Raw genomic sequence first — 51229 nt, forward strand, 5'->3', positions numbered from 1 at the left:
CGGAGCGGCTCGGGCCGCTCATCAGCATGGCAGGTTCGGCTCAGGCCGACGCCTGCAGCGCAGCGGAAGGTGGCGGCATGAGCATCGATGTCTACAACCCGGCGACCGAGGAGGTCATCGGGTCCGTTCCGGAGACCGATTCGGTGGACCCGGCCGTTGCCGCCGCCCGGGCCGCCCTCGGGCCGTGGTCGGCGCTGCCACGCGCTGAGCGCGCCGCGCACCTCGCGGCGCTGCGCGACCTGCTCGTCGCGCACGCCGACGAGCTCGCCGGCATCATCACCGCGGAGATGGGCGCGCCGCTGGCCATCGCCCGCAAGGTGCAGGTGGGCCTGCCGATCGCGGTGCTGTCCTCGATGGTCGACCTGCTCAACCGCGACGAGTGCGAGGAGCGGATCGGCAACTCCCTCGTCGTGCGCGACCCGGTCGGGGTCGTCGCGGCGATCACCCCGTGGAACTACCCGCTGCACCAGACGGTCGCGAAGCTCGCCCCGGCCCTCGCCGCCGGCAACACCGTCGTGCACAAGCCGAGCGAGGTCGCGCCCCTGTCCGCGCTGCGGCTCGCCGAGCTGGTCCGCGAGGCGGGGCTGCCGTCGGGCGTGTACAACCTGGTCACCGGCTACGGCGACCCGACCGGGGCGGCCCTGGCGGGGCACGCCGGGGTGGATCTCGTGTCGTTCACCGGGTCGACGGGCGCCGGCCGTACCGTGGCCGCCCTCGCCGCGTCGCATCTCGCGCGGGTCTCGCTCGAGCTCGGCGGGAAGTCCGCCAACGTGATCCTGCCGGACGCCGACCTGGCCGCCGCGGTGAAGGTCGGCATCGGCAACTGCTACCTGAACTCCGGCCAGACCTGCACCGCCTGGACCCGCCTCCTCGTGCACGAGTCCCAGCACGACGAGGTGGTCGACCTGGCCGTCGCGGCCGCTTCGAAGTACACCGTCGGCGACCCCACCGACCCGGCGACCCGTCTCGGACCCCTCGCCTCCGCCGCCCAGCGCGACCGCGTGCGGTCCTACATCGCCCGTGGCGTCGCCGACGGTGCCCGGATGGCGCTGGGCGACGGCTCCGTGCCCGACGTCGGCTACTACGTGGCGCCGGTCGTCTTTGCCGACGTGGACCCCGCCTCCGTCATCGCGCAGGAGGAGATCTTCGGGCCGGTCCTGTCGATCATCCGGTACCGCGACGAGGACGACGCCGTCCGGATCGCCAACGGGACGCCGTACGGCCTGGCCGGCAGCGTCTGGTCGGGGTCCCCCGAGCGTGCGCTCGCGGTCGCCCGCCGCCTCCGGACCGGTCAGGTCGACGTCAACGGCGGCTCGTTCAACCCCCTCGCGCCGTTCGGCGGGATCGGGGACTCCGGATACGGGCGCGAGCTCGGCGTCCACGGCTTCGAGGAGTTCACGTCGGTGAAGGCGATCCAGCTGTGACGTCCGCGCTGGTACTGCGAGCGGTGGACGGTCCCGCCTCGGTCGAGGACGTCGTGCTGAACCCCGTCGGCCCGTCGCAGGTGCGGGTGCGCCTGGCGGCGGCCGGGGTCTGCCACTCCGATCTGTCCCTGGCCAACGGCACCCTCCGCCAGCCGTTCCCGGTGGTGCTCGGCCACGAGGGCGCCGGCGTCGTCGTGGAGGTCGGGTCCTCCGTCTCGGACATCTCGGTCGGCGACCACGTGGTGCTGAACTGGTCGCCGCCGTGCCGCTCCTGCTGGTTCTGTTCCGCCGGCGAGCCGTACCTGTGCTCGCACGCCGACGACGCCCGCGGGGTGCCCTACGCGCGCACCGCGCTCGGAGACGACCTCTACGCGGGCCTCGGCACCGGGGCGTTCGCCACCGAGACGGTCATCGGCGCGCACGCCTGCATCCCCGTGCCGGCCGACATCCCGCTCGAGGAGGCGGCCCTGCTCGGCTGCGCCGTCCTCACCGGCGTGGGGGCGGTCCTCAACTCCGCCCGGGTCCGTTCCGGGGAATCGGTCGTCGTGATCGGCCTCGGCGGCGTCGGCCTCGCGGCGCTGCAGGGCGCCCGCATCGCCGGTGCGTCCACGGTCATCGCCGTCGACGCGTCCCCGTCGAAGTCTTCGCTGGCGCTGTCGCTGGGCGCGACCCACTTCCTGACCCCCGGCCCGTCGCTGGCCAAGGAGGTCCGCGCGCTGACCTCCGGCCGGGGCGCCGACCACGCCATCGAGTGCGTCGGCCGCGCCACGACGATCCGCGCCGCCTGGTCCGTGACCCGCCGCGGCGGGCGCGCCACCGTGCTCGGCCTGGGCTCCAGCACCGACGAGGTGACGTTCAACGCCCTGGAGGTGGCGTACTTCGCCCGGACGCTCACCGGGTGCATGTACGGCAGCACCGACCCCGCCGTCGACGTGCCCGTGCTGCTGTCGCACTACCGCTCGGGGGCGCTGAACCTGGCCGCCCTCGTCACCGACCACGTCTCCCTGGCCGAGGTGCCGGCCGCCTTCGACCGCATGCGCTCCGGCGTCGGCGCCCGCACCCTCGTGCGTTTCTGAAGTTGCTCGTTTCCATCCGCCGCTGATGGTGCTCGTTGTCCATCCGCTGCTGATTGCCCGTTGTCCACAAGCGGGGTGTTGTCCACAGTTCGGCCGAGATCGTCGGACGGGACCGATGCGACTGAGGCAGCATCTCCGCCATGCATCGGTCCCGTTCGCAGCTCACCGCCGCGGTCGCGACGTGCCTTCTGTCATGCCTGGGCGTGCGGGCGGGTCACGGCGGCGGTCGTGCTCAGGATGACGTCGGCGACGAGCGCCGGGTTGTCGCTCATGGGGACGTGGCCGCAGCCGTCGAGGGCGACGTGGTGGGCGTCGGGGAGGCGTTCGCGGGCGACGCCGGCCTGGACCGGCAGGAAGATGCGGTCACGGGAGCCCCAGGCGACGGTGACCGGGACGTCGGGGCGGGCGGTGTAGGCGTAGGCGCGGCCGTGGCGGGCGACGGCGCCGAAGCCCTTGCCGCCGCGCAGGGCCAAGGTGTCGGCGAGGGCGCGTTCGGCAGTGAGGACGCTCGGGTCGCGCACCAGCCAGCCGAAGGAGAATGCCTTGCCGAAGCCGGTGCGGTAGAAGACCTTCAGCAGCGGCGTGGGGGTGAAGGCGCCGACGCGGTGGCCGCGCAGGATGCTCAGCGCGCGGCGCACCTGGGCGGGAGTGCAGAAGCCGGCGGGCGACAGGGCGGTCGCCGAGCGGGCGTGGCCGGCGGCGGCGAGCTCCAGGGCGATGGCACCGCCGAGGCTGTTTCCGGCGACGTGTGGCCGGTCCAGGCCCGTCTCGGCGAAGTACTCGGCCAGGGCCGCGACGGCGCTCGGCATGCCCTGGTTGTCGGCCGGGGCGGGCGAGCGGCCGAAGCCGGGCAGGTCGATCGCGATCACGTCGTGGTGCTCGGCGAGCAGGTCGATGACCGGCTCCCAGGCGCGCCAGTGGTGGCCGATGCCGTGGATGAGCACGAGCGGCTCACCGGTTCCCTTGCGGACACTGTGCAGGGACATGCCCACTCCTCCGCCGCGCTCCAGTGCGGTCATGCGGTCACCTCGTATGCCGTGACGTCGAAGCGCTTCATCCGCTGCCGGAAGCGCCAGGTGGACCCCGGCCACAGGGTGGAGTTGCGGCCGGTCGTGTCGATGTACCAGCTGCTGCACCCACCGGTCGCCCAGACCGTCTTCGCCATGCGGCGGTCGACGGCGGCGGTGAAGGCACCCTGCGCCTCCGCGCGCGGCTCGATGCTGCGCGCACGGTCCAGGGTCTTCAGGGCACCCAGGACGTATTCGATCTGGGCCTCGATCATCAGCACGACCGAGTTGTGGCCGAGGCCGGTGTTAGGGCCGAGCAGGAGAAAGAGGTTGGGGAAGCCGGCGACGGTGGTGCCGCGGTAGGCCTGCGGACTGCCCTGCCACACCTCGGCCAGGCTGCGGCCGTCGCGGCCACGGACACGTTCGGCGATGGGGAGGTCGGTGACGTGGAAGCCGGTACCGAAGATGATGGTGTCGACCTCGTGCTCGACGCCGTCGCGGGTGACGATCCCTTGTGGACGGACCTCCGCGATCGGCTCGGTCACCACGTCGACGTTGTCCCGGGTCAGCGACGGGTAGTAGGCGTTGGACTTGAGGACCCGCTTGCAGCCCATCGCGTAGTCCGGGGTCAGCTTGGCGCGCAGCGCCGGGTCGGTGACGGCGGAGCGCAGGTTGCGCAGCGCGATCCGTTGCGCGAGCCGCATCACGGGTGGGCGGAGGAAGCCGATGACCGTGGACTCGATCGCCCAGTAGACGATCATGCGCATCAGGCGCTGAGAGCCGGGGATCCGCTTGTACAGGGTGTGCTCCCAGCGACGCAGTGGGCGTTCGTTGCGCGGCATGACCCACGCGGCGGTGCGCTGGAAGAGGGTCAGGCGGGCGACGGCGGGCTGGATCGCCGGCACGAACTGGATCGCCGACGCCCCGGTGCCGATGACGGCGACCCTGCGGCCGGTCAGGTCGAGGTCGTGGTTCCAGCGGGAGGAGTGGAAGGTCTCGCCGCGGAAGGTCTCCAGGCCGGCGAGCTTCGGGACGACCGGCTCGTTGAGCGGGCCGCCGGCGCTGATCAGCACGTCGGCGGTCCACTCGCCGCGGGACGTCTCGATCCGCCAGTGCCCGGCGGCGGCGTCCCAGCACGCGAGCCGCACGTCGGTGTCGAAGCGGATGCTGGGCCGCAGCCCGAAGCGGTCCGCGCAGCTTCGCAGGTACTGCCAGATCTCGGGCTGCGGGGAGTACGTGCTGCTCCAGGTCGGATTCAGCGCGAAGGAGAACGAGTAGACGTGCGAGGGCACGTCGCACGCGCAGCCCGGGTAGGAGTTGTCGCGCCAGGTGCCGCCGAGGTCCGCCGCCCGTTCGAAGACGACGAAGTCGTCGTGGCCGCGCTGCTTGAGCCGGATCGCGGCGCCCAGGCCGCCGAAGCCCGCACCGACGATCGCGATCCTGACGTGCATGCAGCCTCCCTGGTACCGACTGGTACCAGGGAGGTTACCACCGGGTATCTTCGCGGGGAAGCTATCCGGTCACAGGCCGAGCAGGCGGTCGAGGAAGTCGCGGTACTGGCGCACCGCCGCCCGCAGCCGCTCCGTGTCCTCGCTGCCCTCGTGCTGCCAGGCGCTCAGCTGCGCCCGCTGCGACTCGAGGGCGCCGGTGACGGCCGCGACCGCCTCGGTGACGAGCTGGTCGGCCTCGCCGGCGACGGACCGCGGGTCGTCGATGAAGCGCAGCTGCAGCTCGCGCCACCGTTCGCGCAGGCCGTCGGCGGCGCCTTCGGCCCAGATCGCCCCGACCGGCACCGTCTCGACCGCCCCGGGCCGCAGGTCCTGCCCGGCCCCGCCCTCCGCGCCGGTGGTGTCGCCGTTCGCCGCTCCGGCCGGCACGGGGACCGCGACGACGTCGCCGGCGTCGAGCGCCTCGCCGCCTTCGAGCGCTTCGCTGCTGGTGCCGTCCTCGCCGGCAGTGACAGGCTCGTCGGTCAGGACCGGCCCGGCGAGGGTGCCGTCCCGGCGGTCGTCCGCGGTGTCAGCATCGGTGTCGTCTGCGACATCGACGTCCGCATCGTCGTCGGCACGGTTGCCCGTTGCCGCATCATCGGACGCGTCGTCGGCGTGGGTGAAGGCGGACGCGTTGTCGGCCCGCGCGTTGGTGGGCGCGTCGTCGAGGCGTCCGTCGGTGTGGGCGTCGCGCGTGTCGGAGGCGTTGTCGTCGGTGTGGGCGTCCGTCAGGACGGCGGTGTCGGCGTAACGCGTGCCGGAAGCTTCGTCGTCGGTGCGGTCGTCCGCGAGGACGGCGGTGTGGTCGCCGGTGCGGGTGTCCAGCTGATCCTCCGGCAGGGAGCCGGCCCGGAGCTGGGTCGCGTGGTCCGCGGCCCACGCACGGTCCTCGGCGTCCTCCTCGGCGGCGGCCTCCTCCTCGTCGCGCTCGTCGGCGCGCGACTCGATGTCCGCGGGGACGAAGTCGGCGTCGCCCCGGGCCTCGTCCTCGTCACGGGCCGCGATCTCCTCGGCCGTCTCGTCACGGGTGGGGTTGCCGGTGTCCGTCGCGCCGCCGGCCCAGTCACCACTCCGATCGTCTGTCCGGTCGCCGGAGCCGTCATCAGCCCGGTCGTCGGAGCGCTCGCCGGTCCAGTCGGCGGAGCCATCGTCGGAGTGGTCGACGGAGCCGTCGTCAGCGGAGCCGCCGTCGGCCCGGGTGCCGGAACGTTCGTCGGCCAGAGTGTCGTCCAAGCGCGCGTCGTCGGCACGGTCCCCCGCCCAGTCGTCGGGACCACCTTCGGCCTGAGTGGCGTCCGAACGCTCGTCGCCGGAACGGTCCCCCGCCCAGTCGTCGGAGCCACCTTCGGCCTGAGTGGCGTCCGAACGCTCGTCGGCGGCACGGTTCCCCGTCCAGTCGTCGGAGCCGCCGTCGGACAGGGTGTCGGCCGAACGGTTGCCGTCGGCGCGGTCCTCGGCGCGCTCTTCTTCCAGGGCCTGGTCGTGGTCGACGAGTTTGACGTCGTCGCGGTCGGCGATGCCGTCGTGGTCGGCGTCGGTCAGGGCGGACCCCGAGGCGTAGGTTCCCGCTGGGTACGTCTCGCCTTCTCGCGCGTCGTCGGTGCGGGCGTCGGCGTCGTGGACGACGCCGGTCTCGTGGTCGGTGTGAGCGGCGCCCACGGCGGTGTCGTCGGTGCTGTCGTCGGAGGGGTGGCGGGGGCCGGGCACGTGCGTCTCGTCGAGGTTGCCGCGTTGATCCTGCATCGGGGGTTCCTTTCCCGGCCCTACGACCGGCGGCTGGTGTCGCGGGAAACGTCCTCGGGGTCGCGCTGCCCGGGCACGTCGGTGTCGCGGACGGCGGAAGCGTCAGCCGCATCGTCGGCACGGGCGGCGCCGGCACGGACATGGTCGGCACGGGCGTCGTCAGCGTGGACCGCATTGGCACGGACACCGTCAGCACGGACACCGTCAGCACGGCCATCGTCGGCGCGGAGGCCGTCGGCACGGCCATCGTCGGCGCGGACACCGTCAGCACGGACGTCATCGGCGCGGGCCGCATGAGCAGCGCGGGCGTCGTCGGCGCGGACGTCGGCGGAGGCGGCAGCGCTGGAGGTAGCCGCGCCGGATGTAGCACTGCTGGAGGTAGCAGCGCCGGAGGGGGCCGCGGATGACGGGGTGGCACCGGGGGTGGCGTCGACGCCGAGCAGGTCCGAGAAGAGGGTGCGGTAGTGGACGACGGCCTGGCGCAGTTGTTCGGTGGTGGCCTCGCCGCGGTCGCTGAGGTCGCTGATCTCGTGCGCGTCGCGGTAGTGGCCGAGGGTGCGCGCGTGCTCGACGGAAAGGTGGGCGACCTGCTCCTCGTACTCGCCGGTCGGGTAGCCGCGCTCGGCGACGAGCTCGGTGACGAGGGCGTCGGCGTCGCGGACGGCGCCGGCGGGGTCGTCGAGGAAGCGGGCCTGGATCTCGGTCCACGCGGTGGTGTATCGGGTGCGCGCCTCCGGGGTGAGCTCGCGCAGCTCCAGCTCGGCGTGGCGGCGCTCCCGCTCGCGGAGCTCCCGTTCGGCGGCGGCGCGGCTGTCACCCTCGGCGACGGCCCGGTCGTACTCGGGGCCGAACCGGTGCTGCAGCGCCCGCCGCCGGGTGACGAACCAGATGCCGTAACCGATCGCCGCGATCACCAGGAGCACGACGATCGTGATGAGAACTTGGGTGGTTGTCATGGCGGTCCTCCTTCACAGGAGGTATGCCCGCCAGACAGTGCGTATCAAACGAAACCAGTAACTATGGACCGACGAGGTGCGTCAGGAAGTCGCGGTAACCGTGGACCGCCGCGCGCAGTTGCTCGGTGTCGTCCCGGCCGCTGGCGCGCCAGGTGCTGAGCTGGTCCTTGCGGGCGTTCAGCGACGCGGTCACCCCGGCGAGCGCGTCGTCGACGAGGCGCTCCGCCTCGCCCGCCGCGGTCTGCGGGTCGTCGACGAACCGCAGCTGCAGCTCCTGCCAGCGGGCCCGGACCTCGTACGCGTGACCCTCCGACGTCAGGGAGGACGCGGACGAGTAGTAGGAGCCGGGCGCCGGCACGGAGGACATCGGCGACGGCATCGCGGGGACGCCGGCCGCGGCGCCGTAGGCGGCCCCGTACGCGGGCATCTGCGCGCCGTTGACGGGCATGCCGTTGCCGTTCGCGGAGGGCATGCCGGGCATCGCGCCGGGCATGGCGACCCCGGGCATGCCGGTGCCGGGCACCGCCGCTCCGGGCATCGCGGCGCCGGGCATCGCGGCGGCAGGCATGCCGGTGCCGGGCATCGCGGCTCCGGGTGTCGCGGCCACGGGCGGGCGGGGGGTGGGCGGGGCCGACGAGGCCGCCGTCTCCTCCTCTTCCTCCTCCTTGCCGCCGCGCAGCAGGATCCAGCCGCCGACCGCCAGGGCCAGCACGACCAGGCCGATCGTGATCGTCGTCGAGTTCATGTGGACCCCCTAGAGGCCGAGGATGCGGTCGAGGAACTCGCGGTAGTCGCGCAGCGAGGCGCGCAGGTTCTCGGTGTCGAGGCCGCGGGCGGCCCGCTGCTGGTGCAGCTGGCTGCGCCGGGCGTCCAGGGAGGTGGTCAGGGAGCTGACCGCCTCCTGGACGAGCCGTTCGGCCTCCGCGGCGACCAGGTGCGGGTCGTCGAGGAACTTGGCCTGCAGCTCCTGCCACTTGCCGCGGATACGGTGCCGGTCGCTGTCGTTCCAGAGGGTCGCCAGGGCCGCGGCGGGTGTCCCGCCGGTGTTCGCGCGGAACGGCACGCCGTTGGTCTGCCCGCCGGCCGAGGCGGCGGAACCGCTGGTCTGCCCGGCGGCACCGCTGATCTGCCCGGCCGCACCGCTGGTCGGCCCGGACGGGGAGGAGGTCTGCCCGGTCGAGGTGGAGGGTGGCGCGGGCGCCGGCGGCTCGTCGTCAGGCTGAGGCGCCAGCTCCGGCACCGACTCGTCGGCTTCAGGTTGCATTGCGAGGTCCTACCCAGGCCCACGGAACAAAACCAGGAAAGCGTCAGACCAGGAACACATCCGGCGCCAGGTCTGATCGCGCGATGTCGGTGTTCAGGGCGATGATGTCACCCAGGGAGCGGCGGAAGTCCACCCCGTACAGGGGTCTTCAAGTCTGTCTTAAGGCTTGCAGCGACCGACATGTCGGAAATGTCCGGGATACGAGCGCCATCGATGCGTGACCGCTACCACCCTTGAGGGGTTTCGCAAGCCGACCGCAAGTGGCCGCCAAGTGGTGCCCGGCAGAGTGCTCACCATGACGACGAACCGCAGCATCTGGGCCGGCCCGACCTTCACGACCACCGCCACGGTGTCAACCCCGCACTTGGACCATGGCAAAACTGCCGCTGGTGCGCCATGACGCGGGTAGCTTCGCCGCGACGCCCGCGGCCAACCCGGCGACCACGTCCGACTTCACCGTTCGCAGGGCCGCGACCGGCCCGGGAAAGTATGCGGTAAGACCCGAGAACGACGTCTCCGGCGCCCAGTCGCGATCGCCCACCAGGCGCCGGTAGTTCAGATCCCCCTTGAGGATGGTCAGCGTCGCCGCCCCGAAGCGGGCGGCGAGGCCGGCGGGCATCTCCGGAAACTCCAGCGGCGCGCAGTAGAACGGGTCGGTGACGAGCTCCAGGCTCCCGGCCCGCAGCGCCTCCCACAGCCGCCCCCCGATCTCGCTGCCGTCGCCGAAGCGCCGCAGCTCCGCCAGGACGTCCGCGGTGAGCGCGTCGGAGACGAAGTACGGCGCGGGCTTGACGTGCAGCTCGACGCGGGCGGCCCGGCCGGTGCGCAGCAGGAAGTCGATGAGCACCAGGTCCGGCAGCAGCTCCCGGCCCGCGTTGTCGGCGACCACGCAGACGGTGCCGCCGCCACTTGCAAGCCCCTTCCAGAGCCGCTCGGTGTCGTCCGCCACGAGCTCGGCCCGCATGTCGGCGAGTCCGTGCGCGAGCTGGAACCCCAGATCGGCCCGGTTGCCCCACAGCGCCGCCGCCACCAGCGCCGCGGCCTGGTCGTCCTCCGGCAGGGCCTGCAACGCGTCGAGCGCCGCGAGCTCCGCCGGACCCGGCAGGTCAGCGGCCTTCTGCGGCCCGAACGGGTCGATCCCCTGCCACGGCCCGGGCTCGTGGTAGCCGGTCGCGTGCAGCAGCCGCCGGTAGAAGTAGTTCTCCGCCCACAGGAACGGCACCTCGAACATCGACCGCCCGAAGTACGGCTCGCCCCACCGGTCCCAGTCCTTGCAGTCGTGGGCGTCGCGCGGCAGCGGGGTCACCGTGGGGTCCTGCAAGATCCTTGCAAGCGCGTCCCGGACCGGCGTGGCGAAGGGGAAGTCCGCGAGGACCCTGGCCACGATGGCCGGGTGGCGGTCCCGCAGGACGGCGGCGGCGAACGACGCGGGGTCGGCCCCGGTGATCCGAGGCGGCGCAACGGGCGGCGTGACGGGCATGGTGCGAGTATCACCCGTAGACTCACGCCCATGGACGACATCGTGTTCTACGGCCTCATCGTGATCGGCGGGCTGCTGCTGGTCGCCATGCTGGTCACCGCGATCGTCCTCGCCACCCGCGTCTGGAAGACCGGGAAATACCTGCAGGCGATGGGCGCGGGCGGCAAGTTCGCGTTCTGGGGCGCGATCATCTACACCATCTCCCCGGTCGACCTGCTGCCCGACCCGATCTACCTCGACGACGTCGGTGTGCTGGGCGCGGCCCTGATCTACCTGACCCGCCTGGCGGCGAAGCACCGGGAGCGCCCGCAGCAGAAGGTCCGCTGACACCGGCAATCACCCCATACGACTCTTTGTGCGGCGCCGCGCCGCGAGTCCTCGATCCGACCGTTACCAATCCACGTCGGTCGATACGCTGCCCTCCCCCTTCCCAGGATGGAGGCAACGTATGAGGTTCAGACGACTGACGGGCGCCGTCGCCGTCATGCTCGCCGCCGCGCTCACCGGCGCCCTCGGCGCCGCCAGGCCTGCCGCCGCGCTGCTGCCCGACGCGTTCGGGTTCGCGCTGTGGTCGGGCGGCGTGGTGTCGCAGCAGTGGCCGGCCGCGACCACCGTCAGCCCCAGCGGGGTCGGCCGGTGGCTGGTCAAGTTCCCCGGCATCGCCACCGCCGGCGGCGTCGTGCACGTGACCGCCGTGCACGACGGGTTCGCCACCCCACCTGGCCGCTGGTGCCAGGCCGAGGCGTGGGGCCCCTCCGGCCCGGACGAGCTCGTCATGGTCAGCTGCTACCGCCCCGGCGGGATCCTCGACTCGCAGCCCGGCTTCTCCGTGCAGTTCGCCCGCAGCTCCGGCGTCTTCGCCGCCTCCCGCTTCGGCTACGTGGACGCGAACAGCGCCGGCGGGATCATCACCCAGTACAACACGACCGGTGCCGCCAACACCGTCACCAACGCCGGCCCCGGCCTCTACTCGGTCGGGCTGACCGGCCTCGGCACCGCCGGCCCGCAGGCCGGCAACGTCCAGGTCACCGCCGTCAACCCCACCGCCGGCGCCAGGTGCAAGGTCGCCAGCTGGCAGTCCTCCGCCAACGGCCAGTTCTTCCGCGTCTACTGCTTCAGCTCCGCCGGCGTGCCGACCAACACCCGCTTCACGCTCACCTGGACCTACCAGCGCGCCCTGTACGGCGGCGCCTCCCCGCCCTACCGGTTCGGCTACCTCTGGAACACCCCGCCGCTGGGCCCGCCCCTGACGAACTTCAACTCCGCCGGCGGCGGTGGCACCCTGGCCGGCGGTCCCCCGATCTGGACCGTCACGTTCGCCTCGATCGCCGCCCCGCCCGGCAACGTCCAGGTCACCGCGTTCGGCACCACGCCGGACTTCTGCGGCCTGCACTCGCCGTGGACCCCCGGCGCCGGCGCGCTCGGCATCCGCGTCAGCTGCTTCACCAACGCCGGCGCCCCCGTCAACAGCGGCTTCACCGTCGAGTACTCGTCCCGCTTCTGAGGACCTATCTGAGGACCTATCTAAGGAGCAAGCCGAGGAGCAACCTGAGGAGCGATCTGAGGGGCGGCCGCTGAGGTACACTCTCCGCATGCGTATCAGGCGTTTCGTTGCCGCGGCCGCGCGAGCTCACCGCTCGCCGGACGCTGCTGCCTGATCTTTCCTCCAGTTCAGCCGGCGACCGGAAACGGTTCGCCGGCTGTTTCTGTATGCGCTGCCGGGTCCCGTCCTCCGGTCCGTTCCCCGAAGGGCCCACCCATGGACACCCGCCAGATCGTCAGCACGTTCCTCGACTTCTACCACGAGCGCGGCCACGAGCTCCTCGGCGACGCGACGCTCATCCCGCCGCAGGACGACCCGGTCCTGTTCACGAGCGCGGGCATGCACCCGCTCACGCCGTACATCGAGGGGAAACGGCATCCGCTCGGCCGCCGCCTCACCGGGGTGCAGCGATGCCTGCGCACCACGGACCTCGACGAGGTCGGCGACGACACGCATCTCACGGTGTTCCAGATGCTGGGCTCCTGGTCGCTCGGCGACTACGGCGGCGACCAGAGCCTGCGCTGGGGTTTCGAGCTGCTCCGCGACGGGTTCCAGCTGCCGGTCGAGCGGCTGCACGTCACGGTGTACGAAGAAGACCCGCGCTCGCTGGACACGTGGCGCCAGCTGGGCGTACCGGCGGAACAACTCGGCGACGAGAACTGGTGGTCCAACGGTCCGACCGGCCCGTGCGGCCCCGACTCCGAGATCTTCGTGTGGACCGGCGACGGCCCGCCCACCGGTACACCATCCACCGACGACAACTGGGTCGAGGTGTGGAACCACGTCATGATGCGCCACCGCCGCCACCCCGACGGCAGCCTGAGCCCGCTCGAGCAGCCCGGCGTCGACACCGGCATGGGCCTGGAGCGCATGTCCATGGTCCTGCAGGGCCGCTCGTCGGTCTTCGACACCGACGTCTTCGAGCCGTGGACCCGCACGGTGTCGTCCCTGTGGACCCCGTCCCGGCTCGTCTGCGACCACCTGCGCTCGTCCGCGGTCGTGATCGGCGACGGCGTCCACCCCTCCAACACCGGCCGCGGCTACGTCCTGCGCCGCCTCATCCGCCGCACCCTCACCGAGCTCTGGCGCGACGACCCCTCCCGCACCCTCGGCGACCTGCCCGTCGAGCCACTCGGCGAGACCGTGTCCCAGTTCTCGCAGCGGGTCGACCCTCTCTATGTTCATGACGTCCTGGTGTACGAGGAACGCCGCTTCCAGGCGCTCCTGCGTCGCGGCCGCCCCCTCGTCCAGCGGCTCCTGCTCCGGGGCCCTCTCACCGACGACGACTTCCACTACCTGCACGACACCCACGGCATCCCCCGCGACCTCGTCGAGGAGGTCCTCACTGCGGCGTAGTTCAGGCGAGCGTCAGGGTCAGCGTCGCGGCGTAGGTCCCCGGCAGCGTGCTGTCGGGGACGGCGAGGATCAGGGTGGCGAAGCAGTGGAACGTGCCCGCGCTGCCGCCCGCCGGCGCCGCGCACAGGGTGGCCCCACCGGCCAGCCCGCCGGAGCCGGGCACCACCCGTACACCTGCCGCGGCGTGACCGGAGCCGCCTCCGTCTTCCGCGGCGGGGTCCCACCCCAGCTGCGCGCCGGGGATGGTCGCGTCCGTCCGGGCGCTGTGCACGAAGTCCTCGACCTGCGCGGTCACGTTCCAGCCCGGGTCGGTGCCGCGCAGGTCCGTGACCGTGACGGCCGGCAGCCCGCCGATCGCCTCGCCGCCGACGCTGCCGCCGGTGAGCACCGCGACATCGTCCTCGACAGCGAGGGAGAACACGCCGGTCGCGACGTCGGCGTCGACCGTCTGCGCGTGCGGCGCGGCCGGGCTCGCGGTCACGCACTGCGTGCCGCTCGCCTGGTTGTCGCACTCCGGCGGCTGCGGGGCCGTCGCCAGCAACGTGTCGGTGCCGTCGGCGGCGAACGTCGGGTTCTCGCAGCCCGCGAGCGGGTCGGCGCGGGTGACGGCCCCGGGGATCCGCTGCAGCTGCTCGAGCCCCGGCCGCACCAGGTTCACCGGCAGCGGCGCGAAGCCGAGGAGGTCGACGTCGCGCTGCCCGCGGCACAGCGCGTGCCGGCCGAACTCGCTCAACGTGAGGCCGCGCGCCACGGTGAAGCCGTCCTCGCGCACCACGGGCCTGATCGCCCGCGCCGGCAGCCTGATCGCGGGGTTCTCGGCCGTGACCCGCGGGTCGTCCCACCGCGTGATGTCACCGGTGAAGATCCCGGTGATCGTCCCGCTGGACAGCCGCAGGTCCGTGACCCGCCGGCCGTCGACGGTCAGGTTGTACACGAACGCGAGCCCGCCGCCCGCCACCGGCACGTACGCGAACGGCCGCGCCGGCGCCTGGTCCACCCCGTCGAACCCGTACGGCGTCTCCGACACCGCGAAGTCGACGACCCCGGCGGCGAACTGCTGCCGCCCGATGGTGCTGCCCACGTCGGCGTAGCCGGCGCGCGGCGCCGCCTGCAGGATCCACGTCCTGACCGCCGGCTGGGCCCAGGTCGACCCGGCCCCGAAGACCGGCGCACCCACCACCTCGGCCCGCGCGCTCCCCGGCCCGGCAACCGCACCGGCCACGACGGCAAGCATGACCAGCCCCCGGATCTTCATGCCCGGACGCTGCACCCGCCCGTCGAGGAACCGGTCACCCCCACACGTCCGCCGGACATGCAGCACCCGAACTCCCCGTGACCCACCTTCTGATCAATCGTCGGGTAGGTTCTGCGGCTGTGAACACGGACGAGCTTGAGACGCAGTGGACCGTGGCAGCACGGAACGTGTACGCGCAGCGAGCAGAAGCCCTCATCGCCGAGATCCGTCGTCACGTCGAGGCCACCTTGCAACGACAGGGACGCCAGGCCGAATGGCAGGCATACGCCGAGTCCGTGCAACGACTCGGATCGACGGCGAATGCCTTCAACGACGCGGAGTTCGACCTGTGCGGATCGTTCCCGTTCTCCTTCGCGGGCGTCGACGAGCGCAGCGACTGGGATGAGGGCGAGGCCACTGAAGACGACGAGCCGAAACCGGTCCTGTCCGTACTGGCCCGATGGGACTACCGCATCACCGACCCCGATACCGTGATCACAGTCGGCCGTGCCGCGTACCTAACGGCATGGCCGGGCGACACCGAGGAAGACGCCCGCATCCGAGTGCCCGATGTGGTCCGCGCCGCGGCCGAGATCATGCACGCACATGGCTTGGCAAGCCTTGCGGAGACGGCCGGCCTCGAATCCGATCGCGACATCACGACAATCGTCACGCACGACGGCGAGGCCGATGAGGCATTCCATGAGGATCCCTTCGCCATCGTTCGCGGCGAGAACGACGCCTGATCTAGAGGCAACGCCTTGACCCTGTGACCGTCCCGACCCCGCTACTCCCAGACGAGTCGGTCTGCCCAGGATGTGTCGCCTCGGGCGTACCACTGGAACGCCTCGATCGCGTCGTCGACTTCCCATACCGTCGTGACACCGCCGCGGTCCGTGTCCGGGTCGGTGTGTTCCAGCACGTACCACCCATTCGCACCCGGGGGCTGCTGGCGGAGCTCGACCTGCAGGTACCGGCCGTCGCCCCACCACAGCATCGCGAAGTGGTTGGCGGCGGACAGCCGCCGCAGGGTCGCCGCGATGTGCCTCGGGGTGGGGTTGACGGACCGGGCACCGTCGCAGGACACCAGCAACAGACGTGTGCCGGTGCGGACGTAGTCCGGGATGCTCGTGGCGCCGGTCCGTGGGGCGTGGCAGACCAGCTCGTGACGCCCGGCCATCTCATGCACGAAGCGGACCGTCTCGCCGGCGTCATCCGAGACGATCGTCATGAAGACCGACACGGGCGTCGTGGTGATGTCCGTGGCCCACGGTTCGTACCGAACGCCCTCGCCGGCGGGGCCATCCGAAGGGAGACCGTCGGTCAGCTCCTTGTAGAACGCCCACGCGCGCGGATGCGTCGGCGGGATGTCCTCGACGGCTTCGGTGCGGAGGCTCTCGTACCGGTCGGCCGCCCGCTCGTCGGTGATCGGTGCGGCCTCGAACCAGACGCCCAGCTCGATGCTCATCGGGTCTCCCACGCCGCGCAGTGTCCGCCGAACCTGGCCCATCGCGCGAGGCCCGCACCATGAGCGGCCGAGCTGGAGGGTCTGACCGCCCGGTGGGAGGAAGCGGCCGTACTGCCAGACGTTGAGCGGACTCGGCCAGGCCGTGAGGGAGGCGGTGGCGTTGGTCGGGCGCTGCTGCCTGGGCTTGGAGTGCGGGGGCGGGGTTACGGTTGAGGGGTGTCCACGCTGACGCAGGTTCTGATCTATCTGCTGGCCCTGGTGGTCCTGGTCTGGGTCGCGGTCAAGGTCAGTCGGGTGTCGCGGCAGCGGGGGTACCGGTTCGGACGGGACGTGGTCGTGCGGTGCCGGGATGGGCACCTGTTCATGACGACGTGGGTGCCGATGATGTCGGTGAAGGCGATCCGCCTCGGGCTCGTGCGGATCCAGCGCTGCCCGGTCGGGGACCATGTCGTCGCGGTGCGGTTGATGCGGGACGAGGAGTTGACGGCCGCCGAGCGGCTGGAGGCGCGCCGGCACCGCGACGGCGGCGTCCCCTAGCGGATCCGGCGCGCAGGGCCGCGGGGTGCGGCCCTGCGCGGGACGGTCAGGACGGGTCGTAGGCCAGGTTCGGGCGGAGCCAGCGCTCGACCTCTTCGACGGGGAGGTTGCGGCGGGTGGCGTAGTCCTCGATCTGGTCGCGGTTGACCCGGCCCACGGTGAAGTAGCGGGAGTCGGGGTGGGCGAAGATCAGGCCGCTGACCGCGGCGGCCGGGGTCATGGCGAAGGACTCGGTGAGGGCCAGGCCCAGCTTGCCGGCCTCGAGGAGGTCGAACAGGGCCTGCTTGAGGGAGTGGTCGGGGCTGGCCGGGTAGCCGAGGGCGGGGCGGATGCCGCGGAAGCGCTCGGCGTGCAGGTCCTCCAGGGCGGGCTGGGCGTCGGGCTCGAACCAGGCGCGGCGGGCCTCCAGATGGATCCACTCGGCGAAGGCCTCGGCGAGGCGGTCGGCCAGGGCCTTCACCAGGATGGCGCGGTAGTCGTCGTTGTCGGCCTCGTACCGGGCGGCGAGCTCCTCGGCGCCGTGGATGGCGACGGCGAAGCCGCCCAGGTGGTCGGGGAACGCTTCCGACGCAGTGGCGGGGGCGATGTAGTCGGCGAGGCAGCGGTTCTCGCGGCCGTCGGGCTTCTCCGTCTGCTGGCGCAGCATCGGGAACTTCACGCCGTTGTCCAGGACGATGTCGTCGCCCACGGAGGCGGCGGGCCAGAAGCCGTAGGCGCCGCGCGCGGAGAGGGTGCCGTTGGCGATGATCTCGTCGAGCAGGGTGTTGCCCTCGGCGAAGAGCTCGGCGGCGACGGGCTGGTCGAGGATCGCGGGGTACTTGCCCTTCAGCTCCCACGCGAGGAAGAAGAACTGCCAGTCGATCATCTCGCGGAGGACCTGCAGGGGCGGCTCGACGACCCGTACACCCGTGAAGTCCGGGGTGGGGATGGCGTCGAACGACACGTCCGAGGCGTTGGCCCGGGCCTGCGCGAGGGTGAGCAGCGCGGTGTGGCGGCGCTCGGCGTGCTGGCGGCGCAGGCGCTCCTGCTCCTCGCGGTTGTCGGCGGTGAGCTGCTCGACCCGGTCCGCGTCCAGCAGGCCGGCGACGACCCCGACGACCCGCGAGGCGTCCTGCACGTGGACGGTGTTGCCGTCGTACGCCGGAGCCACCCGCACCGCCGTGTGCTGGCGCGACGTGGTGGCGCCGCCGATGAGCAGGGGCAGCTTCAGGCCACGGCGCTGCATCTCGGCGGCGACGGCGACCATCTCGTCCAGCGACGGCGTGATGAGGCCGGACAGGCCGATCGCGTCGGCGCCCTCGGCGACCGCGGTGTCCAGGATCTTCGCCGCCGGGACCATGACGCCGAGGTCGATGACCTCGTAGTTGTTGCAGCCGAGGACGACGCCGACGATGTTCTTGCCGATGTCGTGGACGTCGCCCTTGACGGTCGCCATGACGACCTTGCCCTGGCCGCTGCGGCCCTGAGGACGAGAAACCGCGCCCTCAGTGGCACCCGCGGCGAGCGCCGCGGCGCGGGCGGCCTCCTTCTCGGCCTCCATGAACGGCTCGAGGTAGGCGACGGAGCGCTTCATCACGCGGGCGCTCTTCACCACCTGCGGCAGGAACATCTTGCCGCTGCCGAAGAGGTCGCCGACGACCTTCATGCCGTCCATCAGCGGGCCCTCGATGACCTCCAGGGGACGGCTGGCGGCGAGACGCGCCTCCTCGGTGTCCTCCTCGATGAAGTCCACGATGCCGTGCACGAGCGCGTGCGACAGTCGCTCGTTGACCGGGGCCTCGCGCCACGACAGGTCGACGACCCGGGAGGTGCCGGGGCCGCTGACCGTGCCGGCGAACGTGACGAGCCGGTCGGTGGCGTCCTCGCGCCGGTCGAACAGGACGTCCTCGACGAGCTCGAGCAGGTCGGCGGGGATGTCGGCGTAGACGGCGAGCTGGCCGGCGTTGACGATGCCCATGTCGAGGCCGGCCCGGACGGCGTGCAGCAGGAACGCGGAGTGCATCGCCTCGCGCACGACGTCGTTGCCGCGGAAGGAGAATGACAGGTTCGAGATGCCGCCGCTGGTACGGACGCCGGGGCAGCGCTGCTTGATCAGCGGCAGCGCGTCGATGAAGGCCTTCGCGTAGCCGTTGTGCTCCGCGATGCCGGTGGCGACGGCGAGCACGTTCGGGTCGAAGATGATGTCCTCGGGCGCGAAGCCGGCCTTGTGCACCAGCAGGTCGTAGGCCCGGCCACAGATTTCCACTTTACGAGCAGTGGTGTCGGCCTGGCCGAGCTCGTCGAACGCCATGACGACCACGCCGGCGCCGTAGGAGCGGATGATCCGCGCCTGCTCCAGGAACGGCTCCTCGCCCTCCTTGAGGCTGATCGAGTTGACGACGCCCTTGCCCTGCACGCACTTCAGGCCGGCCTCGAGCACGCTCCAGCGCGAGCTGTCGATCATGATCGGGATGCGGGCGACCTCGGGCTCGGTGGCGATGAGGTTCAGGAACGTGGTCATCGCCTGCTCGCTGTCGAGCAGGTCGGCGTCCATGTTGACGTCGAGGAGGTTGGCGCCGCCGCGGACCTGCTCCAGGGCGACGTCGACCGCGCCCTGGTGGTCGTCGGACTCGATGAGCCGGCGGAAGCGCTTCGAACCGGTGACGTTGGTCCGCTCGCCGATCATGACGAAGCCGGTGTCGGGACCGATCTCGAACGGCTCCAGGCCGCTGAACCGGGTCGCCGGGGCGAGCTTCGGGACCTGCCGCGGGGCCATCCCTCGGACCGCCTCGGCGATCTTGCCGATGTGGGCGGGTGACGTACCGCAGCAGCCGCCGACGACGTTGACCAGCTTGTCGGACACGAAGCCGGCGAGCAGGCTCCCGGTCTCGGCGGGGGTCTGGTCATAACCGCCGAACGCGTTGGGCAGGCCCGCGTTGGGGTGCGCCGCGACATACGTGCCGGCGAGGCGGGCCAGGTCGGCGACGTGCGGGCGCATCTCCGTCGCGCCGAGCGAGCAGTTGACGCCGACGATCAGCGGGTGGGCGTGCTCGACGGAGCGCCAGAACGCCTCGACGGTCTGCCCGGACAGCGTCCGGCCACTCAGGTCGACGATCGTGACCGAGATCCACAGCGGCAGGTGCGGCGCGACGTCGCGGGCCGCGGCGACGGCCGCCTTCACGTTGAGCGTGTCGAAGATGGTCTCGATGAGCAGCAGGTCCACGCCGCCCTCGGCGAGCGCGCTGATCTGCTCCGCGTACGTGGCGCGGACCGTGTCGAACGTCACTGCCCGGTAGGACGGGTCCTCGACCTTCGGCGACAGCGACAGCGTGACGTTCAGCGGGCCGACCGACCCGGCGACGAACCGCGGCCGGTCCGGCGTGGAGAACTCGTCCGCCGCCTGGCGCGCCAGCCGGGCGCCCTGCACGTTCATGTCGCGGACCAGCGACTCCAGGCCGTAGTCGGCCTGGGCGATGCTGGTGGCGGTAAAGGTGTTGGTGGTGGTGATGTCGGCGCCGGCGGCCAGGTATTGCCGGTGGACGTCGAGGATCACGTCGGGGCGGGTCAGGATCAGCAGGTCCGGGTCGCCCGTGACGTCCTTCGGGTGGTCCGGGGCGATCAGATCCGCACGGTAGTCGGCGGGAGTGAGGCCGGCGGCCTGCAGCATGGTGCCCCATGCGCCGTCGAGCACGACCACCCGCTCGTCGAGGAGCTTGCGCAGATCTGCGATCGCCATGGGATCCACCTTCCGTGGGTCAGACGGAAGGCGCCCTTGCAGACAGTGATTCCAGGTCGAGCGTGGCGGATCGTCGATGATCCGTTGCAGCGCCTCTCGCCCCGATCCCAGATTCTAGCCTGTTACCGTGGTTCGCCGTCACGCAGTCGAGCTTGGATTGAGCTTGGACCTGGCCGCATCGACCGTCCCGATGTGGCTGACGATCCCGACCTGATCAGGAGTCCCGTCATGAGCGCGCAAAGTTCGGAATCGATCGCGGTCAACGCCGCCCTTGACGTGGTGCGGGCCGTCGAGCCGCGGATCGCGGACGCCATCGCCGGCGAGCTGACCGCCCAGCGCGAGTCGCTCAAGCTCATCGCCAGTGAGAACTACGCCTCACCCGCGACGCTTCTCGCAATGGGCAACTGGCTCAGCGACAAGTACGCCGAAGGCACTGTCGGCCGCCGCTTCTACGCCGGATGCCAGCAGGTCGACACCGTCGAGTCGATCGCCGCTGAGCACGCCCGGGAACTGTTCGGCGCGTCACACGCCTATGTCCAACCACATTCTGGGATCGACGCGAACCTCGTCGCCTTCTGGGCGGTCCTGGCGCAGAAGGTCGAGGCGCCGTTCCTGCGCGAGAAGTCCGTCCGCCAGGTCAACGACCTCACCGAGAGTGACTGGGCACAGCTGCGGCACGACTTCGGCGACCAGCGGATGCTCGGCATGTCCCTGGACGCCGGCGGGCACCTGACCCACGGCTTCCGGCCCAACATCTCCGGCAAGATGTTCCACCAGCGCAGCTACGGCACCAACCCGGAGACGGGCCTGCTGGACTACGACGCGCTGCGGGAGACCGCCCGCGAGTTCCGGCCGATGATCATCGTCGGTGGCTATTCGGCGTACCCCCGGAAGGTGAACTTCGCGAAGCTCCGCGAGATCGCGGACGAGGTCGGCGCCACCCTCATGGTCGACATGGCGCACTTCGCCGGGCTCGTCGCCGGCAAGGTGTTCACCGGCGACTTCGACCCGGTGCCGCACGCCCACATCGTCACCACCACGACCCACAAGACGCTGCGCGGCCCGCGCGGCGGCATGGTCCTGTGCCAGGCGGAGCTCGCCGACCAGGTCGACCGCGGCTGCCCGATGGTGCTCGGCGGCCCGCTGCCGCACGTCATGGCCGCCAAGGCCGTCGCGCTCGCCGAGGCCCGCACCCAGTCGTTCCGCGACTACGCGCAGCGCGTCGTCGACAACGCCGCCGCGCTCGCCGAGGGCCTGCAGCGCCGCGGCGTCCGCCTCGTCACCGGCGGCACCGAGAACCACCTGGTGCTCATCGACGCCTCCCAGCTGAGCGGCGCGCCGACCGGCCTCACCGGCCGCCAGGCGGAGGCGGCACTGCTGGACGCCGGCATCGTCACCAACCGCAACGCGATCCCGCAGGACCCCAACGGCGCCTGGTACACCTCCGGCGTGCGCATCGGCACCCCGGCGCTCACCACGCGCGGCCTCGGCGTCGCCGAGATGGACACGATCGCCGAGCTCATCGCCACCGTGCTGAGCAGCACCCGGCCGGCGGCGGACTCGAAGGCGAAGTACACCCTCGACGAGTCGGTCGCGGCCAAGGTGTCCGGCCAGGCGTCCGAGCTGCTCGCCGGGTTCCCGCTGTACCCCGAGATCACCCTGCGCTGAACCACCGCGGCGGCAGCCGTGCCCCCACCGGACATCGACCGACGGGTATGGTTGCCGCCACGGGGGTGGGGTGGGTGCTGGGTGTCATCGGTGGCGTCGGTCCGGTCGCCACGATCGAGTTCTACCGGTTGCTCGTCGCCGAGGTGCAGGCCCGCACCGGGGCCTGGCCGGACCTGCTCATCCACAGCCAGCCGCTGCCGGCGCGGCTGGTCGGGGCGGTCCTTGACGGCACGCTCACCGCGGCGGAGACCGCGGAGATCGACGCGCTGCTCACCACGGCCCTCGACACGCTCGAGCGGGCCGGCTGCGACCTCGTCGCGATGCCCTGCAACACGTTCCACCGCCAGCTGCGCCCGCTGCTCGCCGGGCGGCACCTGAAGCTCGTCGACATGGTCAGCGAGACCATCGACGCGGCCGCCGCCCGCGGGCTGCGCCGGCTCGTGCTGCTCGCCACCGGCACCAGCGTCGACCACGAGGCCTACGCGGCGGCCCGGCTGCGCGGCATCGAGATCCTGCGCCCCGCCGACCAGTCGCACGTCGTGTCGCTCGTCACGCGGTGCGTCGGCGGGGCGTTCGACGCCGCGGCCGTGCACGAGGCGCTCGCCGCCGGCAACGTCGCGGGCGCCGACGGGGTGCTGCTCGGCTGCACCGACCTGACCGTCCTGCGCGACGACCTGTCCCGCGTCGCGCCGGTCGTGGACAGCCTCAGCTGCCTCGTCTCCGCCTGCGCCGACGCGCTGACCGCCTGATGCGGGCGCTCGCGGTCTGCCTCGGGTTCTTCCTGGTCATGCTCGACAGCACGATCGTGACCGTCGCGCTGCCCTCCATCGGCGGCGGCACCGCGACCCTGCAGTGGGTCGTCGACGCCTACACGGTCGTCTTCGCCGCGCTCGTCCTCGCCGGTGGGTCGTTCGCCGACCGGTTCGGGGCGCGCCGCTCCTACCACGGCGGCATGACGATCTTCGCGCTCGGCTCCGTCATGTGCGCCTGCACCACTGGCGGCGCCTGGCTGATCGCCGGCCGGGTGGTCCAGGGTGTCGGCGCGGCCGTGCTCATGCCCAGCTCCCTCGCGCTCATCCGGTCCACGTACCCCGAACCGGCGCGGCAGGCCCGTGTCATCGGCCTGTGGGGCGGCCTCGCCGGCGTCGCGGCCGCGGCCGGTCCCCTGCTCGGCGGCGCGCTGCTCGCCGTCGCCGGCTGGCCCGCGCTGTTCCTGCTCAACGTGCCCTTCGCCGTGCTCGTGCTCTGCATCGGCCGTGGCCTGGTCGACCCGCCGCGCCACGCCGGTGCGCGGGTCGACGTCCGCGGCCTGGTCACGTCGACCTGCGGCCTCGCGCTGCTGGTCGCCGGCTGCATCGCCGCCCACCCGCCGCTGATCGCCGCCGGCGCACTGGTCCTCGGCCTGTTCGTGCTGCTCCAGTACCGCGCGAGCAAGGTCCTCGCAAACGGGGGCCGGCGGCGCCCCGCTCCGATGCTGCGGCCCGACCTGCTGCGCCACCGCGCCCTGCGCGCCACCGTGGTCACGGGGTTCGCCCTGAACTTCGCCTTCTACGGCCAGTTCTTCCTGGTGACGCTGTACCTGCAGGAGCACCGCCACCTGTCGCCCCTGCTCACGGGCGTCGCCCTCGCCGTGCAGGCCGCCGGCGCCGTGGTCGGCTCCCCGTTCGGCGGCTGGGCCGGCCACCGCTACGGCCCCCGCGCGACGATGCTGGCCGGCCTCCTCACCGGCGCCGCCGGGTTCGCCGCCCTGGGCGCGTGCGCCGCCGGCCCGCTCCCGGCGGTGCTCGCCGCGCTCTTCGTCGTCGGCTTCGGCATCGACACCGCCATGACCGCCGCCACGTCCCTGACCCTGCAGGCCGCCCCCGACGGTCACGCGGGCGTCGCCAGCGGCCTGCTCAACACGATGCGGCAGGTCGGCAGCGCCCTCGGCGTCGCGGTCCTGGGCGCCGTCGGCGCCTTCCCCACCGCGATGCTCATCGCCACCGGCACCTACCTGGCCGCCGCGCTCCTGGTCGCCCTCCGCACCGGCCCCACCCGCCCGGCCGGCGATCCGGCAGGCACACCCGTCACCGCCGGCCGCGCCGGGCGATGACCGCCGGTGCTCAGTCGCGACGCCTGGAGGACCTGGTGCGGCCGGTCGCGACGATCATCCCGTCGGCGTGGGACATGTCCGACTCGACGGGGATGACGCGCAGGGAGGCGGTCAGCGGGGAGAGGCAGCCGTGGACGTCGGACTCGTCGACGGGGACGGCGGGGAAGCGGCGGCCGGCGACCTCGTAGCCGGAGGAGCGCTTCATGAACGCGGCGACGAACGGGGCGTCGGGGCGCAGCGCGCCGACGAAGCGCTGGATCGCGAGCTCGAACTCGGCCGGGTCGGAGGAGATCGAGCAGGCGACGAAGAACATCGTGCCGAGGTCGAAGCGGTGGCGCGGCAGGGTGAAGACGCTGCCGGGCTGGATCTTCGCGGCGGCGAACTTCGCGCGCGGGTCGGTCCGCCGGTACGCCGGGGACTCCAGGAACACGTCCCAGAAGGCGTCCCAGCCGCGGTCGAGGCCGGTGCGCTGGTGCTCGGCGAGCCACGCGAGGTTGGCCGGGGAGTACTCCCGCAGGGTGAGCGACCGGCTGAACGGCATCATCGAGAGCGCCGGATACAGGTTGGTGCCGGTGCCGAGATCCAGCGCCCGGCCGCCGCTGACCCCGGCACGCGAGAAGAAGTCACGGGTGATGCCCATGATCTCGCGGTCGTCGTCGCGGACAAACTTGTAGTGCTGGTTGCGGTACTCCTCCGCGTCGAAGGACCGCCAGTCGGCCTGACCGTTGCGGGCACACTCGAGGACAGCAGCGCCGTTCATTGTTCGAAGACCTCCGGATGGCGAACGGCGAGCCGCGGGGACACCTAGCAGGTATAGCGTGTCACACGCGCTCAAGCAATCATCGCCAACGCTACTGCCGCTCATCCGTACGGCGGAGCGGAATGGGCGGCAGGTCGTGGGGTGAGATCTCCGGCAGACCGGTCAGGACCTGCCCGATGACCTCGCGAAACGCGCCGTCGGGGTGATGCCGGGCGTGCCGGTCGAGCAGCGCCCGGGTCTCCGGCTGCGCGCCGAAGCGGTGACCGAGCGCACGGACCGACTTCTCCTTGACGGTCCAGTCGGGGTCGTCCAGGTGCTCGACGAACCAGGCGTGGATCTGCGGGCTCACCTCGGGCAGCTCGGCCAGGACGGTGCCGACCACGCGGCACAGCTCGGTGTCGGCGGGGTGGGCCGCGGACAGCGCGATGAGCCGCGCGGGCAGGTCCGGCTCGGCGCCGAGGAGGCGACCGAGGACCCGCGCGGCGCCGCCGTTGACCGGGGCGGCGTCGTCGAGCCGGACCAGCAGCCGGTCCCGGACCTGCGCCTCCAGCGCGGGACCGCCGCCGGCGCGGCGCAGCAGGATCTCGGCGGCGGTCTCGATCACGTCGGCGTCGGAGTCGGTGGAGATCCGCTCCAGCAGCGCGTCCCGCGTGTCGTCGCGGTCGCCGAACCGGTCGCCGAGCAGCTCCACCGCCGTGCGGCGCAGCTTCGCGTTGGCGTTGCGGTCGCCGGTGCGCTTCACGAGGATCCGGGCGACCCGCGGGCCGGCGCCCTGATACGCGCCCATCGCCTCGGCCGCGATCCGCACCACGTCGCCGTCGAGGTCGGCGCGGATCCGGTCGCCGAGCGCGTCGCGGGCGTCCGGGTCGTCCAGGTGCGCGGCGAGGATCTCCGCCGCCGCCCGGCGGACCAGCTCGCTGTGGTCGTCGGCGACCCGCTCGACGATCAGCCGGCGCGCCTGCGGCCCGAGCGACCAGCGCCGCCCGAGGGCGGTGACGATCGCCAGCCGTACACCGGCGTCCGTGTCGAAACGGGCCCGCTCGGTCAGCTTCGTGCGCAGGTCCGCGTCGAGCGCGATGCGGTGCAGCAGGACGCCGACCGCGATCCGGCGGACCTCCGCCTCCGGGTCGTTGAGCTTGCGCTGCATGGCGATGGCGACCTTGCCGTCGGTCGAGGCGATCCCGGCGAGGGCGTGCGCGGCGGCGATCCGGACGGCGGGGACCGCGTCGCTCATCTCGTCGCGCAGCGCCCCGGCGACGACCTCCTCGCCGATGAACCGGGCGCCGAGGATCTCCGCGGCGGCGAGGCGCACCGCGGGGTCGGGGTTGCCGCGGGCGGGCAGCCGCGCCAGGGCCGCGTCGCGCACCTGAGCGGCCGCCTCCGGATCGCCGGCGCCGCGGTCCGTGGCGAGCAGGTCGTCGGCGAGCGCTTCGGCGGCGGCGCGGAAGACCCCGGCGTCGGGGTCGGTGCGGACGTAGCCGAGCAGGATCTCGCGAGTGTTCGCGCACTCGGCGAGGACCTCGATCGCGGCCCGCCGGACCGCGGGCCCGGCGCCGGCCGCCAGCCGCTGCACGACGTCGTCGCGCACCAGGTCGCCCGCGTGGTGGTGCTCGACGAGCGCCTGCGCGGCCAGCTTGACGACCTGCGGGTCGGTGTCGACCCGCAGCCGCCGCCGCAGCGCCGCGACCAGGTCGTCGCTGGTGCCGCAGCGCCAGCCGACCAGCTCCACGGCCGCCTGCCGGGCCGGGACGTGGTCGTCGCCGGTGCACACCATGACGGTCCGCAGGGTCGCCGGGTCGGTGGCGCAGGCGGGGCGCAGCGCACGGATCGCGGTCGTGCGGATCCCGCCGGAGCGGTCGTCGCGGGCCAGCCGGTTGAGCGCGGCGACCGCGGCGGGGTCGTCGCCGAAGTGCTCCCCGAGCGCCTGGACCGCGGCGACGCGCACCTGGCCGTACGGTCCGGAGCCGGCCCGCTCGATCAGCATCCCGCGGACCCGTCCGGCCTCGGGGTAGGACGCGTTGACCCGCTCCGGCAGCCGGCAGCGGCGGGCGAGCTCGGCGAGGCCGGCGACGGCCGCGTGCGACGCGCGGCTGTCGCGGACCGGGTCGAGCTCCTCGGTGAAGAGCCGCTCGACATCGTCCTCGGGCTCGGCGAGGATCGCCGCGATCCGGGCCGCGTACTCGGTGACGGGGCTGCACAGCAGGTGGGAGCCGCGGCGGCGGTACCAGGCGAAGAAGCTCCGGCGGCCGGGCCAGTCGGGTCCGATGGTGCGCACGGCCGGCAGGATCGCGTCCTCGATCAGCTGGGCGGTGTCGCGGTCGTTGATCGACACGCAGTGCTCCAGCAGCAGGACGACCCGGTCCAGCAGCACCGCGGCCGCCTGCTCGACCGCGGCGCGGCTGCGCAGCTCGGCGAGGCACTGCACGGCCAGTGCGATGTTCCACGGCGGGTTGGGGAACTCCTGCGGCGGCCACTGCGGGTCGGCGTCGGTGACGAGCATGTCGACGATCTGCTCGACGCCGGCCTCGGGCAGCACGCTCGCGACCAGCCGCAACACCTCGTGCCAGGACGTGTCCGGCCAGTGCCGGCGGAACAGGTCCGCGACGTCGTCGAACGTGAGCAGCCCGGTCTTGAACCGGTGGCGGATCTCCGCCGCGCAGAAGAAGTCGAGGAACGTGCGGTGCGCGAAGCCGTACAGGTCGGGGCCGTAGCGGCTGAGGATGAAGTTGCGCATGTGGAGGCGGTCGATGATGCGGTCGGCGGCGGCGCTGGCGTCGGCCCGGTCGAGGCCGAACCGCTCGACGAGGTGCCGCACGAAGACGGCCCGCAGCGCGTCGCCGTGGATGTAGTTGACGGCGGTGTTGCTGTCGAACTGCATCTCCCACGCCAGGCGGCGCAGCATCGCCTTCTTCTCGTCGGCGTTGACGTCCACCCGGTTGCCGGGCGCGGTGCCCGGCGCCGCCGCGGTGTCGCCCTGGCCGAGCTGCCGGTTGACGTCCCACCGGTCGACGAGCACGCCGGCGGCGTGGTTGTAGAGGTTCCACCGCTCGCGGGGCAGCGCCTTGTGCCGGCTGATGATCGCCAGGATGGTCAGCAGCAGCGGGTTGCCGGCCAACTCCCGGATCGCCGAGGTGAGCCGCAGCGTCTCCAGCAGCCGCAGGCGCCGGATGCCGGCGCTCTCGTCGTCGGACATCGTGTGGCGGTACCAGCGCGCGAGGAAATCCTGGATCTGCTCGTCGCCGAGGTCCTGCAGGGTGAAGTGGGCGAAGCCCGCGTCGGTCAGCGCCTTGCGGACGTAGCCGATGACGCGCGACGTGACGAGGACCCGCACCGACGGGAACTCCTCGACGAAGGCGGCGATCCGGGCGGTCACGGCGGTGCGCTGGTTGCGGTCGAAGATCTCGTCGAGCCCGTCGAAGATGAACAGCGCCCGGCCGTTGTCGGCGAGGTACTGCCGCAGCACCGCCTCGGGCAGCCCGAGCCCGTCGCGGGCGGCCTGGTGCGCGAGATACTCCACGAAGCTCTCGCACTCGCCGCTGACCAGCATCGCGCTGTACGAACGCAGCTCGACGACGAACGGCAGCACGTCGGTGAGCGCGGACAGCCGCTCGTCGCGCCGGGCGCGGCTGAGCACGAGCATCAGGTAGTTGGTCACGGTCGACTTGCCGGACCCGGGGTCGCCGAGGAGCACGACCTTGCGGTGCTCGGTGTCGGACAGGACGTCGAACAGCCGCTGCCACGGCTTGGCGAGGTAGAGCTCGCGGAGGTGGTCGGCCTCGCTGGCGTCGATGTGCTCGGGCAGCTCGCCGGGCTTGATCTGCCCCTCGGTCTGCATCCGGCGCAGCCAGTCGCGCGGCAGCTCCACCGGTGGCGGCGGCTCCTCCCGCACGAGCTGCTCCACGAACACGTCGGCGACGGTGACCTCGATGTCGTCGGGGTGGTCGGGCAGCGCGAGCGCGCTCAGGTCGAGCCGGCGCCGCTGGTCGCGGACCCTGGCCCGGTACTGCGCGACGTGGTCCGGCGGGTCTCCCCCGGCCGTGCCGGCCCGCAGCCGGGCCAGCTCGTTGGTGACCGCGGTGCCGACCTTCGCGGCGAGGTCGTCGGGGGTGGTGAACATGCTGCACAGCCGGCCGTCCGGGCCGGCCAGCTCGGCCCGCAGTGCCATGATCCGCTCGCGGGGGCGGCCCTCGTCCATGACGTTCGGCGGCCAGGGGTGCGCCGGCTCCAGCAGGAAGATCAGTCGCGGGATGCCCAGCGTGACGGCGTGGCGGTACTCCAGCTCGGTGATCGACGCGTTGTGCGAGGGCACCTCCGCGCCATACCGCCAGGCGTAGATGCCGACGAAGATCTGGCACTTCTCGACGTCGCGGAGGCAGTAGTCGAGGGAGGTCTCGTCGGCGGCGACGTAGTCCTCCATCGCGTGCGGCACGACGTGCAGGCCACGCAGGACCGTGAGCACCGCCTGGCGGTGCGCCTTCAGGTCGACGAAGCTGGAAGACACATAGACGTCGGTCACCGTGTTGACGACTCCAGCGCCGTCACCAACTCCACCGTTTCCAGGGCGCAACCCCACGAAAGACTCACGCCTCCGCCACCGTGCCCGTAATTGTGCACGACGTGGCAGCGCCCAAGATTGACATGCTCCAATCGTACCTGCCTGCGGAAAGGCCGGACGCCGACCCGCACCTCGCGGATCACAGCACCGGCGAGCCGCGGCTCCACCGTCGCGCACCGGCGCAGAATCTCCCGCGCCGCCCGCGGATCCGGCTCGGTGTCGGCCCGTCCGGGATATGCGGTGCCGCCCAGCACGACATGGTCGCCCTGCGGCACGAAATAGGTCAGATCGGGGTCCTCGCTGTCGACCTCGATGAAGAACTCGTCCAGTCCGGGATTGTCCACGATCACCACCTCCCCGCGCGCGCCGCTGAGCTCGTCGTCCCGGGTGAGGCGGCCGGCGGCGTGCCCGGTGCAGTTCACCACGATGCCGGCCTCGTCGCCGAGGTCCTCGAGGGCCGGCACGTCACGCAGCCAGAAGACCCCGCCCGCCTTGTGCAGCCGGTCGTAGAGGTAGGTCAGGTAGACCGGCATGTCGACGACGGGGATGCGGTACCGCCAGCCCATGGTGAACCCGGGGCGCAGCTCGTCGGGCCCGCACGCCCGGACGCCGGGCAGCCAGGCGAGATAGGGGCTCGGGTCCTGCGGCGTCCTGCACGCCTCGACGCCGTCCATCAGCTCCACGCCCGTGGTCGGGTCGGCGGCGAGCGAGGTGAGCGTCTTCAATGTGCTTTTCCCCCACCGCTCGACGCATTCGTGCTCCACCAGATGCGGCCCCCACAGCGCGCCCGCCGCGCATGACGTCGTTTGTGAGGGATGGTCCCGGCTCACGATGACGACGGACATTCCGCGCTCCGCCAGCAGAACGGCGGTGGTCAGTCCCGTGACGCCCGCCCCGACCACCACGACGTCCGCCCCTGAACTGGTCACCCGTTGAGAATACGGCCCAAGAGATAGACGACCATGATCAGAGCTTGGAAAAACGAGATATCCGCACGATGTCCTGTCCGGGCGCCCGGGACTCATGGCTCTGCGGGCCGCGGCCAACCGCTAGAGTAGCTGCACAGCGGGGCGTCGCGAACCCCCGCAGGCGTGAACCATCGGAGGAATGATGCTCACCTTTGGTGAGGTGCATACCGGACTCCTCCAGAACTCCACGCCGCTCGCCCGCGACAGCACCGTCCGGCTGCTGGACACCGCCCCCGGCTCGCGGGTCATCCAGTCGGAGCGCCCGATCGCCTATGCCGTCTCGCCGGACCGCCTGATCGGCGTGGACTGCGCGCTGCCGTCGAGCACCGGGGCGAGGGTCCGCGCGGTCGGCACCGTCGTCTCGCACGCCGCCGTCACCGGCGGGCACGTGCTGCAGGGGTCGGCGCACACGTCGGTGACCCCCAGCGCGGAGAACCGGCGGATGCAGTGGCCGCACTACCTGGCCCGGCCTGCGCGGCTGGAGACGATCGGCAAGGTGAAGGCCGGCGACGTCCGCGACGGCTACCTGCGGCACGAGCGCAGCGCCGACCGGCTCGACATGGCGGGCATCGCCGGGCACACGATGGACGCCGTCCAGGGCTCGGCGCAGCTGGACCACCGCTCGCCCTTCCGGGCCCGCCGCACCCACCTGCGGTGGGTCTTCGAGCCGACCGCGGGGCACGAGGGGCTCAAGGTGGAGTTCACCGTGCAGTCCGAGACGCTGCGCACGCTGACCCTCGCCGGCAGCGGCGACTGCTCCCCGTCGGTGGTCGAGCTGTGCGAGGACCTCGCCCTGCACGACTGGCTGCTCACCACGCTGCTGTCGATCGCCGAGTCGGCACTGACCCGCTCGACGGCCAGCACCCAGCGCGTCCGGCGCCTCCAGCCGGCGGTGGAATACCTGGTGCCGCTGTGGATGCCGGCGGCCCGCCTGGACGGCGAGGTGCTGCCGGTGTGGGAGTCGCTCGACCGCCGGCCCGGCTTCACGCGCCAGTGGGACCTGTCGGTCGGCCGCGTCCGCGACCAGATCACCCTCGCGATGATCGAGCTGCTACGGATGACGTCGGCGGTCACCGGGACGCACACCTGACCCGCTACCTGCGGGGGCGCTACAGACGAGCTGGCGGCTCAGCGAGCCGACCTCCCGAGCCGGGAACGGCGGAGCGGGACGACGCCTGCATCTTCACCGAGATCGAGCGGCGGATCGGTCCGCCCGGGAACGGTCCACCACCGTCGAAGGGCCGGTGTTCGCGTGTGGCGGTCTCGGGACGATCAGTTTCGACCTGGCGACCACCGTCATCGCCGACGACGCCGTCGGAGCCGGTGGCGTCGATGTGGACGGTTTCGGCACGGCGGCTGCTGCCGTCCCGGCCGAAGCAGGAACAAGAGCTGATGAGCATCGTTACGGAAGTGCTGGCTCCCCGCCGGGACGCAGGAGCGGCTCGCCGCCGCGATCGCGGAGCTGGGCTACACCCGGGCGGTGGAACCGGCGACGACGGCGGCGCACCACCGGCGTAGCGGGTTCGCCACCTGGGTCTTCCAGCCCGCGGCGACCGGCCGGTTCCCGGCGAAGGCGCGGCTGCCATCGGCCCGCGCCATGGTGAAGTGGATCCGGCTCGGCTGGTCCTTGTGCCGCCAAGCGTTGATCACGACCCGAGCTTTCATCGCCGGCATGCGTGCTTCCTTCCTCGCAGGGGCCAACAGGCTGTCACGGCGAAACCCAAGATCGGCGGCCACTGGACGGTCATCCGCTGGCCCCGACTTGGCAGGACTGGTTCTCCACACGGACGGGACAGCGTGTTGTCGTTGCTTCCGTTGGTGCACTCCACGGCGTGGTTCGGGTTGGTGAAGATGCCGACGATCGAGTCACCCTCGACGTCAATGCCGGTTTGCCTCCTTGGTCTCGCGGACCACCGTCTCTGCGATGTATTCGCCGAACTCCTGAGCGCCGCAGGGTAGAGCCCACAGGTCGTTGTCAGTGCGGTGGATGAGCAGGACACGGTCCTGGCCGTCGCGCACGAACGCGGTCACGGCGACCACGACGCTGTTCGGCTTGGGGGCCTGAGGGTCGTTGAAGTGCTCGATGCGGGCCGTGCATCGAGCATGCCGTCAGTCCTCGGGTCAGACCGCGCGAGCCCGACAGGCCACGGTTGAAGCTGGAGGCGTAGTTGTCGAAGATTTCGCTCCCGGGCAGGCGCCGGCGGTGCAGGACCGGCGCGTAGGCAGCTGGCGTACCGAAGAAATGCATGTCGACCAGCATCTCGTCATCGAAGCGGTAGATCGAGGCGTTGTCCTTGGCCTGGTCGCCGTTGCCGAGCTGGCCTCAGGAAGTCTGGCCCCGACGATGGCGCGCGGAAGCGTAGGTCCTGCCGCGCGCGGCGCAGGCAGTGCGAGCGCAGCGAGCATGGGGGTGCGGGTGGGAACCCCCGCTGGGGAGCAGGCGGAGCCTGCGCGGATGACACCACGCGACGAACGCGAAAACGGCCCCCGCCGTTGAGCAGGGGCCGTCTGTCGCGTGGGCGATACTGGGATCGAACCAGTGACCTCTTCGGTGTGAACGAAGCGCGCTCCCGCTGCGCCAATCGCCCGTGACGTTTGTGCACTCTACCTGATCCACCCCGTCCGTCGCATCTTTGGGGGGCGGGTGGGGTGTGTCAGCGGATGCGGGCGGGGTTGATTTCGCGGGAAGGGTGGCGGCGGAGGTACTCGCCTTCGAGTTCGGTGGTGCGGCGGGTGTGGTTGGCCAGGGCGCTGTCGGGGCCGTGGCGGAGGGCGTCGTGGCGGGTGCCGTGCAGGCTGGCCAGCTCGCGGAGCAGCGCGTCCTCCGTCAGGGCGCCTGGGGAGACGCCCTGACCGATGTCGTCGGTGGGCATGTAGCGACGTGTACCCAGCGGGCGGCGGGCTACACGAGGGTGAGGCTGAAGTCGTCCGCGTAGTAGGAGGGCTGGCCGTACCAGCCGTGCACGAAGACCGTCACGGAGGTGGTGGTGGCGCCGGTGGTGAAGGTGACGGACAGCGGGGCGTAGGTGTTGCCGGTGCCGGGGGTCCAGGTGCTGACGTTCACGCCGGTGCCGGTCGCGCCGATGTACACGTAGCTGCCCTGGACGTAGCCGGTGAGCCGGTAGGTGCGGTTCGGCTGGACCGTGACGGTCTGCTGGCACTGTGCCGTGTCGCCGGCGGTGACGGCGCCGGTGAGGGCGCGGGTGCCGGAGCGGACGGGGCTGGTGACCACGGAACAGCGGCTGCCGGTCCACGGCGCGAGGGATCCGGTCTCGAAGCCGCCGTTGGCCAGTACACCGGCGGGCGGCGACGACACGGAGGCCGACGGCGACGGCGAGCGCGACGCGGACGGGGACGCCGACGGAGAGCGGGACGCCGACGGAGAGGCCGACGGCGAGCGGGACGCGGACGGGGAGACGGTGGGCGAGGCGGACGGCAGCGTGGACCACGGCACCTGCGGCGACCGGTAGTAGTTGATCCCCTGCACGGTCCAGCGCGGGCCCTGCGCGCCGAGGCGCACCTTGAACGTGTCCCAGTTGCGCGCGGACTGCGGCGACCACGCGAGCTCCGCCAGGGCGGGCATGCGCGGGAACGCCATGAACTCGATGTCGGCGAGGGTGCGCAGCGTCTCGCTCCACAGTGGAGCCTCGACGCCGAGGATCGAGGCGGCCGGGACGCCGGGGAGGTAGGTGCCGGGGTCCCAGTTGTAGGCGGTCTGCACCTCGATCAGGCCGGCCCAGGTCAGGCCGAGCGGCGTCGCGTTGGTGTACTTCATGTCGAGGTAGGTCTTGTTCGCCGGGGAGAGCAGGATCTTGTCGCCCTTGCTGACGGCGGAGCTGAGGTCGGCGTCGGAGGTGCCGGTGCCCCAGAACTGCGCGACGCGGCCGGCGGTGTGGTCCGCCTGGCCGATCTGGTGCCAGCCGACGACGGTCTTGTTGAGCGCGCCGGCGAAGGGCTGGACGCGGTTCATGAACGTGCGGTAGTCCGCTTCGCTGGTGCTGTGCGCCTCGTCGCCGCCGAGGTGCAGGTACGGGCCGGGGGTCAGGGCGGCGAGCTCGTTCAGGACCTGCTGCACGAAGGTGTAGGTGACCTCCTTCGAGACGCAGAAGGAGCTGAAGCCGACCTCGGTGCCGGTGTAGAGCGCGGGCGCGACGCCGTTGCAGTTGAGCTCCGCGTAGGAGGCGAGCGCCGCGTTGGTGTGCCCCGGCATGTCGATCTCGGGCACGATCGTGATGTGCCGGGCGGCGGCGTAGGCGACGAGGTCGGTGTACTGGGCCTTGGTGTAGTAGCCGCCGGCGCCGCCGCCGACCTGGGTGCTGCCGCCGACGGTCGCCAGGCGCGGCCACGCGTCCACGACGATGCGCCAGCCCTGGTCGTCGCTGAGGTGCAGGTGTAGCACGTTCAGCTTGTACTGGGCAATCTCGTCGATGTACCGCTTGACGGTGTCGACGCCGAAGAAGTGCCGGGACACGTCGAGCATCGCGCCGCGGTAGGCGTAGCGCGGCCGGTCGATGATCCGTCCGCCGGCGACGGTCCACGGCCCGCTCTGCACGGTCCGGGCCTCGACGGTGGGCGGCAGCAGCTGACGGAGGGTCTGGACGCCGTGGAACAGGCCGGCCGGCGTCTGCGCACGGATGGTGAGCAGCGACGCGGTCACGTCCAGCTGGTAGCCCTCCGTGCCGACGCTGGCGTCCGCGCCGGACAGCAGCAGCGCGATGCCGCTCGACGGCGTGCCGCTGCCCGTGGTGACCGGCAGCGCGTAGCCGGTCGAGGGGCGCAGCAGGGCGGCGAGGGCGTTGCCGACGTCGAGCGACTCGGTCTGGATGCCGATCCCGGAGCCGAGCGTGAACGTGACGCCGCTCGCGGGCTGGACGGACGCGGGCGCGGGCACCACGTCCTGGAGGCTCACCACGGCGGCGTCCGCGGGTGGCGCCGCGATGGTCCAGACTGCCCCCACGGTGACGGTCGCGAGGGCGAGTGCGGCGGCGAGCAGGGCGGGACGTTGCACGGCGTCCTCCAACAGGAAAACTCATTGTAAAGTTTCCTGTTAATTGATGGCCTCCACTGCCCGGCTGTCAAGGGCTCCCGGGGCCGGCTCATCGCAGCAGCGCCGCGAGCAGGTCGGCCCCGAGCGCCGCGGTGGCGGTGAGGTCGAGGGTGTGCCGCACGTACCGGCCGCGGCGCGTGGTCTGCAGCAGCCCCGCCTTCTTCAGCACGGTCAGGTGCCGGGACACCTCGGGCGGCGTCAGGTGCCAGGCCTCGGCCAGCTCGCCGGTGGTGTGCGGCCCGCGCGCCAGGGTCCGGCACAGCCGCTGCCGCACCGGGTGCGCGAGCGCGTCCAGCCGGCGCCTCCAGGAGCCGGTCGGCGAGCGCCGGCTTCAGCCCGGCGAGGGTCGCGCCCGCCCACGCCTGCAGCGCCGGGTGGTGGGCCGGCTCGGCGAGGACGTGCAGCATCGAGGTGAGCTCCGCGAGCGGCGACGGCGCGAACACGCACCGCTCCGCGGGCATCCCGGTGATGTCGATCGTCAACGCCACACCCCAATCGTGCCAGCGCCCGGCGCGCGCGTGGTGACGCTTGACGGGTCCCGTCAACCCGCGTGATCGCGCCGGGTCGCGCGCCGCACCGCTGCCGCCATGCGATTCGGTTCCCGGTATGCGGCCGCGCTCGCCGTCGACGCGATCGGCGCGGGTCTCCTGCGGCCATTTCTCGTGGTGTACGGCCTGAGCGTGCTGCACCTTTCCGCCACCGCCACCGGTCTGGCGCTGTCCGCGGGCCTCCTCGCGGGGCTGATCGCCGTGCCGCTCACCGGCCGGTGGATCGACGACGCCGGCGGCCCGTTCCGCAGCCGGGTCCTGCCGGTCGTCGCCACCCTGGCCGTCCGGGTCGCGGGCGTCGGCGTGCTGCTCGCCGCGCACGGCGTGGCCGCGTTCTCGGTCGCGTCGCTGCTGCTCGGGATCGGCAACCAGGTCTGGCCGCAGGCGCACGCCGCGCTCGTCGCCACCCTGGCCGCGCCCGAGCCGGCCGACGCGCCCCTCGCGGCGGCCCGGTCGCTGCGCAACGCGGGCCTCGGCGCGGGCGCGCTGCTGGCGGCGCTCGCCGTCGCCGGCGGGCCGGACGTGCTGCGCCTGCTGGCCGCCGGCACCGCGGCCGGCTACGGGGTCGCGGCCGTGCTGGTGTGCACCGTCGTGGTGCCGGCCGCCCCGCTCGCGCGCACCGGGCGGACCAGGGAGGGCCGGGTGCCGGGCATGGCGGTGCTGGTGTGGGCGAACCTGCCGTTCGCGCTGTGCTTCGCGGTCCTGGAGGTGGCGCTCCCGGTCGTGCTCACCGAGCAGCTCGGCGCGTCCCCGGCGTGGTCGGCGATCCTGTTCGCCGGCAACACCGTCCTGGTCGTGGCGCTGCAGGTGCATCTGGTGGTCCGCCTCCGGCACCTGTCGAGGCGGGCCGTGCTGGCCGCGTCCGGTGTCGTGCTCGCCGCGTCGTACCTGGGCTTCTGGGCGTGCGGCGCGGCCGGGGCGCCGCTCGCCGCCCTGTGCGCCGTCGCCGTCGCGTACACCTCGGGCGAGATCCTCTACGCGGGCAGCGGCACCGCGCTCGTCACCGAGGCCGCGCCCCGCACCGCCTCGGCCAGTGGCAGCTGTCCACCGGACTCGCCAACGCCGCGGCGCCGGCGCTGCTGCTGGCCCTGCTCGACGCCGGCCCCGGAGTGCTCTGGCCGGTGCTGGCCGGCACGACCCTCCTGGGCGCCGCGGCGATCCACCGGCGGGCCCCTGAGGTGCGCTCTGAGGCGGCGCCGGAGCCTGTCCCGGCGGTTCGCTGAAACCGGAACGGCATTCACGTCCGACGTTCCGCCACAATTGGGGGGAACGGTAGGCCAGGACTTGCGGGCGCCAATAGACTGCGACTCTCACGAGTGCGGTGCCGACGGCGCGCCGCCGAACAGATGGTGGTGCGGTCGATGAGGGTCCATCCGCGTCAGGAGCTGTTGTCGATCTGGAAGGCCGTGGTCCGCAATTCCCTGAGAAACAAGACCTGGGAATGGGGCGGGCGCGGCGGGCGCAACTCGATCAGCGACGCGGAGCAACTGCTGTGCCTCCTGCTGCCGGCGACCCAGATCGACACGTTCCGGCTGGAGCGCCCCGATGAGACCAGTGAGGCGATGATCGCCGCCCTGCGGCCGATGGGCGGCGCGACGGATATCGCGCCCTACCTGATCGGGCTGCTCCGGGAGTACTTCACCACCTATTCCGACAAGGAGACCGGCACGCCGGTCTTCGCCGGTGGCAGCTACTTCAAGACCCGGCCCGGCGTCGAGGTCACCAAGGAGCAGGTGGAGCTGTCGATCGTCGACTCGTATTCGACGTCGATGACGCTGTCACTGGCCACACTGGGATTCGTGACGGTCTATGAGCCGGAGACGCAGCGCGAGCAGGTGAGGGCCGACCTGCTGGATCTCAAGGCGCGCGCCCAGGTCCGCCTGAGCGCGGCGATGATCGGGCTGCTGCGCAGCTTCACCGTCAACGTCTTCACCGCCGACGACGAGGAAGGCCGGATCCTCTACGGCACGATCAACCAGAGCGGGTTACCGGCCCGGGCCGTCGTCTCCCAGCTGCGGCGGGAGCTGCGCGAGACGATCGCGAGTTTCAGCAACGTGACGATCGGCTCCGGCAACGCGCCGGAGGACCTCGCCCAGTCCGACCGGCTCTTCGAGTGTGGCTGGTCGTGGGGCGTCGTGGCCAACGCGCCGGTCATCGAGACCGTCGAGGACGTGGGACGCCAGCCCGACGGGGTCGCGATCGACAAGCCCTACCTGTACTTCACCGTCACCGCCCTCGACGCGATCGAGGACCTGCAGTCCGAACGCACGCGCATCCTGAACCTGCTCAACGAGGAGCAGCTGCGGCTCGCGCAGGCGTTGCAGCTGCGGTACGACCTGACCCGGTCCTACTGGGCGGCCGTGGCGACGTTCGGCACCGGCCGGTGGCCGGTCGAGGACATCCCGTGGCGCACGGTGGACGACGTGGAGTCCGTCTACTTCACCCTGCTGGTCACCTCCCTCGCCGTGAAGGGTCTGGCCCGCGAACGCGGCTCCGACACGGAGCTGAGCCGGATCGGCGACGTGCTGATCAACCTGGCCGAGCGGGCCCGGCTGATCACCCGCCCGCTCAAGGACGACCCGATGCTGCTGCTGCACGTGCCGGGCGTGCTGCTCAACCTGGAGGGCACCGAGACGGTCGGCCCGCCGCTGCACTGGCCGATCACCGAGTTCGCCGCGCTGCTCATGCAGCGCACGCACGCGATCGCCGGCCTGCTCGGCGAGGCGCAGAAGCGGTCGGAGCTGATCGACCTCGCCGACCGCGTGTGGGACCACCTCGGGCGGCGCAGGATCAACGACGCGCCGGGGCAGGGCCTGTGGGACCAGCCGAGTTCGGCCTTCGCCGGGATCGACACGCACTACGATCTGCCCTCGTGGTACTACACCGTCCGCGTGGTGCAGGCGCTCGTCGCCGCCGCGAAGACGGTGGTCCGGCCGACGCTGCGCAGCGACGCGCTGCACAGCCTGGCGCTCGACCTTCTGAATGAGGCGGACCACTTGTTCGACAAGGAACTGCTGGCCGGGTCGATCGACGGCCGTGGACCGCTGAGCCGGGAGCTCCAGCGGGTCCGCGCCGACCTGCTGCGCGCCCGGGAGCTGGTGTCGTCGCGGCCGGGCACCTCCACGGCGCTGACGATCGAGGCGCTGCAGAAGCTCGACCAGCTCGAGAACGCCCGCAAGAACGTCTCCGAGGACTGACGCATGCTGGTCTTCGCGGCGTCGGACAAGGGTGGCACGGGCCGGTCGGTCACCAGCAGCAATCTCGTCTACCGCAGCGCCCTGGCGGGCAACGACGTGTGCTACCTCGACTTCGACTTCGGCTCGCCGACCACGGGCGCCATCTTCCAGATCAACTCGATCCTGCGCGGCACCAGTCGCGGCGGGCTGCACTCCTACCTGGACGGCTCGCGGCCCAGCCCGGAGCGGCTGGACGTGTGGGCCGAGTCCGACCGCAAGAGCCTGCGGCAGCGGCCGGCGCAGGCGGGCCGGATGGTGCTGTTCCCCGGTGACCGCGGCAAGGGCGAGTTCCCGATCGACAAGGACATCGTCGACCGCTGCGTCAAGCTCTTCCTCCAGGTGGAGGAGGAGTTCGACCTGGCGCTGATCGACCTGAGCTCGGGCCGCTCCTACGCCACGGAGATGGTCCTCGCCGCGACCGCCCGGCCGGAGCTGCAGAACGTCGGGCAGCGGTGGCTGATCTTCCACCGGTGGACCCGGCAGCACGTGCTCGCGGCGGCCAACCTCGTGTACGGCGAGGGCGGCATTCTCGCGGTCGGCAAGCAATACGAGCACAAGCCGGAGCACCTCACCAATTCGCTGCGATTCGTCCGGACGGCGGTGGTCAATCCCGACGGGCCCGACGAATCGGCGAGCCTGGAGGGACTGCGGCCGGCGCAGGCGTCGTGGCTGAAAGAGGTACATCAGGATCTGCTGGAATTGGCCAACCAGCAGAAGGTCGGTCGGACATTGACGCTTGGCGAAGTCCCACTCGATCCCGTGCTACAGTGGCGGGAACAGCTTATTTCGGACAACGACGTTTCAGACCGCATGATCGCGAATGCGGCGACCGTGGACGCGTTCGAATTGCTGGCGGAAAAGATCATGATCGACTCCGCTTGGGGGACGCCATGAGCGTATCTGAGGTGGTGTTCCGGGAGTCGGTCGCGCAGCGTGAGGTCGCGTCGATCCCGCTGTCCCACGTCTCGATCGAGCTGGGCCACCTCTACGCCGAGCAGTTCAACGGCGGCGACATCGACGCGATGCGCCGGCACTTCGCCGAGATCGCGCCCTGGGTCGAGGCGGCGCGGCAGTCCGCCGCCCGCCGGGCCGGCCGCACCCGCCCCCGGATCAGCACCTGCTTCCTCGTCGACGACTACTTCACCCGCTTCAGCACGCCGGCCGAGCTGATCCCGCTGCTGGTCAAGGCCGCGGCCGAGGCGGGCCTGACGATCGACTACCTGGCCCGCGAGTCCGGCTGCGCGACCACCGACCGCGGCATCCCGCTGGCGGACATGCTGGTCTCCCGGATCGTCGACGACCCGCCGCCGCTCACCAACGGCTGGCGGCCGCCGTCGTCGGAGTCCGGCTGGCTGTGCAACGGAGTGCGCTCGCCGCAGTCGGTGCCGACGGCGATGAACGGCGCCGCGAAGTGGCAGAAGCCGCAGGAGAACGCGGCGAACCGGCACTCGATCTTCCTCGACGTGGAGCTGTGGAGCGACGAGCCCGGCGGCCGGCTCTGGTCGTGCCCGCTGCTCGCCGCGGTCTGGCAGCTGCTGCGCCTCGGCATGCTGCGGTACCAGAGCGAGGACCCGGCCAGGCCGGCGCGGTGGCACGGCGACCTCCCCGCCGAGTGGGAGCAGCTGCCGGCGATCGTCAGGCTCAACGAGCAGGCCGACCCGTTCAGCGCGTACCAGACGTATTCGATCCTGAGCGGCCGCTTCGTGCCGGTCGAGACGGCGGTGCGCACGATCCTCGGCCAGACCTCCGTCGAGGCGGCGGTCCTGGAGCAGCTGGCCACCCGTGCCCGCGCCGAGGGCATCGAGCTGCCGGCCACGCTCATCGAGCGGATCAGGTACGCGTTCCCGTAAACCGCCTTCCACCGGCGGGATGGATCTCCCTCGGCTGATGGTATGGGATGCGGCGGAAGGCCGGCCCGGGCTGGGTCACCCGGTTGGGAGCAATGCATGCGGAGAGTAGCCCTCGTCGGTGGGCCGGGAATCGACCGATTGAGTCCAGGCCAGCTTTTGGCCGGAGCTTACGACCTGACGTCCGTCAGTGCGGGCGACCTGCTCCGCGAGCACGTGCAGCGCCGAACGGCGACGGGTGAACAGATGGGCCAATACATCCGTGCCGGAATCTCGTCCCTGACGAACTGACAGCGAATGCCATCGCCGACGCTCTCGCCGGCATGGGCGGTGGCTGGGTGTTGTCCGGCTACCCGAACACGGTCGGTCAGGCGGAGTGCCTGGAGCGGCGCGGGCATCAGCCCGACGCGGTGATCGAGTTGGTCCTGACCGACGACGAATACGGCATCGTGGTGCGTCGCCGATTGGAGCTCGACCCAGAGCCGGCCGAGCAAGAGCAAGAGATCATGTTGCGGCACTCGCTCTACCAGGAGCGAGCCGAGCCGTTGCGCGCCTACTACCAGGCCCGCGGCATACTCCAGACCACGAGCGGCTTTGGCGACTATGAAGACGTAGCGACCAGGCTGATCGCGATCGTTTCCGGCGGCTAGGGCGCGCTGACAGAGTCCTCCCGGATTGCGGCGGCAGCCGATCACGTCACTGCCATAACCTGGTGATGCGCTTTGGCGCGGTTTAGGTTGGTAGTGCTGCGCCGGGGAGCCCGGACGCGGTTTGGTGAACCTGCCGGTGAACTGCTTGCCATTGTCCGTGAGCCCCGTGACGACCTTGGCTTCAGTGCCGTCAGTGAGTAGGACGCCGCCGACGATGTCCATCTGCCACAACTCCATCGACTGCGGCCGTTCCCAGCGTTGGTAATCCTCGCGGCGCCGCTTGCGCGGAACCCGGCAACCAGGTTGTTGCGCCGCAGGATCCGGTACACCGCGGCCCTCGCCGGCAGCGGGGACACGCCTCGGCGGCCGACCTCGCACCGCAGCCGGCGCGGCCCCAACGCGGGTGGTCCCGGCACAGCTCGTACACACCGACGCCGGCGAGCCGCTGGGCTTCAGCGTTCACAGCATCAGAAGGCGAACCACTCCGCAGTGGGCACGTGGGGATGAACGTCGTGCACCCGCCTCGCGAGGAAGACTGGCCGGCTGAGCACCACGTCGCCAGCTCGTTGCACGCGGCCCACCAGTCCGAGCTCCACGAGATGCGGGTCAGCGCCCGGCGAATATCGCAATGTCGCCCCGTGACGCTCCGCATAGTCGAGCATCCACCGCTCAACCTCAGAAGGCACCCGACCGACCAGCGCCACACCGTCCACGGTCACCTGAGGCCCCATCAAGCCGTCGATCGCGACGCAGTGCAGGCCATCCTCCTCGGAGAAGTACGCCACCAGGTGGAGGCACCCTGCCGTGGTCCCGGCTCCCGGATGCCAGCCTGATGCTTCGAGCAGCGCCCACTCCGACCCGGCGCCGAGCGCCGCTTCCGCCTCGTCGATGCTCATGCCGAACCGCAGCGGACCCACGCTGACGAACGGGACGAAGTCCCACTGCTCGCGGTCGTCTTCGCCCTTCACTTCCCAAAGGTCCATGACCCGAGCCTTTCCGCGCCCGTCGCAAGCTGACGAAAGGGTAGTCGGCGGCGCCAGCTCCCATGCCTCCGGCGGCCAGGGCTGCGCGCCCTGGACTGCGGCGGGCCGGGAAGCCCGGGGCGGGCTCCGAGCCCTCCCGTTGCGCACCGAGGGCTGCGCAACGGGAAGCCTCTCCGGGTCCGAAGTATGTTGCGAAAGCGCCGGCCAGAACCGCGTCACCCTGTGGACGCCAAGGGGGAAATCTGGGAAACGATCTTGCTCAACAGGCCTCAGAGCACCGTCGCGAACCAACGGAGAACCATACCGTGGCCTGCGTCTTTGTCCGCGCTGGCAGGTCCGGAGGAGAAGTTGACCTTGTTCACACCGAAGAGGTCACTGGTTCGATCCCAGTATCGCCCACGCGACGCGCGGCCCCTGCTCAACGGCGGGGGCCGTTTTCGCGTTCGTCGCGTGGTGTCATCCGCGCAGGCTCCGCCTGCTCCCCAGCGGGGGTTCCCACCCGCACCCCCATGCTTCGGCTTCGCCTCGCACTGCCTGCGCTTTCGCGCGGCAGGATCTGCGCTTCCGCGCGCCATCGTCGGGGGGTCCAGCTTCCGGGGTTGGGTGGTTCGGCTGGCGCTTTCGGCAGACCAACGGACCCGCCGAGCTGTCCTCCGTCCAGCGGCACCTCATCGAGAATCAGGTCGCGGAAGAGTTCGTCCGGGCATCTGGCGGAGCGCACCTGCGCGGCCGCGTCCACCGCGCTCTGCAGGCCTGGAACCTTGCGCCCTTGGTGGCATTGAGCAGCGCGGCGAGATGCTCCAGCGGCAGTGGCTCGGATGCTGGTCTGGTAGGACTTGCGGGTGCGTGATGACCAGCGGGCGGCGCTCGCGCTGATGGGCGAGCGCTTCCCGCTCGTCGAGGAGCGCTTCCGCCGTGTCTACGACCTTCGGCTGCCGCGCCACGTCGCGGTCTTCGCCGCGTTCTGGCACAGCCTCGACCGCGCGGAGCGATCGGCGGTTTGGGGAGGTCTCGGCCTGCGTACAGGGGGCATCACGGCGCTGTTCGCCGACGGCGGCCTGTCGCTGAGGGCGCGCGACGGTCTGGACGAGCGGCTGGACCACCGCTACCGGCGCGACCCGCCCGAGTTCGTCACGATCATGGGCGGCGACTCGGACGGCCTGCACTACGGACTGTGGTACGACGACCCCGCCGACCTGCCCACGTTCGTCGCGTACAACTGGGCCCGCGACAGCGCGGAGACCTGGACGAGCGGCTGGGTGACGATGCTCGGGCAGACGTACGGCCTGCTGCAGAAGGTCAGCGGCGACCGCGAGCGCGACGACCCGGCGCACTACGAGGGCGCGGAGCCGCTCGAGCCGGCCGAGGACGCGCTGAACGCCTTCGCCGACGCGGACGCCGAGGCGCTCGCGCAGGACGGTCCGCGCCGCTGGGCGACCGCCGTCCGCCCGGACGGTGGCGTCACGATCGGACCGGCCCTGCCACCTGACGCCGGCGACCCGCGTGCGGGCCGCGCGGACGAGCGCATCACGTTGTACCGCAACCCGGAGACAGCGGCGTCGATCATCGCCGAGGCTCGCGCCGAGCTGGCGGGCGGCCAGCCCGCGTACGCGCTCGTCGTGGGCCGCGAGCTGCACTGGTTCGACGCCGACGAGCACCGGGCCGAGGCGACGGAGCTGCTCGTGGGCGCATACCGGGCGCTGGGCCGCGACGCCCTGGCCGGCATCGCCGAGGTGCACCACGCGAACCGTGATCTACGGTCGGTGGACGTCCTCGTGCACTGAGAGACCTGGGGTGGGGTCAGGTGGGGACCTTCTCCGATTGCTGGAGGTCGGCGTGGGCGTCGTACGCGTGGATCCAGCTGACCATCTCGGGGAGGTTGGTGAGGCGTTCGTTGCGGGCCTGGGCTTCGGGGCCGTCGGGGACCTGGAAGCACTTGGCGTTGCCGCGGGAGCCGAGCTGGAGCTGGCGGGCGCGGGGTTTGCGGAGGGTCTCGTACGCGGCGAGGGCCTCATTGACCGGGAGGTCGCGGCGCAGGAAGTGGGCGAGGACGGCGACGTCCTCGACGGCCTGGTTGCTGCCCTGGCCGGCGTGGGGAAGCATCGGGTGGGCGGCGTCGCCGACGAGGGTGACGCGGCCGGTGCTCCACTGGCGCAGCGGCTCGCGGTCGAAGAGGGCCCAGCGGCCGGTGTCCTCGACGGCGCCGAGCATCGTGAGGACGGTGTCGTTGAAGCCTTCGAAGGCGGCGACCGCCTGGCTCGCGTCGCCCTTCGCGGACCAGGACTCGTCGGTCCAGGCCGCGTCGCGGGTGTAGGCCACGAAGTTGATCAGCTCGCCGCGGCGGACGGGGTAGACGACGAGGTGGCTGGTGGGGCCGAGGAAGAACGTGAGGCCCATGGACGAGCCACCGGGGACCTTGTCGATCGGGACGAGGCCGCGGAAGCAGCTCATGCCGGCGAAGACAGCCTCGTCGGGGCCGGCGACGTGCTGGCGGACGGTCGAGCGGACGCCGTCGGCGCCGATGACGACGTCGGCGGTGGTGGTCGTGCCGTCGGCGAAGGCGATGGTGACGTCGTCGGGCGTCTCGGCGATCGTGGCGCAGCGCTTGCCGAGGTGGACCTCGCCGCCGGCGGCGCGGAACGCGTCGAGCAGGACCTGTTGGAGGTCGGCACGGTGCAGGCCGAGGAACGGGGCGCCGAAGCGGGCGGTGTACCAGTCGCCCATGGGGTGCTCGTAGAAGATCTCGCCGGTACGCCACTCGTGGAACTGGATGCGCTGGAGGTCGGAGCCAACCTCGCGCAGCGCCGGGCCGAGCCCGAGGGCGTCCATCAGCCGGGTGCCGTTGGCGCCGAGCGACACGCCCGCGCCGATCGCGCTGAAGGTGGCGGCCTGGTCGTACACCTCGACCTCATGACCATCAGCGTGCAGGGCGATCGCGGCGGTGAGGCCACCGATCCCAGATCCGATGACTACGACCCGTGACGTCATGGTGCCCTCTCGACTCGCGTCCTGCTTGTCGGTCTTGCGAAACAGGTGTTGCGAACAGGTGTTGCGAACAGGTGTTGCGAAACAGGTGGTGCGAAACAGCGACGGGAGCCTATCACCGCGGTGGATGAACAAAAGGCGGGCCGGGGCGGCCGGGTAGCCTTGCCCGGTGCGTACGGCGGACGAACAGATCAAGGCGGTGCTCGACGGCCGCGTCGGGTACGAGCGCGGGCTCGACGCGCTGACCGTCGCGCCCGCCGCCGACGTCGACCCGGCGCTCTTCGCCGCCGTGCGGTCCGCCTGCTCGCGGCTGTTCGAGCGCGGCTGGCAGCCCGGTGAGCTGCACCGGGTCGCGGGGCGGCGCGGCACCGTGGCGCACACCCAGCTCGTGACCGACGCCGTCGCGGCGCACCTGCGGCAGTTCAAGCCCGCGCTGGTCGACCCGCGCTGGCGGGCTCAGGCCGACGCGCTCGGCGCGACCGTCTGGTGGGGGGCCGACGAGCGGTACCTCGACGGGCTCGCCGCGCGGTGGCGGGTCGACCGGGTCGAGGTGCTCGACACGGTGCTGGTGCTGCTGGGCATCCTGCGCACCCTGCCGCCGATCGAGGTGCTGGTCCCGCCGCCCGGCACGGTACAGGCGGCGGCCGCGAGACCGAGCAACGTCGACGTGCGGCTGCTGGACCGGGTGCGGGCGCTGCTCGCGAAGGCGGAGTCCACGACGTACCCGGCGGAGGCGGAGACCTACACGGCGAAGGCGCAGGAGCTCGTCGCCCGGCACAGCATCGACGAGGCGCTGCTCGTCGCCCGCGGCGCCGCGACGGACGTGGTGCCGTTCGCCCGGCGGATCGGCGTCGACCACCCGTACGAGAGCGAGAAGGCCGCCCTGCTCGACGCCGTCGCGGGGGCGAACCGCTGCCATGCGGTGTGGTCGCCGGAGCTCGGGTTCGCGACCGTGTTCGGGTTCGACACCGACATCGACGCGGTCGACCTGTTGCACACGTCGCTGCTGGTACAGGCGAACCGGGCCATGTCCGCGGCGGAGCCACCCGGGGGCAAGGCGGGGCGCGCGCGGCTGAAGACGTTCCGCCAGTCGTTCCTGGTCGGGTTCGCCGTCCGGATCGGCGAGCGCCTCAGCCAGGCCGTCGCGTCCGCCGCGCTCCCCCCGGACACCGCCTCCGACCTGCTGCCGGTCCTCGCGGCCCGGGATGCGCAGGTGCGCGAGACGATGGAGCGGGTGTTCCCGCGTACCGTCCGCGGCCGCGGCACCAGAGTGGACAGCGACGAGGGCTGGGACTCCGGCCGCGCCGCCGCCGACCGGGCGGCGCTGCACCGGAGCTGAGAGGATTCTCAGGGTCCCGCCGAGGTCGCGCCCTGATGCCGCTCGGGATCGATCGTTGCGAACCTGCCTGCATGACCCCATTGCTGGCACGCCTCGGCGCCCCCGTCCTGCTGTTCGTCTACGGCACCCTCCGGCTCATCGACGGGCGCGACGGCCACCACGACAAGGACGGCGCCCTCTGGAACGTCGGGCACGTCTGCTTCTTCATCGCGTTCGTGCTGCTGGCGGCGCTGACCGTGCACGCGTACCGGACGCTGCACCGGCACCGGGGTGTCGCCCTGCCGGCGGTCGCCGCCGCGCTCTTCGGCGCCGGCTGTTTCCTGTGGGTGATCGTCGGGGACATCTTCGCGTCGTTCCCCGAGCTGCCGGACGCGCTGCAGGTCGTCGGCCCGGCACTGTTCCAGCTCGGGATGCTGGCGTTGCTGGTGCTGCTGGTGCTGGCGCGGCGCGCGCCGTGGTGGAGCCCGGCGCTGGTGGTGGCGGCGTTCGCGGCGATCGGGGTGAACCTGGACCTGATCCCGCTCGCGGCGGTCCTGCTGTTCGCGGGTCTGCTGCCGCTCGGCCGCGCTGTTACTCCAACGCCCGCGAACGCCGCCTGAGCGTCGCCGCCGCTATGCCTGCCGGCGCTGCCTGAGCGTCGCCGCCGCTATGCCTGCCGGCGCTGCCTGAGGGTCGCCGCCGCGATCCAGTTCCAGGCGATGGCGACGCCGAGGAACAGGGTCAGTGCTCCGCCGGTGCCGCCGGTCATCGCCCACGCGAGGCCGAGCGCGAACAGTACACCCGCGAAACGCCCTGAAACGGCCCAGCCGACCTGGCCGGTCCGGCGGAACCCGGCCGCGAGCACGAAACAGAGCGCGATCATCGAGAAGAACGACACGCTGGCGCCGGCGTTGTGCACGATCATGTGGCCGCTCATCGTGGTCAGGCGACCTTCGGGGGTGCCGAGCGGGAAGCCGTCGCTCGCGTCCATCCGGAACACGGCCGCGATGAGCAGCCCCACCCCGATGGCCGCGTGCAGTGCTCTTGTGGCTTTCGCGGCTCCTGTACCGGCGGCCGCCGCCACGCTGAGCAGCCCCACCACCACGAAGCTGGTGGTCTGCACCCAGCCGAGGTCGCCCAGGGCGAGCATGCTGACGGGGTGGCGGGTGATGTCGTACCCGTCGCGGGTGGCCGCCTGCACGACCGCCACGACGGTGAACAGGGGCGCCGCGAGGATCCCGGCGTTCGCCAGGGCGCTGGGGGTGCTGACTCGGTCGGTGCTGACGGTGTCGAGCATGATCGGATCCTTCCGGTTGCGTCTTCGCTCACTGACGCGTCGAACGGCTCCCCCGTTTTTCGACACACGTTCGTCGAACCTTTGAACCGGTCCGGGCGGCGGTGCGTGGACGCGGGGTATGCGGATCCTCTTCACCGCGTGCCCGATGTTCGGCCACGTCAACCCGGTCCTGCCGCTGGCCCTCGCCGCCCGCGCCGCCGGCCACGACGTCGTGGTCGCGACCGGCCCCGACATGGCCGCCCGCCTCACCGTCCCCACCTGGGCCGTCGGCCCCTCACACCACGAGGCCGGCGGCGGCCCCGGGACGGACTGGCTCGCGTACTTCGCCTCGACCGCCCGCGCCCGCGCCGCCGACCTCGTCCCGCGCGCCCTGGATTGGAAGCCCGACCTCGTGATCTCCGAGGACACCGAGCTGTCCGGCCCGGTCGCCGCCGCCGCGACCGGCGCCCGCCACATCGTCCACGGCATCGGCATCATGCCGCCGATCCGGCTCTGGGCCGCGCTCGGCCCCGCCCTCGACGGCCTGTTCGACCAGTTCGGCGTGCCCGGCACGAGCGCCGGTCACCGGGCCGCCACGTACCTCGAGCTGTGCCCGCCGTCCCTGCGCCCCGCGGACCCCGCCGCCGAACGGATCTGGCCCACCACACTCCCGCTGCGCCCCGTCGCCGGCACGCCCTCCGGCTCCGAACAGCTGCCCGCTTCCCTCGATTCGCTGCCGTACGAGCGGACCGTCCACCTCACCCTCGGCACCGTCTTCCACGCCAACCGCAACGTCCTGCACACCGCGATCGCCGCCCTGTCAGCGCTGCCCGTGAACGTGGTCGCCACCGTCGGCCCCGACGTCGACCCCGCCGGCTTCGGCCGCCAGCCTGCGCACGTGGTGCTCGCCCCGTACCTGCCGCACACCCTGCTCCTGCCCCGCTGCACCGCCGTCGTCTCCCAGGCCGGCGCCGGCATCATGTTCGGCTCCCTCGCCCACGGCCTGCCCCACCTGGCCCTGCCACAGGGCGGCGACCAGTTCACCAACGCCGAGGCCATCGAACTCTCAGGCACCGGCCTGGCCCTCCACCCCGCCGAGGTCACCGGCGCCGCGATCACCGACCGCCTCACCGAACTCCTGACCAACCCCACGTACACCGCAGCCGCCACAGCCGCCCGCACCGACCTCGCCACCATGCCCGACGCCCCCACCGTCCTCACCACCCTGACCACCTCCCCCCACGGTTGATCGAGCAGAAGATCCGGCCAGACCCACCTGTCGATCAGGCTCACCCACCCAACGCCATGACCGCGCCGACCCACCTTTGATCCATGGACAGATCCGGCCGCCCCCACGACCAGATCCCTGCTTGGATCAACGACCACCACCACCACTTCGTCGAACGCAGCAGCCGCAACGCGAACCAGCACAACCGCGCGTCCGCCGGCAGGCGCGCAGGTTGGCCCGGCCGTGGTCGACCAGGCAGACGTGCCAGGCTGCGGGTTTCCGCCGGCGCGGTTCAGTTCGGCGTCGTGCTCGCGCTGGTAGGCGAGGATGCGGATAACACCGTTGTCGGCGAACCGGCCGACCAGGGCCCCAACACCGAGAACTCGGTCGACGGCGGCGACACCGTGCAGCTCGACCAGCCACGCACCGTCGCCAGCGCCGATGACAAGGAACACGGCCATTCAGCGGCGCTCGCGCGGCGTCCGTTTCCTCGGTGCCGGAACGCCGGACCCCGGACGATCGGTGCCCACCCAGAATCGACAGGCTTCCCGGTTGCAGCGCGACGCAAGGCGGGGCGGCGAGGCTGCGCTGCAACCGGGGGTAACCGCGCCAGCACCCAAGGGCTGCGCGTGGAGCGCGCTGAACTGCGACGGCACGCTGGTCAGCGGCGACAGGCTGGGAGATGGAACACGGTCGACAGCAAGAGGGCCCACTGCACTGGGGTCAGCAAGCGACGGCAGACAAGGAGCAGGGGTCCGGCGTGAAGGCCAGCTCGACACGGGGCCAGCTCGACGCGGGCGGCGATGCGCGGTCGGGCGGCAGAACGGGCTGAACTGCGAAGGCACGCCCAGGCAACGGCGACAGGCCGGGAGATGGAACACGGTCGACAGCAAGAGGGGCCACTGCGCTGGGGTCAGCAAGCGACGACAGACGAGGAACAGAGGCACGCGCGGCGCGGGGGCGGGGGCTGGCTGCGTGGGACCAGGGCGGCAAAGGCGGGACGGCACGGTGCGGAGCGGGGCGGCACGGGGCGGCACGGGGCGGTGTAGTGCGATGCGGCACGGTGCGGTGCGGCACGGCACGACGCGGGGCGGTGCGGCACGGCACGACGCGGGGCGGTGCGGCACGGCACGACGCGGGGCGGTGCGGCACGACGCGGGGCGGTGCGGCACGGTGCGGTGCGAAGAGACTGTGCTGCGGCGGGGGAAGCCGAACACAACGGCAGCGGGCTGTGCGCGGAACGGGCTGGACCGCGACAGCACGCCGAATAGCGGCAGCGCGCTGGGCAGCGGTGACAGGCGGGGGACGAAGTGGGGTGGGTGGTGGGTAGGGGTTACTTACGCGGGGGTTGGGGAGTGGCGGCGGAGCAGGAGCAGGGCGGCGCCGGTCGCGGTGACGAGTGCGCCGGTGGTGGCAGCTGGCAGGGCGGGTGGGATGCCGCCGGGGGTAGACGGTGATGCCGAGGACGCGCGACAGGCCCCACGGGGCGGGCGGCACGGGGCGGGGCGACTGCGCTGCGGCGAGGGAAGCCGAACACAGCGATAGCGGGCTGTGCGCGGAACGGGCTGGACTGCGACAACACGCTGGGCAGTGAACGGCAGGCTGGACTGCGGCTGCACGCCGAATAGCAGTAGCACGCTGGGCAGCAGCATGCCGAACAGCGGCAGCACGCTGGACTACGGCAGCACGCTGGACTACGGCAGCACGCTGGACTACGGCAGCACGCTGGACTACGGCAGCACGCTGGACTACGGCAGCACGCTGGACTACGGCAG

41 protein-coding genes, 1 tRNA gene, 3 pseudogenes and 1 riboswitch are annotated in these 51229 nt (G+C 71.9%); of the genes and pseudogenes, 20 read left to right on the top strand and 25 right to left on the bottom strand.

Annotated features, from left to right (window positions below; translation table 11 throughout):
* Positions 1 to 77 precede the first annotated feature (77 nt).
* Both AB0I21_RS38205 and AB0I21_RS38210 read left to right on the top strand, forming a co-directional pair.
* Complete coding sequence (locus AB0I21_RS38205; protein ID WP_344503441.1) at positions 78 to 1424, top strand: aldehyde dehydrogenase family protein; 1347 nt, start codon at positions 78 to 80, stop codon at positions 1422 to 1424.
* On the top strand, positions 1421 to 2500 hold the full coding sequence (locus AB0I21_RS38210; protein ID WP_360568580.1) for a zinc-binding dehydrogenase: 1080 nt from the start codon (positions 1421 to 1423) through the stop codon (positions 2498 to 2500). Before AB0I21_RS38205 ends, AB0I21_RS38210 begins: the two co-directional genes overlap by 4 nt.
* A 191-nt stretch (positions 2501 to 2691) precedes the next feature.
* Here AB0I21_RS38210 and AB0I21_RS38215 read toward each other — a convergent pair whose 3' ends face one another.
* The 7 genes from AB0I21_RS38215 to AB0I21_RS38245 form a co-directional block, all read right to left on the bottom strand.
* Complete coding sequence (locus tag AB0I21_RS38215; protein WP_360568581.1) at positions 2692 to 3519, bottom strand: alpha/beta fold hydrolase; 828 nt, start codon at positions 3517 to 3519, stop codon at positions 2692 to 2694.
* On the bottom strand, positions 3516 to 4958 hold the full coding sequence (locus tag AB0I21_RS38220; RefSeq protein ID WP_360568582.1) for an NAD(P)/FAD-dependent oxidoreductase: 1443 nt from the start codon (positions 4956 to 4958) through the stop codon (positions 3516 to 3518). The genes AB0I21_RS38215 and AB0I21_RS38220 overlap by 4 nt, the downstream gene beginning before the upstream one ends.
* Before the next feature lie 69 nt (positions 4959 to 5027).
* Positions 5028 to 6740, bottom strand: coding sequence for a hypothetical protein (locus AB0I21_RS38225; RefSeq protein WP_360568583.1), 1713 nt, complete (start codon positions 6738 to 6740; stop codon positions 5028 to 5030).
* Positions 6741 to 6760: 20 nt separating this feature from the next.
* On the bottom strand, positions 6761 to 7696 hold the full coding sequence (locus AB0I21_RS38230) for a hypothetical protein (RefSeq protein WP_360568584.1): 936 nt from the start codon (positions 7694 to 7696) through the stop codon (positions 6761 to 6763).
* A gap of 61 nt (positions 7697 to 7757) precedes the next feature.
* Positions 7758 to 8441: a hypothetical protein gene (locus AB0I21_RS38235; protein WP_360568585.1), complete on the bottom strand. Its 684-nt coding sequence runs from the start codon at positions 8439 to 8441 to the stop codon at positions 7758 to 7760.
* A 9-nt stretch (positions 8442 to 8450) separates the two neighbouring features.
* Positions 8451 to 8960, bottom strand: a complete 510-nt coding sequence (locus tag AB0I21_RS38240; RefSeq protein WP_360568586.1) for a hypothetical protein — start codon at positions 8958 to 8960, stop codon at positions 8451 to 8453.
* Between the two features lie 352 nt (positions 8961 to 9312).
* A complete protein-coding gene (locus AB0I21_RS38245) occupies positions 9313 to 10440 on the bottom strand; it encodes a damage-control phosphatase ARMT1 family protein (protein ID WP_360568587.1) in 1128 nt (375 codons plus the stop codon).
* Positions 10441 to 10470: 30 nt separating this feature from the next.
* Here AB0I21_RS38245 and AB0I21_RS38250 point away from each other — a divergent pair, with 30 nt between their 5' ends.
* From AB0I21_RS38250 to AB0I21_RS38260, 3 genes are all read left to right on the top strand, one after another.
* Positions 10471 to 10767 (top strand): YkvA family protein, encoded by a 297-nt coding sequence (locus tag AB0I21_RS38250; RefSeq protein WP_344503430.1) that lies wholly within the window; start codon positions 10471 to 10473, stop codon positions 10765 to 10767.
* Positions 10768 to 10888: 121 nt separating this feature from the next.
* Positions 10889 to 11944 carry a hypothetical protein gene (locus AB0I21_RS38255; RefSeq protein ID WP_360568588.1) on the top strand — a complete coding sequence of 352 codons (1056 nt, stop codon included), beginning with the start codon at positions 10889 to 10891 and terminating at the stop codon, positions 11942 to 11944.
* 255 nt (positions 11945 to 12199) lie between these two features.
* Positions 12200 to 13339, top strand: a complete 1140-nt coding sequence (locus AB0I21_RS38260) for an alanine--tRNA ligase-related protein (protein WP_360568589.1) — start codon at positions 12200 to 12202, stop codon at positions 13337 to 13339.
* Position 13340: 1 nt separating this feature from the next.
* Here AB0I21_RS38260 and AB0I21_RS38265 read toward each other — a convergent pair whose 3' ends face one another.
* Positions 13341 to 14660: a substrate-binding domain-containing protein gene (locus tag AB0I21_RS38265; protein ID WP_360568590.1), complete on the bottom strand. Its 1320-nt coding sequence runs from the start codon at positions 14658 to 14660 to the stop codon at positions 13341 to 13343.
* A 53-nt stretch (positions 14661 to 14713) separates the two neighbouring features.
* On the opposite strand from AB0I21_RS38265, the gene AB0I21_RS38270 reads away from it, so the two are divergent.
* On the top strand, positions 14714 to 15319 hold the full coding sequence (locus AB0I21_RS38270; protein ID WP_360568591.1) for a hypothetical protein: 606 nt from the start codon (positions 14714 to 14716) through the stop codon (positions 15317 to 15319).
* A 41-nt stretch (positions 15320 to 15360) separates the two neighbouring features.
* Here AB0I21_RS38270 and AB0I21_RS38275 read toward each other — a convergent pair whose 3' ends face one another.
* Positions 15361 to 16041: a hypothetical protein gene (locus AB0I21_RS38275; protein WP_360568592.1), complete on the bottom strand. Its 681-nt coding sequence runs from the start codon at positions 16039 to 16041 to the stop codon at positions 15361 to 15363.
* Between the two features lie 216 nt (positions 16042 to 16257).
* Between AB0I21_RS38275 and AB0I21_RS38280 the strand changes: the two genes are divergently transcribed.
* Positions 16258 to 16578 (top strand): hypothetical protein, encoded by a 321-nt coding sequence (locus AB0I21_RS38280; protein ID WP_360568593.1) that lies wholly within the window; start codon positions 16258 to 16260, stop codon positions 16576 to 16578.
* A 46-nt stretch (positions 16579 to 16624) separates the two neighbouring features.
* Here AB0I21_RS38280 and metH read toward each other — a convergent pair whose 3' ends face one another.
* Positions 16625 to 20293 (bottom strand): methionine synthase, encoded by a 3669-nt coding sequence (gene metH, locus AB0I21_RS38285; protein ID WP_360568594.1) that lies wholly within the window; start codon positions 20291 to 20293, stop codon positions 16625 to 16627.
* Between the two features lie 21 nt (positions 20294 to 20314).
* A riboswitch (S-adenosyl-L-homocysteine riboswitch) is annotated at positions 20315 to 20397 on the bottom strand.
* A gap of 124 nt (positions 20398 to 20521) precedes the next feature.
* Here metH and AB0I21_RS38290 point away from each other — a divergent pair.
* The 3 genes from AB0I21_RS38290 (at position 20522) to AB0I21_RS38300 (ending at position 24053) form a co-directional block, all read left to right on the top strand.
* On the top strand, positions 20522 to 21961 hold the full coding sequence (locus AB0I21_RS38290; RefSeq protein WP_360568595.1) for a glycine hydroxymethyltransferase: 1440 nt from the start codon (positions 20522 to 20524) through the stop codon (positions 21959 to 21961).
* A 74-nt stretch (positions 21962 to 22035) separates the two neighbouring features.
* Positions 22036 to 22710 (top strand): aspartate/glutamate racemase family protein, encoded by a 675-nt coding sequence (locus AB0I21_RS38295; protein ID WP_344503422.1) that lies wholly within the window; start codon positions 22036 to 22038, stop codon positions 22708 to 22710.
* Positions 22710 to 24053, top strand: coding sequence for an MFS transporter (locus AB0I21_RS38300; protein ID WP_360568596.1), 1344 nt, complete (start codon positions 22710 to 22712; stop codon positions 24051 to 24053). The genes AB0I21_RS38295 and AB0I21_RS38300 overlap by 1 nt, the downstream gene beginning before the upstream one ends.
* A 10-nt stretch (positions 24054 to 24063) precedes the next feature.
* Here the strand turns inward: AB0I21_RS38300 and AB0I21_RS38305 are convergent, their stop codons facing one another.
* The 3 genes from AB0I21_RS38305 to AB0I21_RS38315 form a co-directional block, all read right to left on the bottom strand.
* On the bottom strand, positions 24064 to 24813 hold the full coding sequence (locus tag AB0I21_RS38305; RefSeq protein WP_360568597.1) for an SCO2525 family SAM-dependent methyltransferase: 750 nt from the start codon (positions 24811 to 24813) through the stop codon (positions 24064 to 24066).
* Between the two features lie 91 nt (positions 24814 to 24904).
* A complete protein-coding gene (locus tag AB0I21_RS38310) occupies positions 24905 to 29329 on the bottom strand; it encodes a HEAT repeat domain-containing protein (RefSeq protein WP_360568598.1) in 4425 nt (1474 codons plus the stop codon).
* A complete protein-coding gene (locus tag AB0I21_RS38315) occupies positions 29326 to 30273 on the bottom strand; it encodes an FAD-dependent oxidoreductase (RefSeq protein WP_360568599.1) in 948 nt (315 codons plus the stop codon). The genes AB0I21_RS38310 and AB0I21_RS38315 overlap by 4 nt, the downstream gene beginning before the upstream one ends.
* Positions 30274 to 30496: 223 nt before the next feature.
* Here AB0I21_RS38315 and AB0I21_RS38320 point away from each other — a divergent pair, with 223 nt between their 5' ends.
* Positions 30497 to 31426, top strand: coding sequence for an SCO2521 family protein (locus AB0I21_RS38320; protein ID WP_360568600.1), 930 nt, complete (start codon positions 30497 to 30499; stop codon positions 31424 to 31426).
* Positions 31427 to 31445: 19 nt separating this feature from the next.
* Here AB0I21_RS38320 and AB0I21_RS38325 read toward each other — a convergent pair whose 3' ends face one another.
* The 8 genes and pseudogenes from AB0I21_RS38325 to AB0I21_RS38360 form a co-directional block, all read right to left on the bottom strand.
* Complete coding sequence (locus AB0I21_RS38325) at positions 31446 to 31736, bottom strand: hypothetical protein (protein WP_360568601.1); 291 nt, start codon at positions 31734 to 31736, stop codon at positions 31446 to 31448.
* A 67-nt stretch (positions 31737 to 31803) separates the two neighbouring features.
* On the bottom strand, positions 31804 to 31986 hold the full coding sequence (locus AB0I21_RS38330) for a hypothetical protein (RefSeq protein ID WP_360568602.1): 183 nt from the start codon (positions 31984 to 31986) through the stop codon (positions 31804 to 31806).
* Positions 31987 to 32214: 228 nt separating this feature from the next.
* On the bottom strand, positions 32215 to 32367 hold the full coding sequence (locus tag AB0I21_RS38335; protein WP_360568603.1) for an NUDIX domain-containing protein: 153 nt from the start codon (positions 32365 to 32367) through the stop codon (positions 32215 to 32217).
* Positions 32368 to 32852: 485 nt separating this feature from the next.
* A tRNA-Val gene (locus AB0I21_RS38340) sits at positions 32853 to 32924 on the bottom strand.
* Positions 32925 to 32990: 66 nt separating this feature from the next.
* Complete coding sequence (locus AB0I21_RS38345) at positions 32991 to 33209, bottom strand: DUF6158 family protein (protein ID WP_360568604.1); 219 nt, start codon at positions 33207 to 33209, stop codon at positions 32991 to 32993.
* Positions 33210 to 33238: 29 nt separating this feature from the next.
* Positions 33239 to 35344 carry a family 20 glycosylhydrolase gene (locus AB0I21_RS38350; RefSeq protein ID WP_360568605.1) on the bottom strand — a complete coding sequence of 702 codons (2106 nt, stop codon included), beginning with the start codon at positions 35342 to 35344 and terminating at the stop codon, positions 33239 to 33241.
* A gap of 88 nt (positions 35345 to 35432) precedes the next feature.
* A complete protein-coding gene (locus AB0I21_RS38355) occupies positions 35433 to 35678 on the bottom strand; it encodes a metalloregulator ArsR/SmtB family transcription factor (RefSeq protein ID WP_360568640.1) in 246 nt (81 codons plus the stop codon).
* Between the two features lie 64 nt (positions 35679 to 35742).
* Positions 35743 to 35844: pseudogene (locus AB0I21_RS38360) on the bottom strand (DUF5937 family protein); the annotation flags it as partial.
* A 126-nt stretch (positions 35845 to 35970) separates the two neighbouring features.
* On the opposite strand from AB0I21_RS38360, the gene AB0I21_RS38365 reads away from it, so the two are divergent.
* The 5 genes and pseudogenes from AB0I21_RS38365 (at position 35971) to AB0I21_RS38385 (ending at position 41664) form a co-directional block, all read left to right on the top strand.
* A complete protein-coding gene (locus tag AB0I21_RS38365) occupies positions 35971 to 37296 on the top strand; it encodes an MFS transporter (protein WP_360568606.1) in 1326 nt (441 codons plus the stop codon).
* Positions 37293 to 39128 carry an SCO2524 family protein gene (locus AB0I21_RS38370; protein ID WP_360568607.1) on the top strand — a complete coding sequence of 612 codons (1836 nt, stop codon included), beginning with the start codon at positions 37293 to 37295 and terminating at the stop codon, positions 39126 to 39128. Before AB0I21_RS38365 ends, AB0I21_RS38370 begins: the two co-directional genes overlap by 4 nt.
* A 3-nt stretch (positions 39129 to 39131) precedes the next feature.
* Complete coding sequence (locus AB0I21_RS38375; RefSeq protein ID WP_360568608.1) at positions 39132 to 40061, top strand: SCO2523 family variant P-loop protein; 930 nt, start codon at positions 39132 to 39134, stop codon at positions 40059 to 40061.
* Positions 40058 to 41017 (top strand): SCO2522 family protein, encoded by a 960-nt coding sequence (locus AB0I21_RS38380; protein WP_344503410.1) that lies wholly within the window; start codon positions 40058 to 40060, stop codon positions 41015 to 41017. The genes AB0I21_RS38375 and AB0I21_RS38380 overlap by 4 nt, the downstream gene beginning before the upstream one ends.
* 96 nt (positions 41018 to 41113) lie before the next feature.
* Positions 41114 to 41664: pseudogene (locus AB0I21_RS38385) on the top strand (nucleoside monophosphate kinase).
* 108 nt (positions 41665 to 41772) lie between these two features.
* On the opposite strand, the pseudogene AB0I21_RS38390 reads toward AB0I21_RS38385, so the two are convergent.
* Positions 41773 to 42097 (bottom strand): annotated as a pseudogene (locus AB0I21_RS38390) (IS481 family transposase); the annotation flags it as partial.
* A gap of 34 nt (positions 42098 to 42131) precedes the next feature.
* Positions 42132 to 42647, bottom strand: a complete 516-nt coding sequence (locus AB0I21_RS38395; RefSeq protein WP_360568609.1) for a hypothetical protein — start codon at positions 42645 to 42647, stop codon at positions 42132 to 42134.
* 842 nt (positions 42648 to 43489) lie between these two features.
* On the opposite strand from AB0I21_RS38395, the gene AB0I21_RS38400 reads away from it, so the two are divergent.
* Entirely contained in the window at positions 43490 to 44431 is a 942-nt protein-coding gene (locus AB0I21_RS38400) for an ADP-ribosylation family protein (protein WP_360568610.1), read from the top strand.
* Positions 44432 to 44447: 16 nt separating this feature from the next.
* On the opposite strand, the gene AB0I21_RS38405 is transcribed toward AB0I21_RS38400, so the two are convergent.
* Positions 44448 to 45635: an FAD-dependent monooxygenase gene (locus AB0I21_RS38405; protein ID WP_360568611.1), complete on the bottom strand. Its 1188-nt coding sequence runs from the start codon at positions 45633 to 45635 to the stop codon at positions 44448 to 44450.
* A 166-nt stretch (positions 45636 to 45801) separates the two neighbouring features.
* On the opposite strand from AB0I21_RS38405, the gene AB0I21_RS38410 reads away from it, so the two are divergent.
* Positions 45802 to 46971 carry a DUF2786 domain-containing protein gene (locus tag AB0I21_RS38410; RefSeq protein ID WP_360568612.1) on the top strand — a complete coding sequence of 390 codons (1170 nt, stop codon included), beginning with the start codon at positions 45802 to 45804 and terminating at the stop codon, positions 46969 to 46971.
* Between the two features lie 71 nt (positions 46972 to 47042).
* The gene (locus AB0I21_RS38415; RefSeq protein WP_360568613.1) at positions 47043 to 47570 is read left to right on the top strand and encodes a hypothetical protein; all 528 of its coding nucleotides are present in this window, start codon (positions 47043 to 47045) and stop codon (positions 47568 to 47570) included.
* Between the two features lie 47 nt (positions 47571 to 47617).
* Here the strand turns inward: AB0I21_RS38415 and AB0I21_RS38420 are convergent, their stop codons facing one another.
* Positions 47618 to 48247, bottom strand: coding sequence for a DUF998 domain-containing protein (locus AB0I21_RS38420; RefSeq protein ID WP_360568614.1), 630 nt, complete (start codon positions 48245 to 48247; stop codon positions 47618 to 47620).
* 118 nt (positions 48248 to 48365) lie between these two features.
* Between AB0I21_RS38420 and AB0I21_RS38425 the strand changes: the two genes are divergently transcribed.
* Positions 48366 to 49475 carry a glycosyltransferase gene (locus AB0I21_RS38425; protein WP_360568615.1) on the top strand — a complete coding sequence of 370 codons (1110 nt, stop codon included), beginning with the start codon at positions 48366 to 48368 and terminating at the stop codon, positions 49473 to 49475.
* Positions 49476 to 51229: the final 1754 nt, after the last annotated feature.

Source organism: Dactylosporangium sp. NPDC050588 (assembly GCF_040654975.1).
In the GTDB taxonomy this organism is placed as follows: domain Bacteria; phylum Actinomycetota; class Actinomycetes; order Mycobacteriales; family Micromonosporaceae; genus Dactylosporangium; species Dactylosporangium maewongense.

Coding starts and splice junctions, on each gene's coding strand:
- AB0I21_RS38230 (WP_360568584.1), bottom strand. CDS start 7,696: ATGACAACCACCCAAGTTCTCATCACGATCGTCGTGCTCCTGGTGATC.
- AB0I21_RS38345 (WP_360568604.1), bottom strand. CDS start 33,209: ATGCCCACCGACGACATCGGTCAGGGCGTCTCCCCAGGCGCCCTGACG.
- AB0I21_RS38415 (WP_360568613.1), top strand. CDS start 47,043: ATGACCCCATTGCTGGCACGCCTCGGCGCCCCCGTCCTGCTGTTCGTC.
- AB0I21_RS38225 (WP_360568583.1), bottom strand. CDS start 6,740: ATGCAGGATCAACGCGGCAACCTCGACGAGACGCACGTGCCCGGCCCC.
- AB0I21_RS38250 (WP_344503430.1), top strand. CDS start 10,471: ATGGACGACATCGTGTTCTACGGCCTCATCGTGATCGGCGGGCTGCTG.
- AB0I21_RS38290 (WP_360568595.1), top strand. CDS start 20,522: ATGAGCGCGCAAAGTTCGGAATCGATCGCGGTCAACGCCGCCCTTGAC.
- AB0I21_RS38425 (WP_360568615.1), top strand. CDS start 48,366: ATGCGGATCCTCTTCACCGCGTGCCCGATGTTCGGCCACGTCAACCCG.
- AB0I21_RS38240 (WP_360568586.1), bottom strand. CDS start 8,960: ATGCAACCTGAAGCCGACGAGTCGGTGCCGGAGCTGGCGCCTCAGCCT.
- AB0I21_RS38220 (WP_360568582.1), bottom strand. CDS start 4,958: ATGCACGTCAGGATCGCGATCGTCGGTGCGGGCTTCGGCGGCCTGGGC.
- AB0I21_RS38365 (WP_360568606.1), top strand. CDS start 35,971: ATGCGATTCGGTTCCCGGTATGCGGCCGCGCTCGCCGTCGACGCGATC.
- AB0I21_RS38260 (WP_360568589.1), top strand. CDS start 12,200: ATGGACACCCGCCAGATCGTCAGCACGTTCCTCGACTTCTACCACGAG.
- AB0I21_RS38325 (WP_360568601.1), bottom strand. CDS start 31,736: ATGCTCATCAGCTCTTGTTCCTGCTTCGGCCGGGACGGCAGCAGCCGC.
- AB0I21_RS38380 (WP_344503410.1), top strand. CDS start 40,058: ATGAGCGTATCTGAGGTGGTGTTCCGGGAGTCGGTCGCGCAGCGTGAG.
- metH (WP_360568594.1), bottom strand. CDS start 20,293: ATGGCGATCGCAGATCTGCGCAAGCTCCTCGACGAGCGGGTGGTCGTG.
- AB0I21_RS38370 (WP_360568607.1), top strand. CDS start 37,293: ATGAGGGTCCATCCGCGTCAGGAGCTGTTGTCGATCTGGAAGGCCGTG.
- AB0I21_RS38305 (WP_360568597.1), bottom strand. CDS start 24,813: ATGAACGGCGCTGCTGTCCTCGAGTGTGCCCGCAACGGTCAGGCCGAC.
- AB0I21_RS38375 (WP_360568608.1), top strand. CDS start 39,132: ATGCTGGTCTTCGCGGCGTCGGACAAGGGTGGCACGGGCCGGTCGGTC.
- AB0I21_RS38235 (WP_360568585.1), bottom strand. CDS start 8,441: ATGAACTCGACGACGATCACGATCGGCCTGGTCGTGCTGGCCCTGGCG.
- AB0I21_RS38245 (WP_360568587.1), bottom strand. CDS start 10,440: ATGCCCGTCACGCCGCCCGTTGCGCCGCCTCGGATCACCGGGGCCGAC.
- AB0I21_RS38215 (WP_360568581.1), bottom strand. CDS start 3,519: ATGACCGCACTGGAGCGCGGCGGAGGAGTGGGCATGTCCCTGCACAGT.
- AB0I21_RS38255 (WP_360568588.1), top strand. CDS start 10,889: ATGAGGTTCAGACGACTGACGGGCGCCGTCGCCGTCATGCTCGCCGCC.
- AB0I21_RS38275 (WP_360568592.1), bottom strand. CDS start 16,041: ATGAGCATCGAGCTGGGCGTCTGGTTCGAGGCCGCACCGATCACCGAC.
- AB0I21_RS38420 (WP_360568614.1), bottom strand. CDS start 48,247: ATGCTCGACACCGTCAGCACCGACCGAGTCAGCACCCCCAGCGCCCTG.
- AB0I21_RS38205 (WP_344503441.1), top strand. CDS start 78: ATGAGCATCGATGTCTACAACCCGGCGACCGAGGAGGTCATCGGGTCC.
- AB0I21_RS38405 (WP_360568611.1), bottom strand. CDS start 45,635: ATGACGTCACGGGTCGTAGTCATCGGATCTGGGATCGGTGGCCTCACC.
- AB0I21_RS38395 (WP_360568609.1), bottom strand. CDS start 42,647: ATGGACCTTTGGGAAGTGAAGGGCGAAGACGACCGCGAGCAGTGGGAC.
- AB0I21_RS38300 (WP_360568596.1), top strand. CDS start 22,710: ATGCGGGCGCTCGCGGTCTGCCTCGGGTTCTTCCTGGTCATGCTCGAC.